60 protein-coding genes and 2 riboswitches (2 of these 62 only partly in view) are annotated in these 52,969 nt (G+C 68.4%); of the genes, 26 read left to right on the top strand and 34 right to left on the bottom strand.

Features of this window, described 5'->3' with window-relative positions:
* Positions 1-119 carry the beginning of a pseudouridine synthase gene (locus tag AC1ROD_RS16755; protein ID WP_492949401.1) on the bottom strand. Its footprint begins 1,441 nt before the window's first position, so only the first 119 of its 1,560 coding nucleotides appear in the window; the start codon lies at positions 117-119; its stop codon lies off the left edge, out of view.
* A gap of 12 nt (positions 120-131) precedes the next feature.
* Here AC1ROD_RS16755 and tadA point away from each other — a divergent pair, with 12 nt between their 5' ends.
* Both tadA and AC1ROD_RS16745 read left to right on the top strand, forming a co-directional pair.
* Positions 132-581, top strand: coding sequence for a tRNA adenosine(34) deaminase TadA (gene tadA, locus AC1ROD_RS16750; protein ID WP_492949400.1), 450 nt, complete (start codon positions 132-134; stop codon positions 579-581).
* A gap of 44 nt (positions 582-625) precedes the next feature.
* Positions 626-1,051 (top strand): MliC family protein, encoded by a 426-nt coding sequence (locus AC1ROD_RS16745; RefSeq protein WP_492949399.1) that lies wholly within the window; start codon positions 626-628, stop codon positions 1,049-1,051.
* Here AC1ROD_RS16745 and AC1ROD_RS16740 read toward each other — a convergent pair.
* The 3 genes from AC1ROD_RS16740 to AC1ROD_RS16730 are packed head-to-tail and all read right to left on the bottom strand — an operon-like array spanning position 1,048 to position 3,334.
* Positions 1,048-1,638: a GNAT family N-acetyltransferase gene (locus AC1ROD_RS16740; RefSeq protein WP_492949459.1), complete on the bottom strand. Its 591-nt coding sequence runs from the start codon at positions 1,636-1,638 to the stop codon at positions 1,048-1,050. The two genes, AC1ROD_RS16745 and AC1ROD_RS16740, sit on opposite strands and share 4 nt — an antisense overlap.
* Positions 1,632-2,750 carry a 3-dehydroquinate synthase gene (gene aroB / locus AC1ROD_RS16735; RefSeq protein ID WP_492949398.1) on the bottom strand — a complete coding sequence of 373 codons (1,119 nt, stop codon included), beginning with the start codon at positions 2,748-2,750 and terminating at the stop codon, positions 1,632-1,634. Before aroB ends, AC1ROD_RS16740 begins: the two co-directional genes overlap by 7 nt.
* Entirely contained in the window at positions 2,747-3,334 is a 588-nt protein-coding gene (locus AC1ROD_RS16730; RefSeq protein WP_492949397.1) for a shikimate kinase, read from the bottom strand. The genes aroB and AC1ROD_RS16730 overlap by 4 nt, the downstream gene beginning before the upstream one ends.
* A gap of 71 nt (positions 3,335-3,405) precedes the next feature.
* Between AC1ROD_RS16730 and AC1ROD_RS16725 the strand changes: the two genes are divergently transcribed.
* From AC1ROD_RS16725 to AC1ROD_RS16710, 4 genes are all read left to right on the top strand, one after another.
* On the top strand, positions 3,406-4,320 hold the full coding sequence (locus AC1ROD_RS16725; protein WP_492949396.1) for a site-specific tyrosine recombinase XerD: 915 nt from the start codon (positions 3,406-3,408) through the stop codon (positions 4,318-4,320).
* 133 nt (positions 4,321-4,453) lie between these two features.
* A complete protein-coding gene (locus AC1ROD_RS16720) occupies positions 4,454-5,404 on the top strand; it encodes an acetyl-CoA carboxylase carboxyltransferase subunit alpha (protein WP_492949395.1) in 951 nt (316 codons plus the stop codon).
* Between the two features lie 96 nt (positions 5,405-5,500).
* On the top strand, positions 5,501-6,088 hold the full coding sequence (locus AC1ROD_RS16715; protein ID WP_492949394.1) for a response regulator: 588 nt from the start codon (positions 5,501-5,503) through the stop codon (positions 6,086-6,088).
* A gap of 44 nt (positions 6,089-6,132) precedes the next feature.
* A complete protein-coding gene (locus tag AC1ROD_RS16710) occupies positions 6,133-6,600 on the top strand; it encodes a chemotaxis protein CheE (RefSeq protein WP_492949393.1) in 468 nt (155 codons plus the stop codon).
* Here AC1ROD_RS16710 and AC1ROD_RS16705 read toward each other — a convergent pair whose 3' ends face one another.
* Positions 6,601-8,505 (bottom strand): ABCB family ABC transporter ATP-binding protein/permease, encoded by a 1,905-nt coding sequence (locus AC1ROD_RS16705; protein WP_492949392.1) that lies wholly within the window; start codon positions 8,503-8,505, stop codon positions 6,601-6,603.
* 247 nt (positions 8,506-8,752) lie between these two features.
* On the opposite strand from AC1ROD_RS16705, the gene AC1ROD_RS16700 reads away from it, so the two are divergent.
* From AC1ROD_RS16700 to AC1ROD_RS16680, 5 genes are all read left to right on the top strand, one after another.
* Positions 8,753-9,112 (top strand): AtpZ/AtpI family protein, encoded by a 360-nt coding sequence (locus AC1ROD_RS16700; protein WP_492033085.1) that lies wholly within the window; start codon positions 8,753-8,755, stop codon positions 9,110-9,112.
* Positions 9,113-9,119: 7 nt separating this feature from the next.
* Positions 9,120-9,893 carry a F0F1 ATP synthase subunit A gene (locus tag AC1ROD_RS16695; RefSeq protein WP_492949391.1) on the top strand — a complete coding sequence of 258 codons (774 nt, stop codon included), beginning with the start codon at positions 9,120-9,122 and terminating at the stop codon, positions 9,891-9,893.
* A gap of 54 nt (positions 9,894-9,947) precedes the next feature.
* The gene (locus tag AC1ROD_RS16690) at positions 9,948-10,172 is read left to right on the top strand and encodes a F0F1 ATP synthase subunit C (protein WP_269516148.1); all 225 of its coding nucleotides are present in this window, start codon (positions 9,948-9,950) and stop codon (positions 10,170-10,172) included.
* Between the two features lie 79 nt (positions 10,173-10,251).
* Entirely contained in the window at positions 10,252-10,851 is a 600-nt protein-coding gene (locus AC1ROD_RS16685; protein ID WP_492949390.1) for a F0F1 ATP synthase subunit B family protein, read from the top strand.
* 1 nt (position 10,852) lies between these two features.
* On the top strand, positions 10,853-11,368 hold the full coding sequence (locus AC1ROD_RS16680) for a F0F1 ATP synthase subunit B (RefSeq protein WP_492949389.1): 516 nt from the start codon (positions 10,853-10,855) through the stop codon (positions 11,366-11,368).
* An 82-nt stretch (positions 11,369-11,450) separates the two neighbouring features.
* Here the strand turns inward: AC1ROD_RS16680 and AC1ROD_RS16675 are convergent, their stop codons facing one another.
* The 3 genes from AC1ROD_RS16675 to AC1ROD_RS16665 all read right to left on the bottom strand — a co-directional run bounded on the left by AC1ROD_RS16675 (position 11,451) and on the right by AC1ROD_RS16665 (position 13,620).
* The gene (locus AC1ROD_RS16675) at positions 11,451-11,927 is read right to left on the bottom strand and encodes a DUF6789 family protein (protein WP_492949388.1); all 477 of its coding nucleotides are present in this window, start codon (positions 11,925-11,927) and stop codon (positions 11,451-11,453) included.
* Between the two features lie 167 nt (positions 11,928-12,094).
* Positions 12,095-12,499, bottom strand: coding sequence for a hypothetical protein (locus AC1ROD_RS16670; protein ID WP_492949387.1), 405 nt, complete (start codon positions 12,497-12,499; stop codon positions 12,095-12,097).
* 188 nt (positions 12,500-12,687) lie between these two features.
* The gene (locus AC1ROD_RS16665) at positions 12,688-13,620 is read right to left on the bottom strand and encodes an SDR family oxidoreductase (protein ID WP_492949386.1); all 933 of its coding nucleotides are present in this window, start codon (positions 13,618-13,620) and stop codon (positions 12,688-12,690) included.
* A 69-nt stretch (positions 13,621-13,689) separates the two neighbouring features.
* Here AC1ROD_RS16665 and AC1ROD_RS16660 point away from each other — a divergent pair, with 69 nt between their 5' ends.
* Positions 13,690-14,295, top strand: a complete 606-nt coding sequence (locus AC1ROD_RS16660; RefSeq protein ID WP_492949385.1) for a TetR/AcrR family transcriptional regulator — start codon at positions 13,690-13,692, stop codon at positions 14,293-14,295.
* 18 nt (positions 14,296-14,313) lie between these two features.
* Here the strand turns inward: AC1ROD_RS16660 and gcvPB are convergent, their stop codons facing one another.
* From gcvPB to gcvT, 4 genes are all read right to left on the bottom strand, one after another.
* The gene (gene gcvPB / locus AC1ROD_RS16655; RefSeq protein ID WP_492949384.1) at positions 14,314-15,885 is read right to left on the bottom strand and encodes an aminomethyl-transferring glycine dehydrogenase subunit GcvPB; all 1,572 of its coding nucleotides are present in this window, start codon (positions 15,883-15,885) and stop codon (positions 14,314-14,316) included.
* A 2-nt stretch (positions 15,886-15,887) separates the two neighbouring features.
* Entirely contained in the window at positions 15,888-17,234 is a 1,347-nt protein-coding gene (gene gcvPA / locus AC1ROD_RS16650) for an aminomethyl-transferring glycine dehydrogenase subunit GcvPA (RefSeq protein ID WP_492949383.1), read from the bottom strand.
* Positions 17,235-17,471: 237 nt separating this feature from the next.
* Positions 17,472-17,837 carry a glycine cleavage system protein GcvH gene (gene gcvH / locus AC1ROD_RS16645; RefSeq protein WP_492949382.1) on the bottom strand — a complete coding sequence of 122 codons (366 nt, stop codon included), beginning with the start codon at positions 17,835-17,837 and terminating at the stop codon, positions 17,472-17,474.
* An 11-nt stretch (positions 17,838-17,848) separates the two neighbouring features.
* Positions 17,849-18,964 (bottom strand): glycine cleavage system aminomethyltransferase GcvT, encoded by a 1,116-nt coding sequence (gene gcvT, locus AC1ROD_RS16640; protein WP_492949381.1) that lies wholly within the window; start codon positions 18,962-18,964, stop codon positions 17,849-17,851.
* Between the two features lie 56 nt (positions 18,965-19,020).
* A riboswitch (glycine riboswitch) is annotated at positions 19,021-19,106 on the bottom strand.
* Positions 19,107-19,110: 4 nt separating this feature from the next.
* A riboswitch (glycine riboswitch) is annotated at positions 19,111-19,209 on the bottom strand.
* Between the two features lie 110 nt (positions 19,210-19,319).
* Between gcvT and AC1ROD_RS16635 the strand changes: the two genes are divergently transcribed.
* Positions 19,320-20,354, top strand: coding sequence for an alpha/beta hydrolase (locus tag AC1ROD_RS16635; protein WP_492949380.1), 1,035 nt, complete (start codon positions 19,320-19,322; stop codon positions 20,352-20,354).
* A 6-nt stretch (positions 20,355-20,360) separates the two neighbouring features.
* Here the strand turns inward: AC1ROD_RS16635 and AC1ROD_RS16630 are convergent, their stop codons facing one another.
* From AC1ROD_RS16630 to AC1ROD_RS16620, 3 genes are read right to left on the bottom strand one after another with little or no spacing between them, the layout of a single operon-like run.
* Complete coding sequence (locus AC1ROD_RS16630; RefSeq protein WP_492949379.1) at positions 20,361-21,368, bottom strand: adenosine deaminase; 1,008 nt, start codon at positions 21,366-21,368, stop codon at positions 20,361-20,363.
* A 55-nt stretch (positions 21,369-21,423) separates the two neighbouring features.
* Complete coding sequence (gene argS, locus AC1ROD_RS16625; protein ID WP_492949378.1) at positions 21,424-23,226, bottom strand: arginine--tRNA ligase; 1,803 nt, start codon at positions 23,224-23,226, stop codon at positions 21,424-21,426.
* A complete protein-coding gene (locus tag AC1ROD_RS16620; RefSeq protein ID WP_492949377.1) occupies positions 23,226-23,933 on the bottom strand; it encodes a Tat pathway signal sequence domain protein in 708 nt (235 codons plus the stop codon). The genes argS and AC1ROD_RS16620 overlap by 1 nt, the downstream gene beginning before the upstream one ends.
* A gap of 183 nt (positions 23,934-24,116) precedes the next feature.
* Here AC1ROD_RS16620 and ispH point away from each other — a divergent pair, with 183 nt between their 5' ends.
* The gene (gene ispH / locus AC1ROD_RS16615) at positions 24,117-25,076 is read left to right on the top strand and encodes a 4-hydroxy-3-methylbut-2-enyl diphosphate reductase (RefSeq protein WP_492949376.1); all 960 of its coding nucleotides are present in this window, start codon (positions 24,117-24,119) and stop codon (positions 25,074-25,076) included.
* 94 nt (positions 25,077-25,170) lie between these two features.
* On the top strand, positions 25,171-25,368 hold the full coding sequence (locus tag AC1ROD_RS16610) for a stress-induced protein (RefSeq protein ID WP_492949458.1): 198 nt from the start codon (positions 25,171-25,173) through the stop codon (positions 25,366-25,368).
* Positions 25,369-25,377: 9 nt separating this feature from the next.
* On the opposite strand, the gene scpB is transcribed toward AC1ROD_RS16610, so the two are convergent.
* The 5 genes from scpB to AC1ROD_RS16585 all read right to left on the bottom strand — a co-directional run bounded on the left by scpB (position 25,378) and on the right by AC1ROD_RS16585 (position 30,031).
* Positions 25,378-26,016 carry an SMC-Scp complex subunit ScpB gene (gene scpB, locus AC1ROD_RS16605; protein WP_492949457.1) on the bottom strand — a complete coding sequence of 213 codons (639 nt, stop codon included), beginning with the start codon at positions 26,014-26,016 and terminating at the stop codon, positions 25,378-25,380.
* Positions 26,017-26,048: 32 nt separating this feature from the next.
* Positions 26,049-26,873, bottom strand: coding sequence for a segregation and condensation protein A (locus AC1ROD_RS16600; protein ID WP_492949375.1), 825 nt, complete (start codon positions 26,871-26,873; stop codon positions 26,049-26,051).
* Positions 26,874-26,876: 3 nt separating this feature from the next.
* Positions 26,877-27,923: a beta-N-acetylhexosaminidase gene (nagZ, locus tag AC1ROD_RS16595; protein ID WP_492949374.1), complete on the bottom strand. Its 1,047-nt coding sequence runs from the start codon at positions 27,921-27,923 to the stop codon at positions 26,877-26,879.
* 5 nt (positions 27,924-27,928) lie between these two features.
* Positions 27,929-28,711, bottom strand: a complete 783-nt coding sequence (locus tag AC1ROD_RS16590; RefSeq protein ID WP_492949373.1) for an SPOR domain-containing protein — start codon at positions 28,709-28,711, stop codon at positions 27,929-27,931.
* A gap of 93 nt (positions 28,712-28,804) precedes the next feature.
* Positions 28,805-30,031, bottom strand: a complete 1,227-nt coding sequence (locus AC1ROD_RS16585) for a deoxyguanosinetriphosphate triphosphohydrolase (protein WP_492949372.1) — start codon at positions 30,029-30,031, stop codon at positions 28,805-28,807.
* Between the two features lie 65 nt (positions 30,032-30,096).
* Between AC1ROD_RS16585 and erpA the strand changes: the two genes are divergently transcribed.
* Both erpA and AC1ROD_RS16575 read left to right on the top strand, forming a co-directional pair.
* Complete coding sequence (gene erpA / locus AC1ROD_RS16580; RefSeq protein WP_492949371.1) at positions 30,097-30,474, top strand: iron-sulfur cluster insertion protein ErpA; 378 nt, start codon at positions 30,097-30,099, stop codon at positions 30,472-30,474.
* Positions 30,475-30,633: 159 nt separating this feature from the next.
* Positions 30,634-31,305 (top strand): MarR family transcriptional regulator, encoded by a 672-nt coding sequence (locus tag AC1ROD_RS16575; RefSeq protein WP_492949370.1) that lies wholly within the window; start codon positions 30,634-30,636, stop codon positions 31,303-31,305.
* A gap of 35 nt (positions 31,306-31,340) precedes the next feature.
* On the opposite strand, the gene AC1ROD_RS16570 is transcribed toward AC1ROD_RS16575, so the two are convergent.
* The gene (locus AC1ROD_RS16570; protein ID WP_492949369.1) at positions 31,341-32,099 is read right to left on the bottom strand and encodes a 3-oxoacyl-ACP reductase; all 759 of its coding nucleotides are present in this window, start codon (positions 32,097-32,099) and stop codon (positions 31,341-31,343) included.
* Positions 32,100-32,241: 142 nt separating this feature from the next.
* Here AC1ROD_RS16570 and AC1ROD_RS16565 point away from each other — a divergent pair, with 142 nt between their 5' ends.
* Genes AC1ROD_RS16565 through AC1ROD_RS16555 form a run of 3 tightly spaced genes read left to right on the top strand, consistent with a single transcriptional unit; the run spans position 32,242 to position 34,198 of the window.
* On the top strand, positions 32,242-32,556 hold the full coding sequence (locus AC1ROD_RS16565; protein WP_492949368.1) for a metalloregulator ArsR/SmtB family transcription factor: 315 nt from the start codon (positions 32,242-32,244) through the stop codon (positions 32,554-32,556).
* Positions 32,553-33,233, top strand: a complete 681-nt coding sequence (locus AC1ROD_RS16560) for an SdpI family protein (protein ID WP_492949367.1) — start codon at positions 32,553-32,555, stop codon at positions 33,231-33,233. Before AC1ROD_RS16565 ends, AC1ROD_RS16560 begins: the two co-directional genes overlap by 4 nt.
* Before the next feature lie 35 nt (positions 33,234-33,268).
* Positions 33,269-34,198, top strand: coding sequence for an alpha/beta hydrolase (locus AC1ROD_RS16555; RefSeq protein WP_492949366.1), 930 nt, complete (start codon positions 33,269-33,271; stop codon positions 34,196-34,198).
* Here the strand turns inward: AC1ROD_RS16555 and AC1ROD_RS16550 are convergent.
* The 3 genes from AC1ROD_RS16550 to AC1ROD_RS16540 all read right to left on the bottom strand — a co-directional run bounded on the left by AC1ROD_RS16550 (position 34,195) and on the right by AC1ROD_RS16540 (position 37,296).
* A complete protein-coding gene (locus AC1ROD_RS16550) occupies positions 34,195-34,941 on the bottom strand; it encodes a prephenate dehydrogenase/arogenate dehydrogenase family protein (RefSeq protein WP_492949365.1) in 747 nt (248 codons plus the stop codon). The two genes, AC1ROD_RS16555 and AC1ROD_RS16550, sit on opposite strands and share 4 nt — an antisense overlap.
* Entirely contained in the window at positions 34,938-36,272 is a 1,335-nt protein-coding gene (locus AC1ROD_RS16545; RefSeq protein WP_492033112.1) for a dihydroorotase, read from the bottom strand. The genes AC1ROD_RS16550 and AC1ROD_RS16545 overlap by 4 nt, the downstream gene beginning before the upstream one ends.
* 67 nt (positions 36,273-36,339) lie before the next feature.
* Positions 36,340-37,296 carry a glycosyltransferase family 9 protein gene (locus AC1ROD_RS16540; protein WP_492949364.1) on the bottom strand — a complete coding sequence of 319 codons (957 nt, stop codon included), beginning with the start codon at positions 37,294-37,296 and terminating at the stop codon, positions 36,340-36,342.
* Between the two features lie 125 nt (positions 37,297-37,421).
* Between AC1ROD_RS16540 and ygfZ the strand changes: the two genes are divergently transcribed.
* A complete protein-coding gene (gene ygfZ, locus AC1ROD_RS16535; RefSeq protein WP_492949363.1) occupies positions 37,422-38,243 on the top strand; it encodes a CAF17-like 4Fe-4S cluster assembly/insertion protein YgfZ in 822 nt (273 codons plus the stop codon).
* On the opposite strand, the gene AC1ROD_RS16530 is transcribed toward ygfZ, so the two are convergent.
* Entirely contained in the window at positions 38,176-40,008 is a 1,833-nt protein-coding gene (locus AC1ROD_RS16530; protein WP_492949362.1) for an alpha/beta hydrolase, read from the bottom strand. The two genes, ygfZ and AC1ROD_RS16530, sit on opposite strands and share 68 nt — an antisense overlap.
* Before the next feature lie 101 nt (positions 40,009-40,109).
* Between AC1ROD_RS16530 and AC1ROD_RS16525 the strand changes: the two genes are divergently transcribed.
* Positions 40,110-40,724, top strand: coding sequence for a DNA-3-methyladenine glycosylase I (locus AC1ROD_RS16525; protein ID WP_492949361.1), 615 nt, complete (start codon positions 40,110-40,112; stop codon positions 40,722-40,724).
* 19 nt (positions 40,725-40,743) lie between these two features.
* On the opposite strand, the gene AC1ROD_RS16520 is transcribed toward AC1ROD_RS16525, so the two are convergent.
* The gene (locus tag AC1ROD_RS16520) at positions 40,744-41,040 is read right to left on the bottom strand and encodes a hypothetical protein (protein ID WP_492949360.1); all 297 of its coding nucleotides are present in this window, start codon (positions 41,038-41,040) and stop codon (positions 40,744-40,746) included.
* A gap of 103 nt (positions 41,041-41,143) precedes the next feature.
* Here AC1ROD_RS16520 and rnhB point away from each other — a divergent pair, with 103 nt between their 5' ends.
* Positions 41,144-41,791, top strand: a complete 648-nt coding sequence (gene rnhB / locus AC1ROD_RS16515) for a ribonuclease HII (protein ID WP_492949359.1) — start codon at positions 41,144-41,146, stop codon at positions 41,789-41,791.
* A gap of 3 nt (positions 41,792-41,794) precedes the next feature.
* Here the strand turns inward: rnhB and AC1ROD_RS16510 are convergent, their stop codons facing one another.
* The 5 genes from AC1ROD_RS16510 to AC1ROD_RS16490 all read right to left on the bottom strand — a co-directional run bounded on the left by AC1ROD_RS16510 (position 41,795) and on the right by AC1ROD_RS16490 (position 46,906).
* The gene (locus AC1ROD_RS16510) at positions 41,795-42,058 is read right to left on the bottom strand and encodes a hypothetical protein (RefSeq protein ID WP_492949358.1); all 264 of its coding nucleotides are present in this window, start codon (positions 42,056-42,058) and stop codon (positions 41,795-41,797) included.
* A 60-nt stretch (positions 42,059-42,118) separates the two neighbouring features.
* Complete coding sequence (locus tag AC1ROD_RS16505; protein ID WP_492949357.1) at positions 42,119-43,159, bottom strand: DNA adenine methylase; 1,041 nt, start codon at positions 43,157-43,159, stop codon at positions 42,119-42,121.
* Positions 43,160-43,295: 136 nt separating this feature from the next.
* Entirely contained in the window at positions 43,296-44,738 is a 1,443-nt protein-coding gene (gene pyk, locus AC1ROD_RS16500) for a pyruvate kinase (RefSeq protein ID WP_492949356.1), read from the bottom strand.
* A gap of 148 nt (positions 44,739-44,886) precedes the next feature.
* On the bottom strand, positions 44,887-46,602 hold the full coding sequence (locus AC1ROD_RS16495) for an alkaline phosphatase family protein (RefSeq protein WP_492949355.1): 1,716 nt from the start codon (positions 46,600-46,602) through the stop codon (positions 44,887-44,889).
* A gap of 118 nt (positions 46,603-46,720) precedes the next feature.
* Complete coding sequence (locus AC1ROD_RS16490) at positions 46,721-46,906, bottom strand: hypothetical protein (protein ID WP_492949354.1); 186 nt, start codon at positions 46,904-46,906, stop codon at positions 46,721-46,723.
* Between the two features lie 794 nt (positions 46,907-47,700).
* Between AC1ROD_RS16490 and AC1ROD_RS16485 the strand changes: the two genes are divergently transcribed.
* The 3 genes from AC1ROD_RS16485 (at position 47,701) to AC1ROD_RS16475 (ending at position 51,016) form a co-directional block, all read left to right on the top strand.
* Positions 47,701-48,666, top strand: a complete 966-nt coding sequence (locus tag AC1ROD_RS16485; RefSeq protein ID WP_492949353.1) for a transglutaminase-like cysteine peptidase — start codon at positions 47,701-47,703, stop codon at positions 48,664-48,666.
* Positions 48,667-48,883: 217 nt separating this feature from the next.
* Positions 48,884-50,011 carry a cell wall hydrolase gene (locus AC1ROD_RS16480; RefSeq protein WP_492949352.1) on the top strand — a complete coding sequence of 376 codons (1,128 nt, stop codon included), beginning with the start codon at positions 48,884-48,886 and terminating at the stop codon, positions 50,009-50,011.
* 9 nt (positions 50,012-50,020) lie between these two features.
* Positions 50,021-51,016: an NAD-dependent epimerase/dehydratase family protein gene (locus AC1ROD_RS16475; protein ID WP_492949351.1), complete on the top strand. Its 996-nt coding sequence runs from the start codon at positions 50,021-50,023 to the stop codon at positions 51,014-51,016.
* Between the two features lies 1 nt (position 51,017).
* Here the strand turns inward: AC1ROD_RS16475 and AC1ROD_RS16470 are convergent, their stop codons facing one another.
* The 3 genes from AC1ROD_RS16470 to AC1ROD_RS16460 all read right to left on the bottom strand — a co-directional run.
* The gene (locus AC1ROD_RS16470) at positions 51,018-51,179 is read right to left on the bottom strand and encodes a hypothetical protein (RefSeq protein WP_492949350.1); all 162 of its coding nucleotides are present in this window, start codon (positions 51,177-51,179) and stop codon (positions 51,018-51,020) included.
* Entirely contained in the window at positions 51,179-51,370 is a 192-nt protein-coding gene (locus tag AC1ROD_RS16465) for a hypothetical protein (RefSeq protein WP_492949349.1), read from the bottom strand. Before AC1ROD_RS16465 ends, AC1ROD_RS16470 begins: the two co-directional genes overlap by 1 nt.
* A gap of 71 nt (positions 51,371-51,441) precedes the next feature.
* A protein-coding gene (locus AC1ROD_RS16460; protein WP_492949348.1) for an acetyl/propionyl/methylcrotonyl-CoA carboxylase subunit alpha crosses the window boundary here: on the bottom strand, positions 51,442-52,969 show its 3' portion. Its footprint extends 476 nt past the window's final position; the window shows 1,528 of its 2,004 coding nt (coding positions 477-2,004); its start codon lies beyond the right edge, outside the window; the stop codon is at positions 51,442-51,444.

Below are 52,969 nucleotides of genomic sequence, written 5' to 3'. Positions count from 1 at the left end.
TTCGCGCTCGCCGAGCCGGGGCGCGGGGCGCCGCTCTTCGGTCGGTCGCCGGGTTTGTGCGCCCTCAACTCTTGACTGGGGCGGGGCTTCTTGTCGTTGTCGTCTGTATGGCGGGCCATGATGAGCGGTTCATGCGCATGGCATTGGACCTTGCGCAAGCGGCGGCGGACGCGGGCGAGGTTCCCGTGGGCGCCGTTATCGTCGACGAATCGACCGGCGAAGTGGTCTCCACGGGCGAAAACGGCCCCGTAGCGGCCCATGACCCCACCGCCCACGCCGAAATCGTTGCGTTGAGGCGCGCGGGCGCCGCACTGCAAAATTATCGCCTCACCGGCCTGACCCTCTATGTGACGCTGGAGCCCTGCGCCATGTGCGCCGGGGCCATCAGCCATGCTCGAATCGGCCGGGTGGTCTGGGCGGCAGACGATCCCAAGGGCGGCGCGGTCATCCACGGGCCGAAAATCTTCGACCAGCCGACCTGTCATTGGCGCCCCGTCGCCGAGGCCGGGCCCGACGCCGCCGAGGCCGGGGAGATGTTGCGCGCCTTCTTCAGGAAGCGTCGCGGTGGAACGCCAGCCTGAAACCGGCGTTAGCCGTCCAAGCGTCGCCTTGGAGGGCCCCTTTCTTGACCAGACCGGATCTGCCGCAGTCGATCATCTTTTGCGGTCTGGCGGCGCTGGCCGTCCTGGCCGCCTGCGGCAAGGAGCCCCGCGCGGCCCCGACCAGCGGCGACGAGGTCAAGCAACGCGCCATCGAGGCCCAGACCGCCCGCCAGCGCACCGGCGCCGAGGTCCAGGACCGGGCCATGAACCGCGTCATCCGCACCGTCTATCTGTGCAACAACGGCGAACGGCTGTCGGTCGACTTCGACAATCCGCGCCAGATGGCCACGGTGCGCAACTCCAATGGCGAGGCCGTGGACCTGTTCCAGGAACGCGCCGCCGACGGCATCTGGTACCGGGCCAGCGCCTATGAGCTGCGCGGCAAGGGCGTCATGGCCACCTGGACCGCCGACGGCCTGCAGCCCACCGACTGCCGCGCGGTGGACTAGGCGAACGCCGCCAGCCGCCCGTCCAGCCGCTCGCGCACCAAGGGCCAGTCTTCATCCAGAATGGCGAACTGGGCCGTGTCGCGGATGCGACCGGTGAAGGTGATCTTGTGCTTGCGCAGGATGCCTTCGTCGCGGGCGCCGAGTTTGCGGATGGCGGCCTGGCTGGCGGCGTTGACGCCGTCGGTGATGATCTCGACCCGCACGGCGCCAGCGTCGAAGGCATGGGCCAGAAGCAGCCGCTTGCAGGCCGGATTGACCGGACCGCCCCGGGCCTCGGGCCGATAGAAGGTCGAGCCAATCTCGCAGCGGCGGTGCTCGGGTTTGATCTCGTAGAGGCTGGTCGTGCCGACGAGGACGCCGTCTGACTTGCGACGCACGGCCCAGGCGACACGGCTGCCCGAGGCCATGGCGCTCATCGCCGAGCCCCACCAGCTGTCGAAATGCGAGCCATACGCGGCGCCGACCATGATGTCCCAGGACGGGGCGTCGCAGTCGAGGGCGACGCGCATCTCGTCCTTCAGCGCGGGCGTCAGGGGCTCCAGCCGGACGAAGGCGTCCTCAAGGACGATCGCCTCGATCTTCAAGATGCGCCCTGTTCGATGAGGAAGGCCTTCAAGTCGGCCGCATCGACTGTCTTCTCGACGAAGGCGTCGCCGATGCCGCGCGCGAGGACCAGGGTCAGCCGCCCGCCCTCGGCTTTCTTGTCCCCCGCCATCCGGGCGATCAGGGCGTCGGCGGTAAAGTCGCCGGCCTGTTTCAGGCGCGTCGGCAGGCCGGCGGCGGCGATGGCGGCGTCGACCGTCGCGACCTCTTCCGGGTCGCACAGGCCAAGTCGGGCGGAGTACTGGAAGGCCAGGACGCAGCCGAGGGCCACGGCCTCGCCATGGGCCAGGGCGGCCTCCTCGAAACCGAGCTCGGCCTCGACCGCATGGCCGAAGGTGTGGCCGAGGTTGAGCAGGGCGCGACGGCCCGCCTCCTTCTCGTCCTCGCCGACGATGCCGCTCTTGATCTCGACCGAGCGGACCACGGCGCGTTCGAGGGCCACCGGATCGCCCGTGGCGCCTCCTGCCCCCTCACCTGCCAGCCAATCGAAGAAGGGCGCGTCGCAGATCAGACCATGCTTGAGCACCTCGGCCCAGCCCGAGCGCAGCTGGACCGGCGGCAGGGTGGCCAGGACGTCGATGTCGGCCAGCACCAGACGCGGCTGGTGGAAGGCGCCGACGAGGTTCTTGCCGCGCGGGGTGTCGATGGCCGTCTTGCCGCCCACGGATGAGTCCACCTGGGCCAGAAGCGTCGTCGGGACCTGAACGAAGTCGATGCCGCGCATATAGAGGGCCGCCGCCAGACCGGCGAGGTCGCCGACCACGCCGCCGCCGAGGGCCACGACCACATCCTTGCGGTCCAGTCCGGCCTCCAGCAGCCGGTCCATCAGCCGTTCCAGCTCGGCGAAGGATTTGGAGCCCTCGCCCGCCGGTACAGCGACGATCTGATTGGCCACGCCCGCCGCCGTCAGGGAGGCCGACAGGGCCGGGCCGTGGATGGCCGCCACCGTCTCGTCGCTGATGATCACCGTGCGGCCGCGCGTCAGGGGGGCGATGCGTTCTCCCGCCGTCGCCAGCAGGCCGCGTCCGACCACCACGTCATAGGGGGCGAAGGCGCCGCCGCCGACCGGAACCGTGGTGACAGGAAAGTCCGTCATTGCCCGCCCTGCCCGACGCTGGTTTCGGCGCGGTAGGTCTCAAGCGCCTTCACGATGGCCTCGACCGCCTCGGCATGGGCGCCGCCGCCGACATCGACGGTGACGTCGGCCTGGCCATAGACGGGGTAGCGGACCTCGGCCATGGCGCGCAGGGCTTCTGCCGGATCCTTGCCACGCAGCAGGGGCCGGGTGTCGCGCCGCTGGACGCGGGCGGCGATGATCTTGATGTCGGCCCTGAGCCAGACGGTGATGGCGTGCTGTTTGAGCAGGGCGCGGGTGTCGGCGTTCAGGATGGCCCCGCCGCCGGTCGCCAGCACCATGGGCGGGCCTTCCAGCAGCCGTTTCATGACCCGGGCCTCGCCGTCGCGGAACTCGGCCTCGCCCAGCTTGGCGAAGATATCCGAGACCGTCATCCCCGCGGCGGCCTCGATCTCGTCGTCGCCGTCGGCGAACGGCAGGCCCAGCCGTTGGCCGAGGCGCCGCCCCACGGTGGATTTTCCGACACCCATCAGCCCCACCAGGGCTATGGTGCGGTCATGACGCTGCAGGGCATCGGGATTCGGCGTGATCGAACGGGAAGGCATAACCGTTCGATCCTCTACACGATGCGCTCCATGTCGCCAGACCTTGAAGGCCAAAGCTTGAGCGCAAAAGCATGAGCGGGATCGTCTCCTCGCCCCGGGTCGAGGCCTTTCTGGAGATGATGGCGGTCGAACGCGACGCCTCGCCCCACACCCTGTCGGCCTATGCCCGTGACCTTGCCGACGCCGAGGCCGGGGTCGGCAAGGGCGGGCTGATCTCGGCCGACGAGGCGGCGATCGAGGCCTGGTACGCCTCCCTGTCCGTGCGTGGCCTATCGGCGGCGACGGCGGCGCGGCGGCGCTCGGCGGTGCGGCAATTCTATCGATTCGCCCTGGGCGAGGGCTGGCGGACGGACGATCCCTCGCGACGGCTCGACGCACCGAAACAGGGCCGTTCCCTGCCCAGGACCCTGTCACGCGAGGAAATCGAGGCCCTGCTGGCCGCTGCCGGCAAGGATGACAGCGCGGGCGCGACGCGAATGCTGGCGCTGGTGGAGCTGGCCTATGCCTCCGGCCTGCGGGTCTCGGAGCTGCTGGCCCTCAAGGTCGAGGCCGTGCGGCGCGACCCGGCCTGGCTGATCGTGCGCGGCAAGGGCGGCAAGGAGCGACTGGCCCCGCTGAACAGCGCGGCGCGCGAGGCCGTGAAGGCCTGGCTGGAGGTCCGCGACGCCCGCAAGCCGAAGAAGGGGCCGGACAGTCCGTGGCTGTTCCCCTCCACCGGCGCCGGGGGCCATCTAACGCCGCGCCGCTTCGCCCAGCAGCTGGATCAGGCAGCCATCGACGCCGGCATCGACCCGGCCCGGGTCAGCCCGCACGTCCTGCGCCACGCCTTCGCCACCCATCTGCTGGAGGGCGGCGCCGACCTGCGCGTCGTCCAGACCCTCTTGGGCCACGCCGACATCGCCACCACCCAGATCTACACCCACGTGGCCACCGACCGCCTGACCCAGGTGGTCAACCAGCACCACCCGCTCGCGAAAGACGAGTAGCAACGCGCCGAAGTTGATCCTGCCGCGGGGTCAACAAACCTGACTGAACCCCGCTTGCCGCGAAGCGTTACCGGCTCTAGGTTCCGCCGCTTCTCAAGGGCGGCCCTTCCCCGCTCGCCCATCCGGACGCCTCATGGCCACGCATTACCTCGATTTCGAAAAGCCCATCGCCGAACTCGAGGAGAAGATCGAGGAACTGGGGCTGCTGGCCTCGACCTCCGGTTCGTTCGAGACCGAGATCGCCGGCCTGCGCAAGAAGGCCGAGCAGCTGCGCAAGAAGACCTATGCCGGTCTCGACCCGTGGATGAAGACCCAGGTGGCCCGCCACCCCGAGCGTCCCCACTTCGTCGACTATCTGGATGGGCTGTTCACCGACTATGTCGAGCTGCGCGGCGACCGCCAGTTCGGCGACGACCAGGCTATTCTGGGCGGTCTCGCCCGCTTCCGCGGCCAGGCCGTGGTCGTCATGGGCCATGAGAAGGGCCACGACACCGCCACCCGCCTGACCCACAATTTCGGCATGGCCCGGCCCGAGGGCTATCGCAAGGCCGTGCGCCTGATGGATCTGGCCGACCGGTTCGGCCTGCCGGTCCTGTCCTTCGTCGACACCGCCGGCGCCTATCCGGGCCTGGGCGCCGAGGAGCGCGGTCAGGCCGAGGCCATCGCCCGCTCGACCGAGCGCGGCCTGACGCTCGGCGTGCCCTTCATCACCACGGTGACCGGCGAAGGCGGATCGGGCGGCGCCATCGCCCTGGCGGCCGCCAACCGGGTGCTGATGCTGGAGCACTCCATCTATTCGGTGATCTCGCCCGAGGGCGCGGCCGGCATCCTGTGGCGCGACGGCGCCCGCGCGAAGGATGCGGCCATGGCCATGAAGATCACCGGCCCCGACCTGATGGCGCTCAAGATCGTAGACCGCCTGATCGACGAACCCGTCGGCGGCGCACACGCGGACCGCGAAGAAGCGGTCAAGGCCGTCGGCGACGTGGTCGAGGAAGAGCTCAAGGCCCTGACGCCCCTGTCGCCCGACCAGCTGCGCAAACAGCGGGCGGACCGGTTCTACGCCATCGGTCGGGCCGTCTGACGGAAACCGACATAAGGGATCGGCCACACCTTCCGTTAACCGCTTGTCCACCGCCGCCTGACACCTTGCGGTAGTGAAACAATCTCCGCGGCGGTCATGAGCAACGGCGTCAACGAAAACCTGCGCGACAGCGCGGTTTTCAATCTCAACAACGCCGTGACCATGGTGGTGGACGATTCCGCCTTCGGCCTCGATCTCACCACCCTCGCCCTGCGCGGTTTCGGCATTCAGGTCCGCTATTCCTGTTTCAGCGCGGCCGACGCCATCAGGATCTTGGAGGACCATCAGGTCGACCTGATCCTGGTGGACTGCGAGATGCCCGGCATGGACGGCCATGAGTTCGTCCGCTGGGTGCGCAACTCGGGCCTGGAGCCCAACGCCTATATCCCGATCATCATGACCGCGGCCCATGTGCGGAAGTCCAAGGTCGGCGATGTGCGCGACTGCGGCGCCAACTATCTGGTCACCAAGCCGTTCAGCGCCACCAGCCTGCTGGAGCGGCTGATCTGGGTCGCCCGCGACACCCGTCCCTTCCTCGAGGTCGGGGAGTACAAGGGTCCGGACCGGCGGATGCGCGAATCCCGCCCCCGCGACCGCAACGAACGCCGCAGCGACATGATCGCGCTCAATGAGAAAAAGGCGCGGTCGCTGGCCGAGGCCATCGAAACTGCGGAGCCCATCTGATGGTCGTCGTTCTGAGAAAAGAGCGGAAGTCGCGGCTTTCGACCATGATCGACCAACCCGGCGGCATCAGTGTCGGCGTCGCCCTGGCCCAGGCCCGCGCCCATCTGGAAACCCTTCAGGCCCAGAGCCAGGTCATCGTGGGCGAGCGCGTCGCCGAACTGGCCGCCCTGAAAGCCCCTGACCCGGCTTCGCCGGACGCCGGGGCTGTGCTGGAACACGTCTATGATCTGGCCAGCGCCGTGATCGACGCGGCGGGTCCGTTCGAGCTGATCGACCTGTGCACCGTCGCCGCCGGCCTGTGCGACCTGATCGACGCCGCGCCCGAGGATCGGCCGTTCGACTGGCGCATCGTCACCGTCCACGCCCAGTCGATGCAGTTGATCCTGAGCCTGCCGCCCGAGGCCGTCGAAGAGCGCGCCCAGGTGCTGGACAGCCTCAAACAGGTCATGGCCAAGAAAATCCCCACGGCGCCGAGCGAACCCGGCGATGAGATCGAGGCTGATCCCGCCTGATCAGTCGGTCGCCTGCAGGGCCTCGGCCCGCGCCGCCCGTGCGCCGCGCGTCTGCTTCTTCCACAGCGCCGCATATTCCCCGCCGACCCGGGCGACCAGTTCATGGTGGGCGCCGCGTTCGACGATGCGTCCCGCCTTGAGCACCAGGATCTGGTCGGCGTCGGCGATGGTCGAAAGGCGGTGGGCGACCACAAGCGTGGTGCGGCCGGCTTGCGCCTTCCTCAGCGTCTTCTGGATCGCGGCCTCGGTCCGGCTGTCCAGCGCACTGGTGGCCTCATCGAGGATCAGGATGCAGGGATCGGCCAGCAAGGCCCGGGCGATGCCGACCCGCTGACGCTCGCCGCCCGACAGTTTCAGACCGCGCTCGCCGACCCTGGTCTCCATACCGTCCGGGAGGTTGCGGATGAAGTCCGCCAGTTCCGCCGCCTCGGCCGCCGCCCAGATCGCCGCCTCGTCCGCATCCGGCCTGGCGAAGGCGATGTTGACCCTGAGGCTGTCGTTGAACAGGGCCACGTCCTGCGGCACTAGGGCCACCGCCTGACGCAGGGAGGCTTGGGTCACGTCGCGCAGATCGCGCCCGTCGATCAGCACCCTCCCCGCCTGCGGGTCCAGCAGCCGGAGCGCCAGTTTGACGATGGTCGACTTGCCCGAGCCGGACGGCCCGACCAGCGCGGTGGTCGTACCCGGCGCGGCGAAGAAGTCGACGTCCTCCAGCCCGTTGGCGCGGGCGTCATGGCGGAAGGACACGCCTTCGAAGGCAATAGAGCCGCCACGCGCGTCCTCCGCCCGGGGCAGGTCCGGCGCGCCCGGGGCATCGGCGACCTGGGGCGTCTGACGCGTGATCTTCAGCATCTCCTCCATGTCGATGAAGGACTGGCGGATCTCGCGATAGGCGAAGCCGAGGATGTTCAGCGGGGCGTAGAGGGAGATCATGATCAGCACGGCCGCCGTCACGTCGCCTGGGCCCATCCGGCCGGCCGCCGCCTCGAACCCGGCCATGACCGCCATGACCCCCAGGCCGACATTCATGATCAGGGCCTGGACGCCGTTCAGCAGGGCCAGGGAGGTGTTGGCCTTCAGCGCCGCGACATTATAGGCGCCCAGGGCCCGGTCGTAGCCCTCGGCCGCGCGGGCCTCGGCTCCGAACGATTTGACGGTTTCGTAGTTGAGCAGGGCGTCGACCGCGAGGCCCGCCGCTTCCGAATCGGCGGCGTTCATCACGCGCCGATGCTCGATCCGCCAGTTGGACACCCCGAAGGTCAGGCCGGTGTAGACGACCACGACCACGACCGCGACGGCCGCGAATCGCCAGTCGTACTTGCCGCCCAGAACCGCCGCCGCCAGCGCCAGCTCCACCACGGTCGGGACCAGGTTGAAGGCCAGGATGCGCAGCAGGAAGTCCACTGCGCGCGAGCCGCGGTCCACCGTGCGCGACAGCGAGCCCGACCGCTTGGTCTGGTGGAAGTCCAGCGACAGGTTGAGCGCGTGGGCGAAGGTCTCGGCCGCTGTCCGCCGCTGGGCCGCCGCACGCACCGGCGCGAAGACCACGTCGGAAATCTGCGGAGTCGCCGCCGACAGAAGGCGCACCACGGCCCAGCCCACGGCGAAGGCTGCGAAGCCCAAGCCGACGGACACGGCCGCCCCCTGCCCGCGCGACAGATGATTGACCGCCGCCCCCAGCACCAGCGGGGCCAGCACGCCCAGACCCTTGCCGGCCAGGGTCAGGAGAATCGAGGCGATCAGCCTGAGACGCAGGTGCGGCGCGCCCGATCGACCGACCAGCCGCGTCAGATCGGCCAGGGCGGCGAAGGTATTGGGGTCCTCGGGCTTGTCGGTCGGCCTTCCCGCCCGGGCCTCCGGCCCCTTGTCGCGTCCGCCGCGCCCGCCGCGCTCACTGCCTCTCATCGTCATCGCCTGCATATGGATGGCGCCGGACCCGGAAGAAAGGGCGACGGCCGAACCATCCCCGGCGGCGAACCCCTCCCCCCGCGGCGACGCTTCGTCACACCGCCATGGGGATAAAAAATCTGTCGCCAGATCAGCGACTTAGAGGGCCTGTAACACGCCTTGACCAAAGCGCCCCTCGCCTATAGGTTCCGCGCCGAATTCAGACCCCGTCCGGGCTTGCCGGGACGTCGAGCCGAAACGAACCATGTCCCAACCGACGGAATCGCGCGAAGAGGCGATCAAACGCCTCAACGACAGCGCTTCCTCACTGGAGGCGCGGACGGCTCCTCCCGTGTCGCATGAAGCGGCGGGACAGGCGGCGGCGGGACAGGCGTGGCGGATCATCGCCGACCTGTTCGGCGGGGTTTTCGTGGGGCTGGCGCTCGGGTTCATCGTGGACCGGTTCGCGCACACCGGACCCTGGGGTTTGATCGGCGGCGTCCTTCTGGGCTTCGCCGTATCGGTATGGATGGCCTGGCAGACGGCGCAACGCCTGATGGCCCAGGCCAAGGCAAGTGGAGTGGAGCCGAAGTCGGTTCCCTTCGACGAAGACGAAGAAGACTAAGGGGCCCATGGCTGATCCGCTTCACCAGTTTAAGATCGAACCCCTGATCGACTTCGGGGATGTGACCCTGCCTGTCGTGGGCACGCAGCACATCGCCTTCACCAACTCGCACCTGGCGATGACCATCGCCTTCGGTCTGGTGGTGCTGATGCTTCAGCTGTTCACCGCCAAGGCCACGGTCGTTCCGGGCCGTATGCAGGCCGTGGGCGAAACCTTCTTCGGGATGATCGACGGCATCGTCGATTCCATCATCGGCCATGAAGGCAGGAAGCTGTTCCCGTTCGTGTTCACGGTCTTCACCTTCATCCTGGCCATGAACTTCATCGGCCTGTTCCTGACCTTCACCGCCACCTCGCAGATCGCCGTGACCGCCACCTTCGGCGTCATGACCATCCTGCTGGTGCTGGCTATCGGCTTCGCCAAGCACGGCCTGGGCTTCTTCAAGCTGTTCGTGCCGTCGGGCGTGCCGATCTTCGTGCTGCCCTTCGTGGTGATCATCGAGTTCGTCTCGTTCCTGCTGCGCCCCATCACCCTGACGCTTCGTCTGTTCGGCAACATGATGGGCGGCCACGTCGCCCTGAAGGTCTTCGCCGGCTTCGTCGTCATCGGCGTCACGGGCGCCGTGGGCTGGCTCGGCATCCCGATCGCCCTGCTCTCGATGGGCATGACCGTCGGCCTGACCGCCCTCGAGTTCCTGGTGGCCTTCCTCCAGGCCTTCGTCTTCGCCGTTCTGACCTGCATCTACCTCAACGATGTGGTCAACCTGGGCCACGGGCACTAAAGCCCCTCCCAGTTCCGTCCCTAACCAACCAACCTCAGACTAGGACTAAAGATTATGGAAGCAGAAGCCGCCAAGCTCATCGGCGCCGGCCTCGCGATGACCGGCATGATCGGCGCCGGTATCGGCGTCGGCAACATCTTCGGCTCGTTCCTGACGGGCGCCCTGCGCAACCCGTCGGCCGCCGGCTCGCAAATCGGCAACCTGTTCGTCGGCGCCGCCCTGGCTGAAGCCCTGGGCATCCTGTCGTTCGTTCTGGGTATCCTGATCTACTCGGCCTAAGGGCTGCTCCCGAACAGGCGCGGCGCCGGGCGACCCCGGTCGCCGCGCCTTTTCGATTGATTTGCAAGACAGACGAAGCATGGCCACACATACAACCGACCTCGTTCCCACCGCTCCCGACGCCGCCCATTCGGCCCAGGTCGGCACGGTGAACACCACGCACGCCTCGACCGAGGCCGCGCATGGCGAAGGCGGCGGCCTGCCCCAATTCGAATTCCAGCACTGGTTCGGCCAGATCGTCTATCTGGTCTTCCTGTTCGCCATTCTCTACTGGCTGATCGCCAAGGTCTTCGCGCCGCGTATGCGCAAGGTCATGGACGAACGCGCCGACACCATTTCCACCGCCGTCGCCACCGCGCGTCAGGTCCAGGCCGAGGCCGCGGGCCAGGCCGAGCAGGCCAAGGCTGAGGTCGCCGAGGCCCGCGCCTCCGCCCGCGCCACCGCCGCCGCCGCCAAGGCTCGCGTCACCGACGAAGCCAACCGCCGCGCCGCCAAAGAAGAAGCCGTGGTCAGCGCCCGCATCGCCGAGGCCGAGACCGCCATCGGCAAGACCCGCGACGCCGCCATGGCCAATGTCTCGACCATCGCCACCGACACCGCCTCGGCCATCGTAGAGCATCTGACCGGCAAGGCGCCGACGGCCGCCGAAGCCGCCGCCGCGGTCAAGGGAGCCGCCTGATATGCCCGCCTTCCTCGAACCCCACTTCTACAACATCGCCGAGCCCGAGCTGTGGGTCGCCATCGGCCTGCTGATCTTCCTCGGCATCGTGATCTTTGTCGGCGTGCCGAAGATGGTCGCCGCCCAGCTGGACTCCAAGGCCGCCAAGATCCAGTCGGAACTGGACGAGGCCGCCCGCCTGCGTTCGGAAGCCGAGGCCCTGCTGGCCCAGATTCGCGCCGAAAAGGCCGAGGCTGAAGCCCAGGCCGCCGAAATGCTCCGCGCCGCCGAGGCTGACGCCCGCGTCATGGAGACCGAGGCCAAGGCCAAGCTGGAAGAGACCCTGGCTCGCCGTCAGGCCCTGGCTGAACGCCGCATCGCCCAGGCCGAGGCCCAGGCGTCGGCCGAGGTGAAGGCCGCCGCCGCCGACCTGGCGTCTCGCGCCGCCGAGCAGATCCTGACCGCCCGCGTTTCGGGTCAGAAGGGCGATCCCCTGCTCGACGCCGCCATCGCCCAGATCAGCGCCCGCCTCAACTAGAGACGGCCGCTACGGCAACGACATCAGGCCCCGCCGGCGACGGCGGGGCCTTTTTCGTTGTCAGCCCGGACCCGATCCGGGCTCAGTGGGCGGGAATGCCGCCGGCCGACATCAGCTTGGCGGCCTTCTTCTCGCGCATGACCAGCTCGCCATAGACGAGCCCCAGCACGATCCCGAACACCACATTGGTGATCAGCAGCCAGGCCACGACGCCGAAGCCGCCGTCGCCCGCGAAGATCTGCGGCCCGCCGAACAGGAAGACGCCCGTCATCATGATGACGAAGGCCCCCACCGAGAAGGCGATGCCCTTGGTGGCCTGGGTGTCGGTGGGCAGCCGGGGGCAGAGAATGCCGAACAGCGGCCCGAGGACGACCGTCCCCATCAGGAAGTGGGCGATCCAGCCGACGGCGACATTGCCGTCCATGCCGATCATACTGGCCACCATGGCCGGAAACGACGGGGTGAACCACGGCCCCGCGAACTGATTGACCGCCTCCAGTGCGAAGACGACCAGTGTGGCCGCGAAGCCGGCGACCAGTCCCTTTTTAACGCGTGACATCATAACGACAGCGCCTCCCAACGCCTTGTTCCGTTCCGATAACGCAGGGAGGAGGATACGCCTGTCGCGACAGGACGCCATGCGCCACATTCCGGGCACATTCACAAACGCGTGCTTCGCGCCTGCGACAACGCAGGCGCGAAAAAGCGGCGTTTCAGAGGTTCAGATCAAGCGAATGCAGGCTTGCGCGGGGTGCGGCGCATGCGCTTGCGCCAGCCCTTCAGCGGCCGGTTGCTGCGGCGCAGCACCAGTTTCTCGGCCCGCAGCGCCTGTTGCCAGAAAACGGGTGCGAACTCCGGACGCTTCCGCATCAGGCGGCGGAACGGATAGACCCACTTGGGTTTGGCGTACTGGGCGCGGATGAACAGCCGCTTGGCCTTCCACGAGCCGCGCAGGATCAGGACCAAACCGAGCGTCACCACCGGAATCCCGCCGGGTCCCGGCAGCGGCCCGATCAGCAGCCCCAGGATGACCACCAGCACACCAGCGATCATCAGCGCCGAACGCTTGAGGGCGCGCAGCGGATCGCGGGAGCGAGGCGAAAATCCGGAAGGGGCGAAAGCGAGGGTCACGGGAGGTCCAGATAGGAAGGCAGTCTGTTCTGACAACGTCCCCGGTGTTCTCCGGGTCCACGATCTGGCCAAGAAGCCTCGACCGTGACGACCTTGCCACAACGGTGTTTACAATCTGCTTCGGTGGCTGAACCGAGGCTGAACGGTGAAGGTTTTGTAAGCCTGACCCGCCCTGCCCCGCTCCGTGCTCAGAAGGTCACGCCGGTCAGCTGCTCCGAGGCGGCCCAGAGCTTCGCGGCGACGCTGGCGTCCAGGGCCTGGGGCTCGATCTTGCCGGGTCCGGGCGGCCCCTTCATCTCCTGCCAGCCCTGTGGCCCGAAATACTGACCGCCGGTCACGCCCGGCATCGTCGCGGCCATCAGGGTCGGCAGGGCGCCCGCCGCCGCCGAATGGCTGGCGAACGGGGTGAGCAGGCTGGTCCCCAGCCGGAACAGAAGCCCACCCTCCAGCGCCGGTCCGTTGGCGATCAGATCGGTGCGGGCGAAGCCGGGGTGAGCCGCGACGCTGGTCAGGCCCCAGCCGTTGGCGGCGCTGCGGCGGTCCAGCTCGATGGCGAACATCAGCATGGCCAGCTTGGACTGCTGATAGACGGGCCAGGGCCGATAGCCGCGCTCATAGTTCAGATCGTCCAGGCGAATGCGGCCGCCGCGATGCGCCATGCTGGCCAGTTGCACCACCCGCGCTCTTTGGCCGATCGGCTGGGCCGTCAGCAGGGGTAGCAGGCGCGCGGTCAGGGCGAAGTGGGACAGGTAGTTGGTCCCGAACTGCATCTCGAAGCCGTCCGCTGTCGTCTGGCGCTTCGGCAGGGCCATGACGCCGGCGTTGTTGATCAGGATGTCGATCAGCCGCCCCTCGGCCAGCATCCGGTCGGCGAACGCTTTCACCGAGCCCAGATCGGCCAGGTCGACCTGTTCGAATCGCAGCTTCGCATCGCGATACCGTCCCTGGATCAGGGCCAAGGCCGCCCTCCCCTTGGCCGGATTGCGCCCAACAAGGATGACCTCGGCGCCGGCGCCCGCCAGATCCAGCGCTGTCTCCAGTCCGAGACCGCCTGTCGCGCCCGTGACGACGGCCAGCTTGCCCGACTGGTCGGGAATATCCTTTGTGGTCCAGGTCGCCATGTCGCTATCCTTGTCGTCAGTGAAGTCGCCGGAAGGGCCTTGGTTGCAATATCTGCATCCAATGCAAATATGCAAGACGTGCAAGAAGACAAATCGACACCCCCGGCTGGCCTGCGAGAACGCAAGCGCGCGGAGACCCATGCCCGGATCCAGTCCGAGGCCATGCGGCTGTTCATCGCCAATGGCTTCGAGGCCACTACGCTGGATGAGATCGCCGAGGCCGCGGGCGTGTCGCGCCGCAGCCTGTTCCACTATTTCGGATCCAAGGAAGAGATCGTTTTCGCCGCCAAGGCCGACTTCCCCCAGATCGTCGCCGAGGCCATCGGCCGCCGCCCGGCCGACGAACCCCTGCTGGACATGGTCGAGAACGCGCTCGTGGATCTGGCCGAACGCCACCAGACGCCCGAGGCCAAGGCCCTGGCGCGGCTGATCCACGACACCCCTGCCCTCTGCGCCGGCGATCAGGCCAAGTACGAGAAGATGGAACGCGCGCTGGCGAAGGCGCTCAGCGACCGAAAGGGCCTGCCTGAAAGCGACGTGGCCTGCCGCGTCACCGCCTCGGCCGCCATCGGCATCATGAAACTGGCCACCGAGGCGTGGCTGTCCGGCGAAGACGACGGCCCCGAACCCTTCGGCCGCTCGGCCTTCGCAGCGCTGCGGCGGGTGGCGGGCTGACCGCCACCCGTCATCCTGTTATTCCGCCGCGATATTGGTCCCGGCCGGAGCCGACCAGCGCAGCACCGGCGAGCGGGCGGCGCGGGTTTCGTCCAGACGCTTGAGCGGGGCGTGGAAGGGCGCGCCCTTGAAGCGGTCGACGTCGCCGGCTTTCGCCGCCTCGGCCAGCAGGCGCATTGCGTGGATGAAGCGGTCCAGTTCCTGCTTCGATTCCGTCTCGGTCGGCTCGATCAGCATGGCCCCGTGGACGACCAGCGGGAAATACATGGTCATCGGGTGGAAGCCCTCGTCGATCATCGCCTTGGCGAAGTCGAGGGTGGTGATGTCCGTGCCCTTCAGCCATTCGTCGTCGAACAGGGCTTCGTGCATGCACGGGCCGTCGGGGAAGGCCGGGCTCATCAGGTCCGACAGACGGGCCTTGATGTAGTTGGCGTTCAGGACGGCGTCCTCGGCGACCTGACGCAGGCCGTCCGAGCCGTGGCTCATCATGTAGCTGAGCGCGCGGACATACATGCCCATCTGGCCCTGGAAGGCGCAGAGACGGCCGAAGGCCTGGGCGGCGTCGCCCTCCTCCCGCTCGATCAGCGAATAGCCGTTGTCATCGTGGACGACCCACGGAGCCGGGGCGAACGGCGCCAGGGCTTCCGACAGCACCACCGGACCCGCGCCCGGACCGCCGCCGCCGTGGGGCGTCGAGAAGGTCTTGTGCAGGTTGATGTGCATGGCGTCGACGCCAAGGTCGCCGGGGCGGACCCGACCGACGATGGCGTTGAAGTTGGCGCCGTCGCAGTAGAAGTACGCGCCCGCCTCGTGGGTCAGGCGGCTGATCTCGAGGATGTCGCGCTCGAACAGGCCGCAGGTGTTGGGGTTGGTCACCATGATGGCGGCGACGTCGTCACCCAGTTTGGAGGCCAGGTCGGCGACGTCCACGCGGCCATCGTCGGTCTGGGCCACTTCCACGACCGAATAGCCGACGAAGGCGGCCGTGGCCGGGTTGGTGCCGTGGGCGGAGGTCGGCACCAGCACCTTGCGGCGCTTCAGGTGCTGACCGGAGGCCTCGTGGGCGGCGCGGATGGCCATCAGGCCGCACAGCTCGCCGTGGGCGCCGGCCTTGGGCGACAGGGCCACCGCGGGCATGCCGGTCAGGGTCTTCAGCCAGTGAGCCAGGGTGTCCATCAGCTCCAGCGCACCCTGCACCGTCGACTGCGGCTGCAGCGGGTGGATGTCGGAGAAGCCCGGCAGGCGCGCCATCTTCTCGTTAAGACGCGGGTTGTGCTTCATCGTGCACGAGCCCAGCGGATAGATGGCCAGGTCGATGGCGTGGTTCTTCTGGCTCAGGCGCACATAGTGGCGCATGGCCTCCGGCTCCGACAGGCCCGGCAGGCCGATCGGGTCGCGGCGGACCAGATCGCCCAGATCGCCGCCGTCGGTGGCGGGCTCGGGCAGGTCCACGCCGGTTTTGCCCCAGCCTTCGCCTTCAAAGATCAGGTGCTCGTCCTGCAGCAGACCGCGCGCGCCGGTCAGGGTGGCGGGCTTCGAGGTCACGGCGTTCGGGGCGGTCGGGCGGCCGACGGTGTTCATGGTGCTCATGGTCAGGCTCCCAGGACCTTGGTCAGCGACTTGGCGAGAAGCTGGATATCGACGTCCAGCGTGGTTTCGGTGGCGGCGACCAGCAGGACGTCGTCCATGCCGGCGTCGGGCGCCAGACGGCTGTAGGGCACGCCGGCCAGCAGGTGGTGATCGGCCAGGGTCTGGACGACCTCGGCGGCGGTCTTGGGCAGACGCACCGCGAACTCGTTGAAGAAGCGCGGCGTCAGGATCTCGACGCCCGGAATGGCGGCCAGGGCGTCACGCGTGGCCACGGCCTTCTCGTGGTTCAGCAGGGCCAGTTTGCGCAGGCCCGTCTCGCCCAGCAGGCTCATGTGGATGGTGAAGGCCAGGGTGCAGAGGCCGGAATTGGTGCAGATGTTCGACGTCGCCTTGTCGCGGCGAATGTGCTGCTCGCGCGTCGACAGGGTCAGGACGAAGCCGCGCTCGCCGTCGGCGTCCACGGTCTCGCCGGTCAGGCGGCCCGGCATCTGGCGGATCAGCTTCTCGCGCGCGGCAAAGAGGCCGACGTAGGGGCCGCCGAAGTTCAGGGCGTTACCGATCGACTGGCCTTCGGCGGCGACGATGTCGGCCCCCATCTCGCCCGGCGACTTGAGCAGACCCATCGACACGGCCTCGGTGACCACGACGATCAGCAGGGCGCCGGCGGCGTGGGCTGCCTCGGCGATCTTCGTCACGTCGGTCGCGGTGCCGAACACGTTCGGGGTCTGGACGACCACGCAGGCCGTGTCCTTGTCGATGGCGTCGATGACGGCCGCCTCGGCGTCAACGGCAGCGGCAAGCGCCTCGGTCTCGACGCCGACGGCGTGGACCACGGTCTCGGTGGCGCGGACATAGTGGGGATGCACCCCGCCCGAGATGACCGCCTTGTTGCGGCGCGTGACGCGCGTGGCCATCAGCACGCCCTCGGCCATGGCGGTCGAGCCGTCATAGAGGGAGGCGTTGGCGACCGGCATCCCCGTCAGGTTCGCGACCTGGGTCTGGAACTCATAGAGGTACTGCAGCGTCCCCTGCGCGATTTCCGGCTGGTAGGGGGTGTAGGAGGTCAGGAACTCCGAGCGCTGGATGATGTGATCCACCGTCGCCGGGACGTGGTGCTTGTAGGCCCCCGCGCCGCAGAAGAAGGGCGCCGAACCGGCGGCGACGTTGCGCCCGGCCATCTTCGACAGGGCCCGCTCGACTTCCAGCTCGCCCGCCACGCGCGGCAGGTCGACGAAACCCTCGCGCCTCGCGGCCTCGGGCACATCCACGAACAGGTCGTCGATTGATTTGACGCCGATGGCGGCGAGCATCGCCTCACGGTCGTCGGCGGTCAGGGGGAGGTAGCGCATGGCTCGGGTTACCTTGTCATCCCGGAGGGAGCGGGGCGTTTGTCATCCCGGCCGGAGCGAAGCGGAGAGCCGGGACGGGATGGGTCATCTTGGGCTGTCCCGGTCAGTCCGAAGGGCTGAACCGGGACACGGATCGGTCTCAGGCGTTGCCCCGGATGAGCGATGCTCTCCGGGGCTGAAAACTCAAAAGCACGTCAGGTCCCGGCTCGGCGCTTCGCTTGGCCGGGATGACAAGTTCTAGAGCGTGGTCAGATATTCGTCGTACGCCGCCTGATCGAGCAGGGCGTCGAGCTGCGAGGCGTCGGAGATCTTGATCCTGGCGAACCAGCCGTCGGCTTCGGGCGCCGAGTTGACGGTCTCCGGGGCGTTGCCAAGGGCGTCATTGGCCTCGACCACCTCGCCCGAGACGGGGGCGTAGACGTCGGAGGCGGCCTTGACGCTCTCGACCACGGCGAAGCTGTCGCCCTTGGTGACGGTCTTGCCGACTTCCGGGACTTCAACGAACACCACGTCGCCGAGGGCGTCGGCGGCGTGCTTGGAGATGCCGACGGTGGCGATGTCGCCGTCGACGCTGACCCACTCGTGATCCTTGGTGAATTTCATGGCTGGGGCTCTCAGGCTTTGGGTTTGCGGTAGTAGCGGGAGGCGACGAAGGGCATGGCGACGACCTCGGCGGCGGCGGGCTTGCCGCGCACCAGGACCTTCAGATCTGTGCCCAGTTCGGCGAATGCGGGGGGCACATAGCCCATGGCGATGTTGCGGCCCAGGGTCGGAGACGGGCCGCCCGAGGTGACCTTGCCGATCAGGTTGCCGTCCAGATCGGCGATCTCGGCGCCTTCACGGGCCGGGGCGCCTTCCTTGACGCTCAGGCCGATGCGGACGCGGCTCGGGCCCTCGGCCAGTTCCTTCAGGATGCGTTCGGCGCCGTTGAAGTTGGCGGCCTCCTTGCGGGACTTCGACAGGGCGAAGGTCAGCGCGCCCTCGACCGGCGAGGTGGTCGGGTCGATGTCGTGGCCGTGCAGCGGCAGGCCGGCCTCGAGGCGCAGGCTGTCGCGGGCGCCCAGACCGATCGGCTTGACGCGGGCGTCTTCGAGGATGGTGTTCCAGATGCGCTCGGCGTCGGCGGCCGGCACCGAGATCTCATAGCCGTCCTCGCCGGTGTAGCCCGAGCGGGAGACGAAGCAGTCGACGCCGAACAGCATCAGACGGGCGCAGTCCATGAATCCGAACTCGGCCAGGACCGGCTCGTACTTGAGCATGACCTCGGCGGCCTCGGGGCCCTGGATGGCGATCAGGGCGCGGTCGTCCAGCACAGTGAGCTTGGCGTCGCCTGCGAGATTGGCCTTCCAGAAGGCGAAGTCCTCGTCCTTGTTGCCGGCGTTGACGACGACGAACAGGCCGTCGTGATCGGGCTTGCCGGCCATCAGGTCATCGATGATGCCGCCCTCGGTGTTCAGGAGCAGGGAATACTTCTGTTTGCCCGACTTGAGGATCTGGTAGTCGCCCGGCACGAAGCGTTCGAACTGGGCAATGGCGTCGGCGCCGGAGATGCGGCACTGGCCCATGTGCGAGACGTCGAACAGGCCGGCGTGTTCGCGGGTCCAGCGGTGCTCGGCCAGCACGCCCTCATACTGCACCGGCATGTCATAGCCGCCGAAGCCGACCATGCGGGCTCCCAGCGCGCGGTGCGCGGCGCTCAGGGGGGTGGTCTTCAGGGTTTCGTCAGTCATGCATCCGGCTTTCAGAGTCGCGTCCAGTGGCGGAAGCTCCGCCGTCCTCGCGCCCCCGCTGTCCTGAAGCCTGAGAGATTCCAACGCCTTGAAGTGAGGCGTCTTGCTCCGTCGGCGCGCCCTTACAGGCGACTTTCCAGCGTCCGAATGTCCTCGCGGTCCGTTTGCCTGAGCGTTTCCGGGGCGGTTGCGCCTTCGGCTCCGGGTCACCCCGAAAGGCGCCCGATCTCTCCCGCGAGAGCGAGCGGACCTAGGCCCCGACTCCGGCCGGGAGTCAAGCTTGGGTGGAGGAACAACCGCGTGTCGGCGGGATTAAGAACGGCATCGCCCCACCCCTGAATATTCGGAGAAGCCTATGTCTATCCTCGATAAAATCCTTGGTCACGACGACAAGCCGCGCGACACGGCCGCCAAACCCGACATGATGATGGGCAAGGTTCTCGACACCCTGGCCGGTCTGGGCGGCAAGCCGATCGAGACCCTGTCGCCGCAGGAGGCGCGTCAGCAGCCGACCCCGACCGACGCCGTGAAGAAGATCCTGCGCGAAACGATCAAGGACGAGGACCCGACGCTGGGCATCCAGACCCGCGACATCACCATCGACGGCGCCGCCGGTCCGCTGCAGGCCCGGATCTACAGCCCGAACCTCGACAGCGACGACCTGAAGCCGCTGGTCGTCTATTTCCACGGCGGCGGCTTCGTCATCGCCGACCTCGACGTCTATGACGGCGGTCCGCGCGGGCTCAGCCGCTTCGCCGACGTCGTGGTCCTGTCGGTTCACTATCGTCAGGCGCCCGAGAACAAATTCCCCGCCGCCCATGACGACGCTGTCGCGGCGTACAAATGGGCGCTCGCCAACGCCCAGACCATCGGCGGCGATCCGCGCAAGGTCGCGGTGATGGGCGAAAGCGCCGGCGGCAATCTGGCCATCAATGTCTCAATCGCAGCCCGCGATCAGGGCCTGCAGGCTCCGGCGCATCAGGTGCTGGTCTATCCGCTGGTCGGCAATGACATGACCACCGAGAGCTATGTCGAGAACGCCGCCGCCAAGCCGCTGAACAAGCCGATGATGGAATGGTTCGTGAAGCACACCTTCAACGACCAGAGCGAAACCGCCGATCCGCGCATCAATGTGGTGGGCGCTGCCGATCTGCGCGGCCTGCCCTCCTCCACCGTCATCACCGCCGAGATCGATCCCCTGCGCACCGAGGGCGAGACCCTGGCCGAGAAGCTCGAGGCCGCGGGGGTCGACACCCGCGCCAAGACCTTCAACGGATCGACCCACGAGTTCTTCGGCATGGGTCTGGTGGTGCCTGACGCGGCAGCAGCTCAAACCTTCGCGGCCCACGACCTGAAGAAGGCCTTCGGCACGGCGATCCTGCCGATCTGATCCGGATCAGAGGGCGGCGTACGCCTCGACCTCGTCGATGTACGCCGACTTCTCGGCCGAGGTCAGGAACGAGCCCTCGAAGCTGTTCTTCGCCAGACCGACCAGCTGTTCGCGCGTCAGGCCGACGGCGGCCGTCAGCTGGCGCCAGTTCTCGTTCACATAGCCGCCGAAATAGGCCGGATCGTCGGAGTTCAGGGTGACGTGCAGCCCCTGCCGCAGCATCTCCGGCACGGGGTGGTCCTTCAGGTCGTCGACGACGCAGAGCTTGTGGTTCGACAGGGGGCAGACGGTCAGGGTCATCCCCTCCTTCGCCAGCCGCTCGACCAGCTTCGGATCTTCCATCGAACGGTTGCCGTGGTCCATCCGGTCGATCTTCAGCAGGTCCAGCGCCTCCCAGACATATTCCGGCGGCCCCTCCTCCCCGGCATGGGCGACGCGCTTGAGGCCTATGGCGCCCGCCGCGGCGAAGACGGATTTGAACTTGGACGGCGGATGGCCGACCTCGGACGAGTCGAGACCCACGCCGCGGATCCGATCCAGCCAGGGCTCGGCCTTCCGCAGCGTCGCGAAGGCCGCATCCTCATCGAGGTGGCGCAGGAAGCAGAGGATCAGCTGGGACGAGACGTCCAGATCGGCCTCCGCCGCCTTCATCCCCGACAGCAGCCCGTCGGCGACCACCTGGAACGGAATGCCCCGGTCGGTGTGGGTCTGGGGGTCGAAGAAGATTTCGGCGTGGCGCACCCGGTCGGCCGCCGCCCGCTGGAAATAGGCATAGGCCAGGTCGTGGAAGTCCTGCTCGGTCTGCAGGACATTGGCCCCGGCGTAATAGATGTCGAGGAAGTCCTGCAGGTTCGAGAAGTCATAGGCCGCGCGCACGGCCTCGACGCTGTCGAACGGGATCTCGACCTTGTTCCGCTTCGCCAGCTCGAACATCAATTCAGGTTCAAGACTGCCCTCGATGTGCAGATGCAGCTCGGCCTTGGGCAGACCGTTGATGAAGGCGTCGAGGGACATGGGCAGGCTCCGGATCGGGATCGACACAGTCTAACCCGAAACCGGAGCTGCTTCGCTACATGCGTTCGGGCGTCGCGATGCCCAGCACGCCCAGAGCCAGCACCAGCTGATCCAGCGCCGCCTTCGACAGGGCCAGACGCGAGGCGCGGGTCGCCTCGTCCGGCGCGACCAGCACGGGGCAGGCCGCGTAGAATTTCGAAAACGCCTGCGCCAGCCGATAGGCGTGTTCCGCGATCAGGTGCGGCATCCGCTTGTCATAGGCGTCCGAGATGGCCTGATCGAAGGCGTCCAGCGTCAGAACCAGATCCCGCTCGGCGGACTCGGCGACCACGATCGGGCCGGGCGTGGCGCCCTGCTCCGCCCCGCGCCGCAGCAGCGAGCGGATGCGGACGACCTGATAGAGCAGATAGGGGCCGGTCTTGCCCTCGAAGCTCATGAAGCGGTCGAGGTCGAAGATGTAGCTGGTGGTCCGGCTGTTCGACAGGTCGGCGAACTTCAGGGCGGCGATGGCCACCTTGTGGGCGATGTCCTCGAACTCTGCCGGAGCGACGTCGGCGCCGAGGTTGGCCTCGTGCAGACGGTCACGCGCCTTGTCGGTCGCCTGTGTGATCAGGTCGTGCAGCTTGAGCACCCCGCCCGCGCGGGTCTTGAACGGCTTGCCGTCCGTGCCGTTCATGGTGCCGAAGCCGAGGTGCTCCAGCTCGCCCGGCTTCGCGTAACCGGCCAGATAGGCTGCCCGATAGACCTGTTCGAAATGCTCGGCCTGCCGCTCGTCGACGACATAGAGCATCAGGTCGGGGTCCAGCGTCTCGCGCCGGTCAACGATGGTCGCCAGATCGGTCGTGCCGTACATGGCCGAGCCTTCGGAGCTCACCACCAGCAGCGGCGGCGGGCTGGGCGCCTCGATCACCGAACCGTCGGCCAGCTTCTTCTTGCGCGTCTCGCCGGGTGCAGCGACGTGGACCACCTGGGCGCCGTCGTCCTCGACCAGCAGGCCCTTGGCGGTCAGGTCGGCGATCATCCCGGCCATGCGCGGATCGGCGTCCGATTCCCCGTTCCAGAGGTCGAAGGTGACGTCCAGGGCGCCGAACTCGCGTTCCAGCGCCGTGCGGCTGACGGCGACGAAATGCTGCCACAGGGCGCGATAACCGGGGCGACCGCCCTGCAGCTCGGCCGTCGCCTTGCGGGCGCGGTCGCGATAGGCGGGGTCTTCCTTGGCCGTCGCGGCGGCGGCCGGATAGAGGCGCTCGAGGTCCTCGAGGCTGACCGGGCTCTCGGCCGGGAACGGACCGTCGCCTTCGATCAGAAAGCCGTCGGCCTTGCCCTCATCGCCCACGGCGACGATCAGCAGCCCCATCTGGAAGCCCCAGTCGCCGAAGTGGGCGTCGCCCCAGACGGTGTCGCCGCGCAGGCGGAACAGCCGCTTCAGGCTCTCGCCGATGATCGAGGAGCGCAGGTGACCGACGTGCATCGGCTTGGCCACGTTCGGCCCGGCGTAGTCGATGACCACCTTGCGCGGCGCGGCGACGGCCGAGGCCCCGGCGAGGGTCGCGTCCGCGGCCACGGCGCTGGCGCGCTTCGCGAGCGTCGCATCGGAGACCTTGAAGTTGATGAAGCCGGGTCCGGCGACCTCGACCGAGGACAGGCGCGGATCGGCGGCCAGCCGCTCGGCGACCCTGCCGGCCAGCTCGCGCGGATTGGCCTTCAGCGCCTTGGCGGCGGCGAGCGCCCCGTTGGACTGGAAGTCGGCCAGATCGGGCCGGTCGGACGGCGTCACCCGCGCGAGCGCCGCATCCACGCCTTCGGCAGCGAAGGCGGCTGCGACCGCTTCGCCCAACTCTGACTTGAGATCGGTCATTACTGGGCCGGCGGCTGGGGTGCGGCGGGGGCCGGAGCCGGCGCGGTCCCGGCGTTGACGCGGAAGCGGCTGCCGTCACGGTTGAAGCTGGCCATTTCCGGCGTCACGTCAAACCCGACCAGAACCTCGAAATTCGAGCCGCTGACGCTGACGTCCTTGCGCGGAATCACGATGGTGCGTTCTTCCTGGACCGAGGCGGTCTGCTGACCCTTGAAGTCGACGGGCAGGTCGAAATATTCCTTGGCCAGAACGGCGGCGTTCCGCTCGGTCACCGCGACCCAGTAGCGATAGGTGCGCTGGTCGCCGGTCGCCTGGGCGCCGCGGCCCAGATTGAAGAGCACGTTCATCTGAACAGTGATGGGATCGTCGGAACGATAGCTGCAGCCCGCGGTGACGCCTTCGATCTCGCCGGTGTAACCGACATTGGCCAGGGCGGCGCGGTTGTCCGCCAGTTCGACATAGCGGGCGGCGTCGTAGAGAATCTTCACATAGGGGCACGGGCCGGCGTTGGCCTGCTGACGCAGGGTCCCCTGACGCGGAGCGCGGCGCGTGCTGCCGCCGTCTTCATCGTCGCCGCCCTGCTGGCCGCCCTGGCGGTCACGCGACTGCTGCTGGCCTTGGCCGGCGCTGAACTGGGCATGGGCCACGCTGGGGAGCACACCGGCCATCAGGACAACGGCGGAGCAGACAGAGAGAAGGCGACGCATCAAGGGTGTTTCCGACAGCCGAATGGGCGCGCAGCAAAGTGTCGGCGCCCGACACCGCCACGCTGGGTGCTGATAGCGGCTAAAGCGAGGCGCGGCAAACGTCACGGATGAAAGACGCACAGGGCGTGCGTCCGGTGTGGCGACCCGGTAGCGATTTGGCCGGGAAAGTCCTAGGTTGGGCCCATGAACGCCCATGCGCCGATCAAACGCCCGCTCAAGGTCCGCCTCGCCACACCGCGGGGATTCTGCGCCGGTGTGGACCGCGCCATCCAGATCGTCGAACGGGCCATCGAGAAGTTCGGCGCCCCCGTCTATGTGCGCCACGAGATCGTCCACAACCGCCATGTCGTCGAGCGGCTGAAGGCCATGGGCGCCGTCTTCGTCCAGGAGCTGGACGAGTGCCCGGACGACCGGCCTGTCGTCTTCTCGGCGCACGGCGTGCCCAAGTCGGTGCCGGCAAGCGCCCGGGCGCGCGAGATGCTGTTCCTCGACGCCACCTGCCCCCTGGTCTCCAAGGTCCATGTCGAGGCCGAGCGCCACCACAATGCCGGCCGCCACATCCTGCTGATCGGCCACGCCGGCCACCCCGAGGTCATCGGCACCATGGGCCAGTTGCCTGAGGGCGCCATCACCCTGATCGAGACGGTTGAGGACGCAGAGACGGTGCAGCGGCCGGGCGATCAGCCCCTCGCCTACGCCACACAGACCACCCTCTCGATGGACGACACGGCCGAGATCCTGAAGACGCTCAAGGCCCGCTTCCCCGAGCTGCCGGACCCGCACAAGGAAGACATCTGCTACGCCACCACCAACCGTCAGGAGGCGGTCAAGGTGCTGGCCGACGGCTGCGACCTGGTGCTGGTGGTCGGCTCGCCCAACTCGTCCAACTCGGTGCGGCTGGTCGAGGTGGCCCTGCGCGGCGGGGCGAAGGACGCCCGGCTGGTGGACGACGCCTCCCAGGTCGACTGGCGCTGGTTCGAAGGTGTGGACACCGTCGGCGTCACCGCCGGCGCCTCGGCCCCCGAACCCCTGATCCAGGCCCTCCTCGCCGCCATCGCAGAGCGCTTCGACACGACCATGGTCAACGACCCCGGCGAACGCGAGACAGTGACGTTCAAACTGCCGCGGGCGCTCACGGCCTGAACTCCGCTTCCGTCCGCATGGGTCTGACCGCGCGACGGAAAGGCCGACCCGCTCCGTTCCAACAGGAACAGTGGCAAACACGAACGGGTTGGAAATGGCGAACGAAACACCGGCGGATACCGGGAAACGCAAGCGTGGGTTCGCGGCCATGACGCCTGAACGCCGCACTGAAATCGCGCGAATGGGCGGCGTCGCGGTCCCGGCGGAAAAGCGCGCGTTCAGCGACACCGATCTGGCGCGCAAGGCCGGAAGCGTCGGCGGCAGGAGCACCCAGACCCGGCCCAAGACCTAGTCCCCTGGATCACCGGGTTGCGTCGTCGCCCTCGATGAAATCCTGAGCGAACTCGGGCTGGTCGCCCTCCTCGATGGGATCTTCCTCGTCGGCGTCGGAGCCGCGCGAGGGGTCGGGGACCTCGAAGCCGGTGGGCAGGGACAGGTCCAGCAGGCCCGCCGCCTTCATCTCCGCCGCACCGGGCAGGTCATAAAGGCTGGCCAAGCCGAAATGTTCGAGGAAGCGGTCGGCGGTCGCATAGGTGACCGGACGGCCCGGCGTGCGGCGACGCCCGCGCAGCCGCACGAAGCCCATCTCCAGCAGCAGGTCAAGCGTCCCGCGCGAGATCGACACCCCGCGCACGCTCTCGATCTCGGCCCGGGTGACGGGCTGGTGGTAGGCGATGATGGCCAGGGTCTCGAGCGCGGCCTTGGACAGGCGGCGCGGCTCCTCCCGCTCCTCGGTCATCAGGAAGCTGAGGTCCGGCGCGGTGCGGAAGCGCCAGCGGTCGGCGACGCACTCCAGCTCCACTCCCCTGCCCTCATAGCGTTTGCGCAGGCCCGAGATGGCGGCGCCGACGTCGGTCCCTTCGGGCAGGCGGCGCGCGATCTCGGCGGCCGACAGCGGCCCGGCGGCGGCGAACAGCAACGCCTCGACGCGGCGCTCCATCTCGGTCTCGTCGGGCACGAACTGGAGGTCGGTCACGGTTGCAGCTCCAGCGGGAAGCCCACGCCGCGCCGCTTCAGATAGATGTCCTCGAACGCCCCGTCCTGACGCACGTCCATCGCCCCTTCCTTGACCAGCTCCAGACTGGCCGAAAGGGTCGAGGCGGTGAAGCTGGCCTGGCTGGGGCCGTCGTCGCCCTCGTCCCGCAGGGGCGCGACCTGATCCAGGGTCGTCCACTCCTCCAGCCGGGGCAGGACATCACGCAGCCAGTCGCGCGCCGCCTCCAGCCCGAAGGCCTCGACCCGCTGGCCGGGCGTATAGTGCCGCGCCTGTTCGCGCCGCCGCTGGATCACATAGGCGCTCATCAGCTCGTACAGGCTGGCGTCGATCCGGTCGGACGGCACGATCACCGTCGCCTCCGGGTCGCCGCGGGTGAAGACGTCGCGCTTCAGCTGGGGCCGGGCCTGAATGGCCTCCACGGCCTTCCTCATGGCGTCCAGCTTCTGCAGGCGGAAGGCCAGGATCGCGGCCATGTCCTCGGCCGGCGGCTCGTCGCCCTTGCCCTTGTCGGTGCGCGGCAGCAGCAGCCGCGACTTCAGATAGGCCAGCCACGACGCCATCACGAGATAGTCGGCCGCCAGCGAGAAATTCCGCCGCCGCGCCTCATGCACGAAGGCCAGATACTGTTCCGCCAGCTTGGTGATCGACAGTTTGAGCAGATCGACCTTCTGCGTCCGCGCCAGCGCCAGCAGCACGTGCAGCGGCCCTTCATAGCCCTCCAGATCGACCACAAAGGCCTCGCCCGCGTCGATCTGCTCGACGGCGGCGAAGTCCAGATTGGGCTGGAAGGCCTCAGTCATGACCTAGGCCTGCGCCTCCCCCACGTCCGCGCCTTTGGCGGCGTCGAGACGGCCCTTCAACATGGCGTCGAAGCGTTCGCGAGCCTCGACCAGATCCAGCGGTTCCGGCGTATGGACGATCCGGGCCAGCGCCGCTTCGGCGCGACGGGCGGCCCCGCCCTTCAGCCGGCCGACGCCCTCGGCGACCTGACGCATCTCATTGAGGTCGCCGTTCCAGTGGATGACCAGATCACAGCCGGCCTTGAGCGACTTTTCCGCCCGCTCCTTCAGCGTGCCCGACAGGGCGTTCATCACCAGATCGTCGGACAGCAGCAGGCCGCCGAAGCCCAGACGTTCGCGGATCAGCTTGATCGCCTTCTTCGACTGGGTCGCGGGCCGCTTCTTGTCGATGGCGGTGAAGACGATGTGGGCCGTCATCCCGATCGGCATGTCCGACAGGGCCTTGAACGGCGCGAAGTCCCAGGCGTCGAGGGCGTCGAGGTCGGCATGGACCGTCGGCAGCTCCTTGTGGGTGTCGGCGAAGGCGCGGCCGTGGCCCGGCATATGCTTGATGACCGGCAGGACCCCTCCGGCCAGCAACCCCTCGGCCGTCGCCCGGCCCAGCTGGGCCACCAGCGCCGGATCGCGGGCATAGGCGCGGTCGCCGATGATGTCGTGGGCGCCGGGCACCGGCACGTCCAGCACCGGGGCGCAATCGACGTTGATGCCCACCGCCTTCAGATCATGGGCCATCAGCCGTCCGCCCAGCCGCGCCAGTTCGCGCGCGGTCAGCGGATCGTTGGTCGCCTTCAGATAGGCGTCGCCCGGCGGATATTTGGCCCAGTGCGGCGGGCCGAGGCGCTGGACCCGGCCGCCCTCCTGATCGACCAGAACCGGCGCCTCCCACCCCACGCTGTCACGCAGGGCGTCGGTCAGGCGGCGCACCTGATCGGGCGTCTCCACATTGCGGCGGAACAGGATGAAGCCCCACGGCCGGGCGTCGGCGAAGAAGGCCCGCTCCTCGTCCGTCAGGGCCGTGCCCAGACACCCATAGATGGCCGCGCTGTTCACCGGGCTCAGCGCACCAGGCAGTCGCCGCCGGCGCCCTGAATGGCCGCGCAGAAGGCCTGGGCCCGCTCGCGGCTCAGGCCGAAGAAGGTGGTGCGATAGACGGTCGAGCCGTTCGAGGCGGTGACTTCCTGGACGCGCTTCTGGGCCCCGCGCGCATATTGCGGGAAGCGGGCGGCGACGGCGGCGTATTCGCGGTCGGCGATGGCAGTCGAGGAGAAGGCGCCGATCTGCACCGCCGAGGCCCCGTTCGCGGCCGCAGGGGTCGGCGGGGTCTGGGTCGCCTGGGGCGAAGGCCGCACGACCGGCGGAGCCGGGGTCGGACGGGCCGCCGTCGTCGGCGCCGGGCGCGCCGGCGGCAGTTCGTCGGAGACCACCGGCGGCAGCGGCCTCGGCGCCGGGCGCGGCTGGGCCTGTTCCGGCGGCGGCGCATAGGTCGGGGCGGTGTCCACCGGCGGGGTTTCGTCGCGATAGACGTCGACGCCGGCCTCTTCATCGACGGGCTGGGCGTCCACCGGCGCCTCGACCTTCATCTGGCCCACGGGCGTGCCCACGGCCGGCGGCACGTCGTTGGAGGCGCGCAGGCCCGAGCGATAGAAGACCACCACGGCGATGATCAGCACCAGCAGCACCACGGCGCTGACGATCAGGGTCACCGGCGGCGCCTTGGCCGGCGGTCCGCGACGCGCGTCGAAACCGCCACGATTGAACGGCAGGTCGTCGTCGGTCGGCGGCGTATAAGGCCCCCGGTCGCGGCTGTCGTTCGGGCGGTTGTTGTCGTCGTAGGACATCTTCGGATTTCTCATGGACCCGGCGCGAATCGGCGCGCGGCCTGACACTCTAACCCGCCCGCCCCCACAGACGAATCACAGTTGGGGTGAAATTCACATCTCGCGGATCAGGTCGATGCTGAACAGCCGCCGGTGTTCCTCGATCGCATAGCGGTCGGTCATGCCGGCGATATAGTCGCACACCGCCCTCGCCCGCCGGTGAAGGTCGTCCGAGCCCGCCCGGCCATACCATTCCGGCGGCAGGACCTCGGGCTCGGCCATGAACAGCTGGAACATCTCGGCCAGGATCCGCCGCGCCTGGCTGCGGGTCCGGTTGACGCGGTAGTGGCGATACATCCGCTGGAACAGGAAGGCGCGCAGCACGCCCAGATCGGCCATCATGGCGTCGGAGAACTGGATCAGGGTCCGCTTGGCCCCGCGCACGTCCTCGGGCGTCACGATCCGGTCCGCCGCCAGCCGCCGCTCGGTCTCGGCCAGGACGTCGTCGACCATCAGGCCGATCATCCGCCGCACCGCCTCCAGCCGCACCATCCGGTCGTCCAGATCCGGCCAGTCGGCCCGCACGCTCTTCAGCGCCGGCCCGATCAGCGGCACGCCGGCCAGGTCGGCCAAGGTGAACAGCCCGGCCTGCAGCCCGTCGTCCACATCGTGGTTGTTGTAGGCGATGTCGTCGGCGATGGCCGCCGCCTGGGCCTCCAGCGAGGCGAAGCTGTTCAGCCTCAGGTCCCAGTCGGGATTGTCGCTGGTGCGGGTATAGTCGGCGATGGCCTTCCAGGCGGGGTCGTCCAGCTTGTGGGTCACCGGGCCGTTGTGCTTGATCACCCCCTCGACCGTCTCCCACGACAGGTTCAGCCCGTCGAACCCCGGATAGCGGCGCTCCAGCTTGGTCACGACGCGGAAGGTCTGGACGTTGTGGTCGAAGCCGCCATACGGCTCCATCTGCACCTGCAGCTCGTCCTCGCCCGCATGGCCGAACGGCGGATGGCCCAGGTCGTGGGCCAGGGCGATGGTCTCGGCCAGATCCTGATCCAGCCCCAGGGCGTGGGCCAGCGACCGGGCGATCTGGGCCACCTCCAGACTGTGGGTCAGGCGGGTGCGGTAATGGTCGCCCTCATGCGCCACGAACACCTGGGTCTTGCCCTTCAGGCGGCGGAAGGCGGTCGAATGGATGATGCGGTCACGGTCGCGGGCGAAGGCGTTGCGGGTCCGGCTGGCGGGCTCCGGGACCAGCCGCCCGAGCGTGTCCGCGGGGATCTCCGCATAGGGGGCGAAGCCGCAGGTGTCGGCGAAAGGGGTGTCCTTGGAGGGCGTCTGGCTCAAGCGGGTCGCGTTTCGTGATCGGCCGGGCCTTTGCGCATGGCCCCCGGCGTCTCATATAGACAGCCATGACCAGCGTCCAACCTGCTCCGTTTGAACTCAAGGTGGCCACCCGCACGCCCGAGGGCATCGTCCTGTCGGCCAGCGCGGCGAAGCGTCTGGCCAAACTCGGCGCCGCCGAGGGTCACACGGTCATGCTGCGCGTCGCCGTCGAGGGCGGCGGCTGCTCGGGCTTCCAGTACCAGATGGACCTCGTCCAGACCGCCGAGGCCGACGACCTGCGCATCGAAACCGACGGCCAGACCTTGCTGGTGGACCCGGTCTCGGTTCCCTTCCTGAAGGGATCGGAGGTGGCTTACGTCGATGAACTGGCCGGGGCGCAGTTCGTGGTGCGTAATCCCAACGCGGCGACGAGTTGTGGGTGTGGGGTCAGTTTCTCGATCTAGAAGGGCTGCATGTCGCGAAATCCGGCTCCCAATTGCCCACAGACTATTCGCGGGCGGGCATGTTGCAGCAAACCAAAGAACCCAGTTCGGATGGCAATCCGCATCGGACACAGATAGTCTCTTTTCGCATTAGAAGCGCTTGCAGAGGAGTGCTCGTAGGTGATCGAGAAAATCAGGTCAGTAAGCAATCCGCTGACCATAATTGCTATATTTGCCGCCTTGGCTGAGGTCGCCGGGGCGGTAACTCTGCCACTTGTTTCAGAAACCATTCAATCAACTTACATTTGGTTTGTAATGGGCTTTCCAGTGATTTTGGTTGTAGCATTCTTTGCAACCCTAAACACTAATCCAGCCGCGCTGTACGCTCCAAGCGACTACAGAAACGAAGACAATTTTCTTAACATGTCTCGCCGCGGTCGTGATTTTGAAAGAAGTCTCGATGACTTGAATTCGCAACTCGAGAAGGCAAAAATTACCTTCATTGAAGAGCTAAAGCTCGAAGCCGACAAATTAAGCGTCGTTGAGCGAGATCGACTAAGCAAGGTTGCTGACAAGCAACTGAGACTTCTGCAAGGGTACGTTGATAGCGCAAGAGTCATTGGCGAAGACCTCGCAGCCACGGCCGAACCAGCCCTCCCTCATTCAGCACTCCAAGCAGCCATTTTGAAGTTTCTGGCGCGCGAGCACTCTTCCTCCAGCTCCGCAGAGATTGCCGCCGTCCTGAATATGAGCGAGGCCGCGATAAGCAGGGCCCTCGCGAAGCTAGCGCAGCGCGGGCTTGTTGAACGGCAATCCGTCGGCAGCACGGTTTTCTATCAGCGAGCCGCCTGACTTCAGCGTAAAAACCCAAAACATCCGCCAAGTCCTCAGTCCCGCACCAACCCCCCATCCACCACCAGGTTTTGCCCGGTCACCGCCCGGCTCCACGGCGAGGCGAAGAACAGGACGGCGTCCGCGAACTCCTCCGGCGTGGTCACCGAGCGCAGCGGCGTCATGCCGGCGATCAGGTCGAAGACGGCGTCGGGCGTGGCGGCGCTGGCGTCCGTGGTCCGCAGCAGACCGCCCGAGACCATGTTGACGGTGATCCCCTTGGGCCCCAGGTCGCCCGCCGCCGTGCGGGTCAGGGACAGCAGCGCGGCCTTGGCGGCGGTATAGTCGTGATAGGGCACGACCGGGTTCTGGAACAGGTTGGTGCCGATGTTGACGATGCGCCCGCCCCCGTGGCGGCACATGCCGGGCACGCAGGCCTGGATGACGTTGAGGGCGCCGCGCACCACGGTCGAGAACTGGCTCTCCATCTCGGCCCAGCCGATGTCGGTCAGGACCGAGCGCGCGTCGCCGTTGAAGCTGTAGTCCAGCGCATTATTGACCACGGTGGTGATCGGCCCGCCGAAGCGGTGCTCCACCGCCGCGACCATGGCCTCGACCGCCGAGCGGTCGGCGACGTCGGCCTGATACGCCATGACCCGCTCACCCAACTCGGCCGCCAGCGCCTCGGCCTTGTCGCCACTGGCGCGCCAGTTGATGACCACCTTTGCGCCCTCGCCCGCGAAGGCCCGGACCACCGCCGCCCCCACGCCCCGCGCCCCGCCGGTGACGAGGACGATCTGGTCGCTGATGTTCATGGCGGGCTCCTTGAAAGATACGCGGGTTCAACCCCGTCCCGCCCCGGCTTGCAAGCCTTCGCAACAGCGGCGCCCAGCCTTCTTAGGCAACTGCCGAAATAAGGCTTGCGATTAGCGAAATCCCTAATTAGCCTCCTGCCTCATGAACACCCTGTTCAAGGCCCTGTCGCACCCGGTCCGCCGCCGCATCGTCGCGATGCTGCGCAAGGGCCCCATGGCGTCCGGCGACATCGCCGCCGCCTTCGACATGAGCTGGCCCACCATCACCGGCCATCTGAACGCGCTCAAGGAGGCCGGCCTCGTCAGCCCCGAGCGCGAGGGCCAGACCATCCGCTACCGGCTGGAGATCTCCGCCGTCGAGGAGGCCATGGCCTTCCTCATGGAGATCGCGGGCACGGGGGTGGAGGCCGACGCCCCCGCCCTGTCGCCCGCCAATGCGAAGGAGACGCCGAAATGACCCCACGCCGTTTCACCCTGCTGGACGCCGCGACCATCGTCATCGCGGCCGGCATCCTGGCCCTGGTCGTCTGGACCCTGATCGATGGCCCAACGACGCCGGTCGCGATGCATTTCGGTCTGGACGGACGGCCAGACCGGTTCGGCGACCGAACCGAGTTGGGTGTCCTTCTGGCCTTCATGGCCGTCATGACCGCGATCACCGCTGGAATGATGGGCTGGTACGCCGGGTCGTCGGAGGACGCCGCGCGCCGCCGCAGCCTGAGGATGGGCCAGTTCATCTCCCTTATCGCCATCGGCGGCTCGACCGCCATAATCGCCTTCGCCTCCCTCGGAGAGTCCATGGGCGCCGCACCGCCCTCGGCTGGTTGGGGCTTCGCCATGCTGGGCCTGATCCTGGCTCTGGTCGGCGCCGGGCTCGGCCGGGTCGGCCCCAATCCGCTGGTCGGTGTCCGTACGCCCTGGAGCTACAAGAGCCGGCTGGCCTGGGACCGCTCCAACCGTCTGGCCGGGCGGCTGTTCTTCTGGTCCGGCCTGCTCCTGCTGATCGGGGCTCCGATCGCCCCGCAGGCGGTGACGATCACCGCCATTCCCGTCCTGATTGTCGTCACGGCCGGTTGGTCGATTTTCGAGAGCTGGCGCGTCTGGCGCACGGACCCCGATCGCCAACCTTTCTGATTTCGCGTCCCACCCTCTTCTTCGGAGACTGAACGATGCTGACCCTCCTCCTCGCGGGCGCCCTCGCACTCGCCCCGGAACCCACCGCGACCGACGTCGCCCTCCCCGCCCAGCCCGCGCCCCTGCACGGGACCCTGCTGACGCCCGGGGGCGCGACTGCCGCCGTCGCCGTCATCATCCCGGGCTCGGGCCCGACCGACCGGGACGGCAACAATCCTCTCGGAGTCTCGGCCGGAACCTATCGTCTGCTGGCCGAGGGCCTGGCCGCAGAAGGGATCGCCACCCTGCGCATCGACAAGCGCGGCGTGGGGGCCAGCGCCTTCGCCCTGACCAGCGAGGCTGCGCTGCGTTTCGACGACTATGCCGCCGACGCCCGCGCCTGGGCCGCCGAGGCCGCGACGCGCGCCGGCAAGCCCTGCGCCTGGCTGATTGGTCACAGCGAAGGCTCCCTCGTCGCGCTGGAGGCCGTCCAGACGCCCGACGACAGGATCTGCGGCGTCATCTCCCTGTCCGGCGCGGGCCGTCCCGCCGCCGCCGTCCTGCGCGAGCAGATGGCCGGCATGCCCGAACCGTTGAAGACCCAGGCCTTCTCCGCCCTGTCAGAGCTGGAGGCCGGCCGCACCGTCGCCGACGCCCCGCCGCAACTGGCGGCCCTCTTCCGCCCCTCGGTCCAGCCCTATCTGATCTCCTGGCTGCCGCTCGATCCGGCGAAACTGGCGGCGGCCTGGCGCGGCCCCCTGTTCATCGGTCAGGGCACGACGGATATGCAGGTCCAGATGACCGACGCGAACGCCCTCGCCGCCGCCCGCCCGGACGCGACACTCGCCCCGTTCGAGGGCGTCAATCATGTGCTCAAGGTCGCGCCCGCCGACCCGGCCGGCAACGCCGCCACCTACCGCGATCCCGGCCTGCCTCTGGCCCCGGGCGTCGCCGAGGCCGTCGCGGCCTTCATCAAGGCCCACTAACTCTCGGGGCCGTCCAGTTCCGCGCGCGCCTCGTCCGCCAGGGCGAAGAACCGCTCGCGGACCCCGGCGGCGAAGGGATTGTCGCGTTCGATGGCCCGGAACACCGCCGGGCTGTCGTGGCGCACCATCTCCACCGCCTGCATGATCCGCTCGAAGCTGGCGGTGGTCATCCGGCTCGGCAGGGGCTCCATGGCCAGCAGGACCCGGGCGATCAGATGGGTCAGCCCCTGCACCACCGCCGCCTCCCGGTCGTGATCTTCCGGCGAGACGCTGAACACCTTCAACCCCAGCCTCTTCCGGCAGTAGGCCGCGACCCGCCGCGCCGCCCGGTCGTCGTTGATCGGACAGACGGCGATCCTCAGGCCCGCGATCCCGTCCTTGCCGCTCTGGGGCCCGAACAGGGGATGGGTCCCGACCAGACGCACGCCCTCAGGTAGTCCTTCGGCCATCAACCGCGCCGGCAGCACCTTCACCGAGCCGACGTCGATGATCAGGGCGTCCGGCGCGACATGGGGCGCTATGGCCTTCACCGTCGCCTCCAGCGCCTCCACCGGCACGGCCAGGATGACGACCGGACAGGCCGCCGCCTCGGCCAGCCCCGTCAGCTCGACCAGACCCAGATCATCGGTCGCCGCCGGGTCGTAGGCCAGGATCTCGAACCGATCCGACAGATGGCGCGCGGTCAGCCGCCCGAAGGCGCCGAAGCCGATCAGCCCCAACCTGCCCCCAGCCTTTGTCGTCACGGCTTCAGCGTCTCCTGGAAGCGCACCGGACGGCCGCCCGCCTTGCCGATCAGTTCGCCGTCGCGCATCACCGTGCGACCGCGGATGATGGTGGCCATCGGCAATCCGGTCGCCTCGAAGCCGTCGAACGGCGTCCAGCCCGAACGCGTGGCCATGTCGGCGTGGATCAGGGTCTTCTTCGCCTTCAGGTCGACGATGGTCAGGTCGGCGTCATAGCCCTCGGCCATCCGCCCCTTGCCCGCCGTGCCGAACACCCGGTTGGCGCCGGCCGAGGTCAGGTCGACGAACCGCTCCAGCGACAGCCGCCCGTTGGCGACATGGGTCAGCATCACCGGCACCAGGGTCTGCACCCCCGGCATGCCCGACGGCGACGCCGGATAGGGCCGCGCCTTCTCTTCCAGCGTATGGGGGGCGTGGTCCGAGCCCAGGACGTCGGCGACCCCGTGCTCGATGCCGCGCCACAGGCCGGCGATATGCGGCTGGCTGCGGATCGGCGGGTTCATCTGGGCCAGACCCTTCAGCCGCGCATAGGCCTCGTCGCCGTCCAGGGTCAGGTGCTGGGGCGTGACCTCGACGGTCGCGACGTCCTTGTTGTCGGCCAGGAATTCGATCTCTTCCGCCGTCGTCACGTGCAGAACGTGGATGCGGGCGCCGGTCTCGCGCGCCAGGGCCACGAGGCGTTTCGTCGAGCGGATGGCGCTCTCGGCGTCGCGCACCTCGGGGTGGCTGGTCCAGTCGCCGGTGCGGGCCAGGGGCCGCCGCTCGACCAGACGGTATTCGTCCTCGGAGTGGAAGGTCGCGCGCCGCTTCACATGGCGCAGCACCTCGCGCACCCCGTCATCGTCGGCGACCAGCAGGGTCCCGGTCGAGGCGCCCATGAAGACCTTGATGCCGCAGCAGCCGGGCAGACGCTCCAGCTCGCCCAGCATGGACGCATTGCCGTGGGTCCCGCCGATGTAGAAGGCGTGGTCGGTCCACATCCGGTCGCGCGCCCGCGCCAGCTTGTCGGCCAGGGCGTCCGGATCGGTGGTCGAGGGTTCGGTGTTCGGCATCTCGAACACGGCGACGACGCCGCCGAGCGCCGCCGCGCGCGATCCGCTCTCAAGGTCTTCCTTCCACTCCAGCCCCGGCTCGCGGAAGTGGACCTGGGTGTCGATGACGCCCGGCAGGACCGTCAGCCCGGTGGCGTCGAAGGTCTCACCGGCCGAGGCCTGCGACAGGTCGCCGACGAACTCGACCCGACCGTCGTTGATCCCGACGTCCGCCATCCCGCGTCCGGCGTGATTACAGACCTCGCCGCCCCGCACGATCAGGTCATAGGTCTTGGTCATCGGACGACTCCTCGAAACGGAACGGCCCGCATATGCGGAATACCGACCCTCCGGGTAAAGCCCGGCGTCAGGCTTTCTTCGCCGCCAGCAGCGTCTTCGCCGCCTTGAGCACCCGTTCGGCGGGCAGGTCCATCATATGCTGGATGGCCTGATTGAGCTTGGGATCCAGCGCCTTGAACTCGTCCAGCGAGCGTGGGCCGCGCACCGCGGCGCCCTGCCAAGGGCCGACGTGATGGTCGTCCGACGGCCCAAAGGCGGCGACCGAGGGCACACCGGCGGCGACCGCCAGCTGGGTCCAGATCGAGTCCGCGCCGATATAGAGGTTCGCGTACGACAGGGCGGCGGCGGTCTGCAGCCGCGTCAGCTTGCCTTGCGTCTCGATCACACGGTTGCGCGCCACGGCCAGACGAATGGTGTGGGCCAGATCGCGGTCGGCCTCCTCGCCCACGATCAACAGCCGCCCGCCCGCCAGCGGCCCGTCATCGGCCAGAAGGGCCGCGACGACGCGGGAATAGCGGTCGGCGGGCCAGCGCTTGCCGATCCAGTCCGTACCCGGACCGACCGCCAGGATCGGCCTGCCGTCCGGCTTGACGATGGCGTCGGCCAGCCCTTGCGTCTCTTCGCCGAAGAACAGTTTCGGCGGCGGGACCTCATCCAGCTTCAGGACCTCGGCGGCCTGTTCGACGGCGTGAAGTTCGGGATTGTCCTTGCTCCGGACCGCCCTCTTCTGGCGCCGCAGCTTGCCCGACAGGGTCGAGCCGCGCATGTCGACGACCAGCCCCCATTTCGTCTCGCGCACCTGGTTCCAGAGAGCGATCCATTCGAACCGGCCATCGCGGTCCAGCGTCAGCAGCCGGTCGAGGCGCGGGGTGTCGGCAAACAGGGGCGAGGTCGCGGGCGAACCGACCACCGTAAAGGTCGCCTGGGGCATGGCCTCGACCAGATAGGCCAGGACGCCGGACGACAGCACGGCGGCCTCAGCCTCGGCCTCGGCGATGTAGAGAATGTGAAAACGCGCCGCCATGGATGGACCGTATACGGATTCTATCGAAGGTTCAGAGAGATGAAACAGGCAGTTCAGTCGGCTTTGGTGGAAAAGATTGACCGGCGGCCCTCGCCCCCTGAACGCGCCAACCCTATCTTGGCCGCATGACGAACCTCGCCCGCCTCGACAGCCGCGCCCTGATCCGTGTGTCGGGTGAGGACGCGAAGTCCTTTCTGAACAATCTGCTGACCCAGAATGTCGAGACACTGGGTGAAGGCGAGCTGCGCTTCGGCGCCCTGCTCTCTCCGCCCGGGCGGCTGCTGTTCGACCTCTTCCTTTATGGAGACGGCGAGGCCGTGCTGCTCGATGTTGCCACGGATCGGCGCGAGGCCCTGATCCAGCGACTGACGATGTACAAACTCCGGGCGAAGGTCGTGGTCGCCGCCGACGACCGCCCGGTCACGGCCTCATGGCCCGAGGTCGCCGACGGCTTCGTCGCCGATCCCCGCACCTTACAGCTGGGCGGCCGCCGCTACGGCGATACGGGCACGACCACCGCGCCCGAGGCCGACTACGACGCCCACCGCCTGACCGTCGGCGTGCCCGATCCGGCGCGCGACATGGCCGTGGACCGCACCTATCCGATCGAGGCGGACTTCGACCTGCTGAACGGCATCGACTTCGCCAAGGGCTGCTTCGTCGGCCAGGAGACGACCTCGCGCATGAAACGGCGCGGCGCCATCCGCAACCGCATGCTGCCCCTCGTCTTCGACGGCCCGGCGCCCGCGACCGGGGCCGAGGTCCTGCTGAACGGCGACCGCCGTGCGGGCGAGGTCATGACCGGCGCCGAAGGCTCGGCCATCGCCCTCCTCCGCCTCGACCGGATCGACGGCGCGCTGACGGTCGAGGGCCGCCCCGTTACGGTGCGCCGGCCGGACTGGGCGCCGCCGGAGAGCTGGACTGCGCCTCAACAGTCGACTGACTGATCCCGAACATCGCCGCCAGCCGCTCGCGCTTCCTGACCAACGCCGCCCGGGCCACGAGCGCCGCCTTGGCCGTGTCGGCGTCCAGCTTGGCCAGGGCCTTGTCGATGCCGCCGTCGGCCCGCACCGTCTCCGTATCCTCGACGAACTCCTGTTCCGGACAGCCGCCGCCGAACGCCCAGTAGCGTTGCCCCTGAGCCGCCCCCGATGCGACCTGCGCCGTCTCCAGAACGCAGCGCTTGTCCGGCGCCAGCGACAACCACATCACCGCGCGGAAGTCGGCAAGTGCGCTGCCGGCGAAGTCGTCGTGACCCAATAAGCCGCCCGAGGCCGCCGTGGTGTCCACCGTCTGCAGCCCGTCGCGCACGATGATATTCCTCGCGTCGCCCACTCTCTGCATTCGGTTGACCTGCTGCGAGATCTGCAGCGCCCGGTCGCGCTGTGAGGCATAGAGGGTGAAGCGGCGGCCGGTGTGCAGGATGCGTGGCCAGGTCGCCTCGAACTCGTCCACCCCCACGTCGGCGGCGGCGAAGACCACCTCGTTGAACATCGGCGGCTGGTTGGGCGTGCGCGCCGCGATCACGTCCAGCGCCCGCTCCAGCACCCGGTTGCCCATCGAATGCGCCACCAGATGCACTCGCGTCGCCCCGGTGCGCTCAGCCACATCGGTCAGGAAGTCGGCGACCTCGTTCAGCAACGCCTGATCCGCCACCGTCCGCGTATCGGCCTGATAGCCCAGCAGACTGGCCCGCGACGGCCAGGAATAGAGGATCGGCGCTCCGTCCAGGTTCATGTCGACCGCCAGCTGGGCCGTGCGGATCGCCGCGCCTTCGAAGCTGGTGTTGTAGCCGTGGATGAAGACGAACACCTCCTTCTGCTGGCTGCGCGCCACCACCGAGGACACCCGCTGGAAGAAGGCGTCCCGGTCCGTCACCGGCGTCACGCTGTTCAGGATCATGTGCTTCTCGGGGTCCGGCCGGAACTCAAGGGTCCAGATCGACGGCCGCGGGATGGTCCCCGGGTTGCGGTTGTTGGGCACGCTGACCTCGGCGACGCCGAACGACAACTCCGCCCTCTGGCCGCCGTAGAAGGTGGCCGGCGTCAGGTCGCCGGTCGGGACGCGATGGGTGGCGTACCAGACCTGCACCTCGCGGAAGCCGTCGGTCGAGGGCGCGGGCGGCGGCGCGCCCGGAACCGGCGGCGGGGGCGGAGGCGGAGGCGGCGGCGGCGGCAGGTCCTCCCCGCCACGTGAGGCGAAGGGCTCCAGCCCGGCCGAGACCCGCGCCGCGTTCAGCGAGTCCAGATAGGGCTTGAGGTTCTGATTGCCCCGCCCCCAGACCCCCTCACGCAGGTCATAGGCGGTCAGCAGCCACTGGGCCTTCTTCGCCGGCGTGTCCGACAGCCGCGCCACCGCCTCCATCGGCCCCGCCATGGAGATGTCGCCCTGCCCTCTGAACTGCAGGATGGCGGTCAGGGCGTCCTGATAGGCCTTGATCGCCTCGTCCTTCAGTCCCACCTCGGCATAGGCCTGGGCCAGGGCGAGGTGGAAGGCGATCAAGGTGTCGGGGTCGGAGGAACGCAGTTGTCCGATCAATGCTTGATCAGCCGAGACCCGTCGCAGGGCCGCCAGGTCGCCCGTGTCCACCGCCTCGGCCACAGCCTCCAGCGACACCGGCTGCACCTGAGCCTGTGCGGTCATCGGCCCGAAGGCCAGCAGACCCGCGAACGCCACCCCGATCCCCGCCCCGATCAACGCCCGAACGCCCATCCGATCCTCCCCAGGTTCCGCCCGATCCTGTCTCACGAAACGCTGGTTCGCCACGACTTTCGGAACATGACGGCGAGAGGGCCTGCGGCTAGGATCGGTCCATGACCGAATCCCCGCATCGCTGCGCCCCCCATCGCTGCGCATGGTGTGGGACCGACCCGCTCTACACCGCCTATCACGACACCGAATGGGGCGTGCCCGAGTACGACCCGCGCGCCCTGTGGGAAAAGCTGGTGCTGGACGGGTTTCAGGCGGGCCTCGCCTGGATCACCATCCTGCGGAAACGCGAGACCCTGCGCGCCGCCTTCGCCGACTTCGATCCCGAAAAGGTCGCCCGCTTCGACGACACCGACCGCGAGCGGCTGATGAACGACCCGGGCATCATCCGCTCCCGCGCCAAGATCGAGGCAGCCATCAAGGGCGCGCAGATCTATCTGGAGATGCAGGCCTCGGGCGAGGACTTCTCGGCCTGGCTCTGGTCCTTCGTCGGCGGCGCGCCGGTCCAGGGCCGGCGGCGCGGCATGGGCGACATCCCGACCCAGACGCCGGAGTCGGTCGCCATGGCCAGGGCGCTCAAGAAGCGAGGCTTCAACTTCTGCGGCCCGGTCATCGTCTACGCCTTCATGCAGGCGACCGGCATGGTCAACGACCACATTGAACCCTGTTTCCGCTGCGACGAGGTCCGGGCCATGACCGGCCCGGCGCCCGCCGTCTGAGGATCAGGCCGCCTGAGCGTCAGGCCGGAATGTCGGGAAGCTTCTGGATCTTCTGAAGCATGTCCCGGCTCTCGTTGCGATCCGCTTCGATCTGGCTTTCGGTACGACAGACACGGCGCGGGAACCGGCTGCCGGTGACGGGTTCCATGTGGCACACCAGACGCTCGGGATCGGCTTCGGTCGTCGGCGCCGCTTCACCGACGGGCGTCGGCGCCTCACTGGCTGCGGGCGGACGCGGCCGGGGCCGCTGGGGCTGAGGCTGGGCGGTGTACACCTGCACCTGAAGGGTCAGGGCCGCCGCGAGGATCAGAAACATGCACGCCTCCTGATTGTTTGCAGAACAACGATCTCCCCTTGGCTGTGACGAGTCAACAGCGACCGCGCTTCCGCCGCAGCGCGGATCACGTTAAGGGCGGCGGATGCCCGGCAAGACCGCCAAACCCAAGGCCGACCGCGCCTTCCCGACCACCGCGCTCGAGGTCCTGCTGGCCCGGACCGTCGGCGCCCCGGTCTGCGGCGTGGACGAGGCCGGGCGCGGCCCCTGGGCCGGTCCCGTCTCGGCGGCGGCGGTGATCCTCAACCCCGACGACCTGCCCGAGGGCATCGACGACTCCAAGGCCCTGACCGAGAAGCGCCGCTTCCTGCTGGAGCCCCGCATCAAGGCCTCGGCCATCGCTTGGGGCGTCGGCTTCGCCTCGGTCGAGGAGATCGAGGAGCTGAACATCCTCCACGCCACGGGCCTGGCCATGTGCCGCGCCATCGAGGCCCTTTCAGTGCAGCCCACTGCAGCTCTCGTGGACGGCAACTACCGCTTCAAATTACCCTGCGAGGTCAAGACCGTCGTCGGCGGCGACGGCCTCTCCCTGTCGATCGCGGCGGCCTCGATCCTCGCCAAGACCGCGCGTGACCGGATCATGATCGAACTGGACGGCCAGTACCCCGGATATGGCTTCGCGGCCCACAAGGGCTATAACGCCCCCATCCATCAGGCCGCGCTCAAGGCCATGGGCCCCTGCCCCGCTCACCGTCCCAGCTGGGCGCCGATCCGGGCCTTGCTGGAGAACTGAGCGCTATATGTGCAGCGCCCCGCCCAGCAGGGCGCCCATGGCGGCGGCCGCCACGCCCCCGGCGACCACGGTCACCCAGGGCGGCAGATCCGAGATCATCTCTTTCAGGGTCGGCTCCGCCTCGCCCGTGTCATTGGCCGGGCGGCTGTCGAAACGGCTGACGCCGGGGGCGCGCCAGGCGACGGCGTCGCGGGCGTCCATGGCCTTGCGGTAGGCCTTTTCAGCGGCCTGGGCGCGAAGCGCTTCGGCGTGCGAGATCGGGGTCATCGACAGCTGTTCCATGCCGAGCCAAACGACCGGCGCCCGCGAGTGTTCCTTAACGAAACGCTACGCCGCCTCCGGCAGGGCCACAACCCGGTCGGTGACCAGGAACAGATATTCGACGTTCTTGAGCCGCCCGACGGCCCCGACCTTCTCGCCCTTGGGATTATGGATGCCGATGCGGGCGCCGACGTAGCGGGGCCGGTCGATCTCCACCACCTGCACCCGCCCGCGCGCCGACAGCATCTCGACGAGCTGGTCGCGCGACAGATAGCCCTCGTCGTTGAACGACACGATCAGGTTCGGCGCCCGGATGGCCTCGATCACCGCCCCCAGCGCCGGGCCGATGCCGGGCCTGGAGTTGAAGGCGCTCTTGCGCGTCCGGACGTCGACCCGCTTGTTGGCCACCCCATAGGTCTCCGGCTTGTCCCACAGCACCAGGCTTTCCCAGACGTGGTAGTTCCCGAGGTAGGAATGCTGGTTGTAGGGCGGGTCGAGATAGACGAGATCGGCCTCGACCTGGGCCGCGATCTCCACCGCGTCCCCTTGCGTCGCGCGGCACGGTCCGCCCGCCACGCCCGGCAGCAGGTCCGGCATCCTCAGCGCCAGAGGCTTCAGCGCGCGCGGCGCCCAGGCCTTCATATAGGCCATGTGAACCCCGGCGGTGGAATCCACCCGGTCGGCGGCCTCCATCAGGCTCACCATGGCGACGGCCTCCAGCTCGGGCTCCAGCCCCATCGCCGCGATCCGGTCGCGCATGGCGTCGATCCGCGCGCCGTTCTCCGGATGGAAGAAGCGGGCGTCCTCGCAGAAGGTCCTGGTGAACCAGCCGGGCTCGGGCTTGACCTCGGCCAGTTCGGCGATGACGGCGGCGGCCTTGTCGGCCCAGACCTCGCGGTCGGCCTGAACATAGGCGGTGGCCAGGGTGTGGGCGTAGGTGTTGTGGTCGTTCGACCAGACCCGATACCCCTGCCCTTTCAGGGCATGGCCCACCCGCGCGCTGCCGGAGAACAGGTCGCAGACCATCCCGCCCTCGGGCAGGACCCGCGCGACAGCCGCCTTGATCGGATCAAGCAGGCCCCGCTTCGAACCCAGGTATTTGATCATCGCGTCTCAATCCTCCCCCGTCGGGGGAGGGGAACCACGAAGTGGTGGAGGGGGCCACCCCCAGACACCGCATGTGGATTGGCCCCCTCCACCGCCAAGAGGCGGTCCCCCTCCCCCGTTGGGGGAGGATCGCGGCCTATTTGGCGGAGCGCTTCGCCGGTTTCGCCGGAGCATGGGCCAAACGCAGCAGATTCGCAGCCCCCGGCGCACCGAAGGGGGTTCCGGCCAGGATCAGCACCCGCTGGCCGGGCTGGGCCAGGCCGAACTGAACGGCGCTGTCGACGGCGTTGTCGGTAACGTCCTCCAGCGAGGTCGGCTCGTTGCCGAGACGCGGCTCCAGCCCCCAGACCAGCGCCAGCCGCCGGGCGGTTTCGGCCTTGGGCGTCAGGGCCAGCATGGGCTGCAGCGGCCGCTCGCGCGACATTCGCCGGGCCGTGCCGCCCAGGGTCGTGAAGATGACGATACAGGCGGTCGACTGGGCCTCGGCGGCCTTGCGCGCCGCCGCGACCAGGGCGTCGGCGTCGAAATCGTCCATGCCCGCGTGTTCGGCGTCCATCAGGTCGGGCCAGATCGGATCCTTTTCGACCCGTTCCATGATCCGGTTCATGATGCCCACGGCTTCCAGCGGATAGTCGCCGGACGCCGTCTCGGCCGACAGCATCAGGGCGTCGGCGCCCTCATAGACGGCGTTGGCGACGTCGGAGGCCTCGGCCCGCGTCGGGGCCGGGGCGCTGGTCATGGATTCCAGCATCTGGGTGGCGACGATCACCGGCACCCCGCGCTGGCGGGCGGCGCGGATGATGGCCTTCTGGGCCACCGGCACCTCTTCGGGATCCATCTCGACGCCCAGATCGCCGCGCGCGACCATCACGCCGTCGCAGTAGTCGAGGATGGCGCCCAGATCGGCCAGGGCCTGGGGCTTTTCGATCTTGGCCAGGCACGCCGCCTTGCCCCCGACCAGCCGCTTCAGCTCGGCCATGTCCTCGGCCTTCTGCACGAAGCTCAGGGCCACCCAGTCCACGCCGATGCGCAGGGCGAAGGCCAGGTCCTCGCGGTCCTTGGGCGTCAGGGCCGAGACCGGGATGACGGCTTCCGGCACCGCCACGCCCTTGCGGTCGCTGAGCTTGTGGCCGCTCTCGACGGTGACGTCGGCCCATTCATCGGTCCGCTCGCCGACCCGCAAGCGAACCCGGCCATCGTCCAGCAGCAGCAGATGACCCTTGCGCAGGGCCTTGAAGATTTCCGGATGCGGCATCTGCACCCGCGTTTCGTCGCCGGGCGTCGGGTCCAGGTCGAAGCGCATCTTGTGACCCGGCTTGATGTCGATCTCGACATCCTTGAACCGGCCCAGACGCAGCTTGGGCCCCTGCAGGTCGGCCAGCACGCCCAGAGGCCTTTGCAGCGCCATCTCGGCCCCGCGCACCGCCTTCAGCGCCGCGGCATGGTCGTCATGCGAGCCATGGCTGAAGTTCAGGCGGAAGACGTCCACCCCGGCCTGGGCCAGGGCCTTCACCGTGCCGGGCGCCCGGCTGGCGGGCCCCAGGGTCGCGACGATGCGCGCGCGTCTTGCTCTGATCATTGGAGTGTCCCGTATTCCGGTCGCGTTTCCTGATCCCTTGCCGGGAATCTGTGGCCCTTCTGGCAAGGTAACACGCGCGACGGTAGATCAGACCCCGCCGGGAAACACGATGTGACGCCCTGTAACGAAGCGCGCCCTGCGCCCGGTGTCAGGGCTTCGGCGCCGGCTCCGCCTCGACGACCGGACAGGCCGGGACGTCATAGAGGCCCAGGTTCTGGCACACGCCGTCCACCGTGTCGGGCGCCGGGACATTGACCAGATTGGCCAGGGTCGGGGCGATATCGACGGTGCGCAGCGGCCAGAAATGCTCCTCGCCACGCTCGCCCGGCCGCCAGAAGATGATCGGCACGCGACGATCGTAATCCCACGGCGAGCCGTGGCTGGCGATCGAGCCGCCGATGCGGGCGTTGGAGGTCAGGTTGTAGGCATAGGCCCGCAGGATATCAGCGCCGCGTCCGGCGACGGCGCTCAGGCGCAGCCGCTCGCGGATCGTCAGCTCTTCCGGATTGAAGTCGCGGGCCGGCATCGGATCCTGCAGCAGCTCGTCGCGCGGCACGGCCAGGACGATGTTCGGCTCGGCGTTCAGCAGCGGGATGGCGGCGGCGATGACCTGGCTGCGCAGCGGCTCCGGCAGTTCCTTGTGGTCCTTGTCGGCGACGATGAAGCCCGTGCCGCCGCTCTGCAGCGGGTTGTCGGTCAGGTTGAACTGGGTCTTCAGCTGGGCATTGATGCGCGGCAGCATGGTGGTGTCATACCGGCCCGCGACGGCGCCGCGATCCGTCATCCGCTCGGGGAAGTCCGAGCCGCCGTGGTCGGCGGTCAGCACGACGATGGCGCCCGGCGTCGCGGCGACGCGACCCAGGAACCGGCCCAGGGCCTCGTCCATGCGCAGCAGCTGTTCGCACATCTCCGGCCCTTGCGTGCCATAGGCGTGGCCAATCTTGTCGGTGCCCGACAGGCTGACGCCCAGCAGATCGACGACCCCGCGCCGGCCCAGTTGCTGGCTGTCCAGCAGATAGGTCGCGGCGTCCAGGGTGGTCTCGTCCAGATAGGGCGAGTCCTCGAGGTTGGCGTCCATCGGCGGCAGGTCGGCATGGAAGGTCTGACCGCCGACGGTCGAGGTCGAGCGCAGGGCGCGGCACTGGTCGTGCTGGAAGGTCCAGGTCGGGTTGGGATCCGCCGCCAGCTTCGCCTTGTAGGCCGCGTTGAACGCCGCGATCGGCGCCAGCCGCGCCTCGGCGTTCTGGCCCGGCTCGACATAGGTCGTCAGCATCGGCCCGGCGATCCAGAAGGTCCCGTCCGAATGGTGACCGGCCAGGTTGATCGCGCCCCGGTCCTTGCCCGAGACGGCGAAGACGCGGCTGCTCGGGCTCTGGGCCTTCACCCAGTCCGGCAGGTTGGTGACCAGAAGCTGGTCCGACCCGACCAGACCGTTCTCGCTGTGGGCGCCGCCGGCGATCGTGTTGCGCGGCGCGGCCAGGCAATAGAGTTCCTTGCCCGTCGCCGGATCGATCCACTCATTAGCCGGGATGCCGGTGTGGGTCGGATGGGCGCCGGTCAGGACGGTCGAGTGGCCTGGGCAGGTCGTGGTGACGCCATGGCTCTGGAAGCCGTTGGTATAGACCAGCCCCTGATCGGCCAGGGTCTTCAGACCGCCGGTGAACCGGCTGCGGTACTGGTTGAAAAGATTGGCGCTGAACTGGTCGATCACGATGGTGACCACCAGGGTCGGACGGCCCGGGGCCACGTTCGACGGCGGCAGCGGCGCCCGCTCCGGCGCGGTTCCCTCCCCCGCGGTTTGGGCGAGAGCCGGCGCGGCTCCCAGCATGAGAAGAGCCGACACGATCGCGGTGGTGGATTTCACTGGGGGACGCTCCGATGACCTTGTCGGCCCCTTAGCGCCCGCGCATGGCGGATGCGTGACAGTAAGCGGGACCGGGCGGCCCTCCTACGCCTCCGCGACGCTTTGTCCAGAGTGGGGTCTAGGCTTCCCCCGAGGTCCGGCGGCGCGGGTCGCCATGCACGGTAGCATCGGCGGGCGGGTTCTCCTCGGAGTCCACCACCCAGAAGCTCCAGGTCAGGGGACACATATCGGCAGAGAAAACGCGCTCACGCGTTTCGTCGCGCTTCACGGGCGACAGGGGTGCGATCCAGTCCAGGAAAGCCATGGTCTCTATTCCTCCGGACGGTTCTTCGACCGTTCCAGTGGACAGATTGGCGCGCGTCCGGATGAAATTGGAAGCCCTTCCTCCTCACACTTTCGGCAGAGGCTTCAATGAAGGGCTGGTGCGGGCGGCCGGGATCGAACCGGCATGGGCGATGCCCGACGGATTTTCATACCACCTCGGCTTTCGCCGCCGTTCCGGAAGACCGGGACGTTCGTGGTCTGGACTATCCCTTCGTCATGGCTCCGGCCGGTGGGCCGAAAGCTTTAGACGCCGCCCGTCTAGTCTCTACACCTTCCCGTCCGACCCTAAGGTCCGGCGGGCTTGGCTCGGGATCGCCAGTTGAAAGGGTTCCCCGAATTTGAGCGGTTCTACGTCCGGGATTTCCCCCGGCGCACTCAATCCTCAGCTTAAGTCCGTTGCGTCTACCGATTCCGCCACGCCCGCAGGCCGAGCCACCCGTATAGCCAGCCCGGACCGGGACGCCAAGGCGAACGCTGCCACCCTCTCCGCCCCTCCCTGACTAAAGTAATATCCACCTGTGCCATTTCAGAACAACTCCATGGTGTACGCGAATTAACCTTACTTCACGATCAACCAACCCGGTACATTAACCAGCAACAACGTTCGTAAAACTCATCTTTTACTTCTGATGGCATTGTCTCCGTGGGGATCGGAGAACACCTATGTCTCGCTACCGTCTGCGCAGAAGCGCGGCACTGATGATTTTTGCTGCGGGAGCCTTGGGGGCTTCCAACGCTCTGGCCGGCGAAGCTGGTCAAGCCACACGAGTCGCCATGCCTCTCGGCGTCGCGGCGCCCGCGCCGGCCGGCTTCCTCGACTTCTGTCGCCGGACGCCGACGCAGTGCGAGCGGTCGGCCGCCGATGCGCGGGATCCGGCCGCCGTGTCGCGCATGGCCGCCAGCCTGTTCTGGCAACAGGCCTTCGCCCGCAACAACGCCGCGGCGCCGTCCGCCGGCCGCGCCATGCCCGTCTCGGCGCCGGCCGCCGGTCGCGGGAGCTACGACTGGAGCCGGGTCTTCCCCGCCGCTCCGCGTAGCGCCGCCCCTCGCCCCGTCGAAGCGCCCCGCCCCGTTCGGAACGCTGACGGCGCCCTGTCCGCCTCTGACTTCGGCTCCCAGGCCGTAGACGCCTCGGCCGGCGGCATCGCGTATCAGGCCGCCTCCGCCTCGGAGACGAACCCGATGGCCCGCACCTTCGCCCGCCTCGGCGTCCCGGCCCCGCGTATCCAGACCTCGCCCCTGGTTCCGATGCCGAACGCCGCCGGCGCGGCCTCGGCGGACGATCTGACGGCTCCGCGCGGTCAACAACAGGCTTCGCAAGCCGCCGCTGACGGCGCTGTCACCCTGGCTCTGGACGGCGACAACTGGGCCCTGCTCAACCGCGTCAACCGGTCGGTCAACCGCCGCATCCGCAACCTCTCGGACCTGCGCAACTACGGCCAGCTCGATTATTGGCAGGCGCCGTCCGGCAGCAGCCCGCGCGGCGACTGCGAGGACTACGTCCTGACCAAGCGCGAGGAACTGATCGCCGCCGGCGTGCCCGCCGCGGCCCTGTCCATCGCCATCGTCGAGACACGCTGGGGCGAAAGCCACGCCGTCCTGCTGGTCGCGGGCGATACGGGCGAAGTCGTGCTGGACAACCTGTCCGCCTGGATTTCGCGCTGGGACCGCACCGACTACACCTGGCGCGAACGCCAGGCCCCGGGCAGCGTGTTCGAATGGGTCAACGTCGCGGCCTGATCCACGGCGCTTGCTGCAAGATCCAACGCCCGGTCACGCCTGTGGCCGGGCGTTTCTACGACTGCCGCGGTCGCATTGCGGAGCCTTCCGCCCCTCGGGATTCGTCCCTATCCTGGCACGAATACTGCTCTGCTATTGCGAATGAGGTTGGCCTCGTCGCACGACGGTTCTAATCGAACCTCGCACGGTCCCCCATCGGCAGCTTATTCGGAACTCCATGTCACTGGACACCAACCTCCCGGATGAACCGTTCGCGCGCCTGCCCCGGCCGCTGGCGGCGTTCCTGAACCGCCTCTCCGGGCTGCGCTACCAGGATCTGGGCCCCAGCCTGCTGGCCGGGCTCGGCTGCCTGCTGATCGTCGTCGCCGCGTCGGCCCTGGTCCTGACCCAGCGCCTGGCCCAGATTCAGCAGGAATCGCGCCTCGGCGCCGGCCCTGCCGTCCACAACACCCGCGCGCCCCTGTCCGGCCCGCTGACTCCGGATGAGTTCACCCTGGCCCCCGACGCCGTGCGTCAGCTCGACGCCGCGGCAGCCCAGATCTTCAACGACTCCATTCCCTTCTCGGACCTGCCCCTGCAGGCGGCCAAGCCCTTCATCATGTCGCCGACGGACATCGTCCAGTACTCGCGCGCCGTCGATTGCATGACCGCCGCCATCTACTACGAGGCCGCGAACGAGACGCCCCAGGGCCAGGCCGCCGTCGCCCAGGTGGTCCTGAACCGGATGCGCCACCCGGCCTATCCCAACACCGTCTGCGGCGTGGTCTTCCAGGGCCAGGAACGTTCGACCGGCTGCCAGTTCAGCTTCACCTGCGACGGGGCGATGAACCGTCCGCCGTCGGCCGAGGGCTGGGCCCGCGCCAAGGCCGTGGCCACCGCCGCCCTGAACGGCTCGGTCGCCGCCGACGTCGGCATGGCCACCCATTATCACGCCGACTACGTCTCGCCCTACTGGGCCGAGCGGCTGGTCAAGCTGCGCAAGATCGGGGTCCACATCTTCTACCGCTGGACCGGCGCCTGGGGTCAGCGCTTCTCCTTCACCCGCCAGCACACGGGGGAAGAGCCGGTCATCGCCAAGATGGCCCTGCTGGCGACGCCGCTGGAGGTGCTCGACGCCCCGGTCGATCCCAATCTGGTCCCGGAACCGCAGATCGAGGTCGACACCACGCCCCTGGTCGTCGCCCCGATCCAGCACGCCCCCCTGCCCGAGCCGGAGACCCAGGCTCCGCCGCCGCCCCAGGCCGCGCCGCCGCCGGCGCCCGCGCCGACCACGACCAACCCCCTGGCTCCGCCCACCGAGCAACGCCAGCGCCGCGGCCGTATTCCCGTGCCCAGCGGCTGGTAAAAGGGACGCATGAGCACAGAGTCGAAGAGCCCGATCATCGTCACCGGCGCCGCCGGTTTCGTCGGCATGCACGTCGCCGAACGCCTGCTCCAGCGCGGCGAGACGGTCATCGGGGTGGATGTCTTCAACGCCTACTACGACCCCGCGCTGAAGGAGGCGCGGGCCGAGCGTCTGGCCGCCTTCCCCGCCTTCCGCATGGAGCGGGCCGACATCGCCGACGAGGCCGCCATGCGCGCCCTGGTCGCCGACAGCGGCGCGAAGCGGGTCGTCCATCTGGCCGCCCAGGCCGGGGTCCGCTACTCGATCGAACACCCCTTCGCCTATGAGCATTCCAATCTGAAGGGCCACCTGTCCCTGCTGGAGGCCTGCCGCCACGCGGGCGTCGATCATCTGGTCTACGCCTCCTCCAGCTCGGTCTACGGCGACCGGCCGCTGGACGGCGCGGGGTTCAGGGAGGACGATCCGACGGTCTCGCCGGTCTCGCTCTACGCCGCCACCAAACGGTCGTGCGAACTGCTGAGCCAGAGCTATGCGACGCTCTACGGCTTCCCGCAGTCGGGGCTGCGCTTCTTCACCGTCTATGGGCCGATGGGTCGGCCGGACATGGCCTATTTCGGTTTCACCGAGAAGATAATGCGCGGTGAGCCGATCGAGGTCTACGGCGAGGGCCAGATGGCGCGGGACTTCACCTATATCGACGACATCGTCGACGGCATTCTGGGCGTGCTCGACAACCCGCCGCCGTCAGGTGGGCACGAGGTCTACAATATCGGGGATTCCAAGCCGGTCGGCCTGATGCAGATGATCGAGACGCTGGAGAAGGCGCTGGGCCGCGAGGCGATCAAGATCATGCGCCCGATGCAGCCCGGCGACGTCACCGCCACTTATGCCGACGTCTCCAAGCTCCACGCCCTGACGGGATATCAGCCCAAGGTTCTGCTGGCCGATGGCCTGCCGCGCTTTGTCGAGTGGTGGCGCGTCTGGAACGGCCGCAACGCGACCTAGGTCAGCACACCACGCTGTTGGGCTTGGGCGGCAGGATGCCGGCGGCCCGGGCGCCACGCACCACGCTGCGGACCCCGATCAGACCGGTGACCACGGTCAGCATGCCGAGCAGCAGAAGGTCGGCGATCACCTGACCTGCGAAGGCTTTCGGTCGGATACGCATCACCAGCCGCCCTTGGTCACGCGCCGGAAGACGCTCAGCGAGCCGGCCACGATCTCGGCCTCGCGCCGCGCCTGTTCCTGGAGGCCGGCGGCGCCCTTCGAAACGGTGGCGCCGTTCTCGTCCAGCACCGACCACAGCCAGTCGTTCGATGGGCCGCCCGTCAACTGGATCGCAAATTCCGCGTTTTGCATCTCTGTTCCCGATGTCCCGGCATGGGACTTCGGTCTTCAGGCGAGCAAATCCCCTGCCACGCGAACGAGACTCAGCTCTCGGCCTTCACCACCGCCAGCACCGCATCCGCCGCCACCTGATCGCCGACCGCGACGCCGATCTCGCCGACGACGCCGTCGAAGGGCGCGGTCAGGGCGTGCTCCATCTTCATGGCCTCCAACACCACGACCGGCTGGCCCTTCACCACCGCATCCCCGGCCTTGACCGGCGCCGCGACGATCTTGCCCGGCATGGGGGCGCGCAGGGCGCCGTCGGAGGCCGAGCCCGACGCAGCCCCACGGGGCGGCCAAAGCGAAACGGACGAGGCTACGCCCTGCCGGAACACCACCGCCTCGTCGCCGAAGGTCTGGAAGCCCGCCACCCGGCGATCATCCAGATAGACGCCCCGCTTGTCGTGCTTCTGCGACCAGCGAACCCGGACCTGTGATGCGGTCTCGCCGGATGCGACATCCCATGACCAGTCCGGCCGGCTCTTGAGGGCCAAGTCCGCCTGAACCCCATCGGCAAAGCCGCGAAGGCGCGCGCCCTGCGGCGCATTCAGCCGGAAGCCGTAGAGCGACCGTGGCGTCGGCGACCAGGGACCGAGGGCCTCTATGCCCGTCCACAGGTCGGCGTCGCGTGCGAGGCCGTCGATCAGGACGGTCGCGCCCAGAACGGCCACATCCGTGTCCGGACCACCGACCAGGGCGTCATGCTCTGCGCCGATGAACCCCGTATCCACATCACCGGCGACAAAGCGCGGATGTTCCAGGCACCGCTTCAGGAAGCCGGCGTTGGTCCTCACGGGCCAGACCTCGACGCTCCCGCAGGCCTCGGCCAGCGCCGCCGCCACCTCTTCCCGCGTCTCTGCATGCACGATCAGCTTGGCGATCATCGGGTCGTAGAACTGGCTGACCTCGCCGCCTTCATAGACGCCGGTATCGACGCGAATGTCGTCGGGCAGGACGAAATGCTCCAGCTTGCCGATCGACGGCAAAAATCCGTTCGCCGGATCCTCGGCATAGAGACGCGCCTCCATGGCCCAGCCCTTCATCGGGATGTCGGCCTGTTTCAGCGGAACCGCCTCCCCCGCCGCCGCGCGGAACTGCCATTCGACCAGATCGACGCCGGTGATGCTCTCGGTCACCGGATGTTCGACCTGCAGCCGGGTGTTCATTTCCATGAACCAGATGCGGTCGGCCTTGAGGCCGTCCGAGGCGTCGGCGATGAACTCGATGGTCCCGGCGCCGACATAGTTCACGGCCCTGGCCGCCTTGACCGCCGCCTCCGTCACCGCCGCCCGCGTCGCCGCGTCCATGCCGGGGGCCGGCGCCTCCTCGATGACCTTCTGGTGCCGCCGCTGCAGGGAGCAGTCGCGTTCGTACAGGTGGACGACCTGCCCATGCTGGTCGCCGAACACCTGAACCTCGATATGGCGTGGGCTCAGGATGTATTTCTCGATCAGCACCCGGTCGTCGCCGAAGCTCGACGCCGCCTCCCGCTGACAGGACGCCAGTGCATCCAGAAACGCCCCCGCCTCGTCGACGCGTCGCATCCCCTTGCCGCCGCCGCCCGCCACA

It is taken from the genome of Brevundimonas sp. GW821-FHT12E07, from assembly GCF_058807035.1.
This window is presented reverse-complemented; position numbering and strand designations above follow the sequence as displayed.

Coding starts and splice junctions, on each gene's coding strand:
- AC1ROD_RS16505 (WP_492949357.1), bottom strand. CDS start 43,159: ATGATCAAATACCTGGGTTCGAAGCGGGGCCTGCTTGATCCGATCAAG.
- AC1ROD_RS16725 (WP_492949396.1), top strand. CDS start 3,406: ATGAGCGGGATCGTCTCCTCGCCCCGGGTCGAGGCCTTTCTGGAGATG.
- AC1ROD_RS16635 (WP_492949380.1), top strand. CDS start 19,320: ATGTCTATCCTCGATAAAATCCTTGGTCACGACGACAAGCCGCGCGAC.
- scpB (WP_492949457.1), bottom strand. CDS start 26,016: ATGGAGCGCCGCGTCGAGGCGTTGCTGTTCGCCGCCGCCGGGCCGCTG.
- aroB (WP_492949398.1), bottom strand. CDS start 2,750: ATGACGGACTTTCCTGTCACCACGGTTCCGGTCGGCGGCGGCGCCTTC.
- argS (WP_492949378.1), bottom strand. CDS start 23,226: ATGACCGATCTCAAGTCAGAGTTGGGCGAAGCGGTCGCAGCCGCCTTC.
- AC1ROD_RS16600 (WP_492949375.1), bottom strand. CDS start 26,873: ATGACTGAGGCCTTCCAGCCCAATCTGGACTTCGCCGCCGTCGAGCAG.
- AC1ROD_RS16675 (WP_492949388.1), bottom strand. CDS start 11,927: ATGTCACGCGTTAAAAAGGGACTGGTCGCCGGCTTCGCGGCCACACTG.
- AC1ROD_RS16680 (WP_492949389.1), top strand. CDS start 10,853: ATGCCCGCCTTCCTCGAACCCCACTTCTACAACATCGCCGAGCCCGAG.
- AC1ROD_RS16475 (WP_492949351.1), top strand. CDS start 50,021: ATGAGCACAGAGTCGAAGAGCCCGATCATCGTCACCGGCGCCGCCGGT.
- AC1ROD_RS16510 (WP_492949358.1), bottom strand. CDS start 42,058: ATGACCCCGATCTCGCACGCCGAAGCGCTTCGCGCCCAGGCCGCTGAA.
- AC1ROD_RS16470 (WP_492949350.1), bottom strand. CDS start 51,179: ATGCGTATCCGACCGAAAGCCTTCGCAGGTCAGGTGATCGCCGACCTT.
- AC1ROD_RS16555 (WP_492949366.1), top strand. CDS start 33,269: ATGCTGACCCTCCTCCTCGCGGGCGCCCTCGCACTCGCCCCGGAACCC.
- AC1ROD_RS16715 (WP_492949394.1), top strand. CDS start 5,501: ATGAGCAACGGCGTCAACGAAAACCTGCGCGACAGCGCGGTTTTCAAT.
- ygfZ (WP_492949363.1), top strand. CDS start 37,422: ATGACGAACCTCGCCCGCCTCGACAGCCGCGCCCTGATCCGTGTGTCG.
- ispH (WP_492949376.1), top strand. CDS start 24,117: ATGAACGCCCATGCGCCGATCAAACGCCCGCTCAAGGTCCGCCTCGCC.
- AC1ROD_RS16695 (WP_492949391.1), top strand. CDS start 9,120: ATGGCTGATCCGCTTCACCAGTTTAAGATCGAACCCCTGATCGACTTC.
- AC1ROD_RS16525 (WP_492949361.1), top strand. CDS start 40,110: ATGACCGAATCCCCGCATCGCTGCGCCCCCCATCGCTGCGCATGGTGT.
- AC1ROD_RS16565 (WP_492949368.1), top strand. CDS start 32,242: ATGAACACCCTGTTCAAGGCCCTGTCGCACCCGGTCCGCCGCCGCATC.
- AC1ROD_RS16560 (WP_492949367.1), top strand. CDS start 32,553: ATGACCCCACGCCGTTTCACCCTGCTGGACGCCGCGACCATCGTCATC.
- AC1ROD_RS16720 (WP_492949395.1), top strand. CDS start 4,454: ATGGCCACGCATTACCTCGATTTCGAAAAGCCCATCGCCGAACTCGAG.
- AC1ROD_RS16465 (WP_492949349.1), bottom strand. CDS start 51,370: ATGCAAAACGCGGAATTTGCGATCCAGTTGACGGGCGGCCCATCGAAC.
- AC1ROD_RS16665 (WP_492949386.1), bottom strand. CDS start 13,620: ATGGCGACCTGGACCACAAAGGATATTCCCGACCAGTCGGGCAAGCTG.
- AC1ROD_RS16530 (WP_492949362.1), bottom strand. CDS start 40,008: ATGGGCGTTCGGGCGTTGATCGGGGCGGGGATCGGGGTGGCGTTCGCG.
- AC1ROD_RS16705 (WP_492949392.1), bottom strand. CDS start 8,505: ATGAGAGGCAGTGAGCGCGGCGGGCGCGGCGGACGCGACAAGGGGCCG.
- gcvPA (WP_492949383.1), bottom strand. CDS start 17,234: ATGCGCTACCTCCCCCTGACCGCCGACGACCGTGAGGCGATGCTCGCC.
- AC1ROD_RS16480 (WP_492949352.1), top strand. CDS start 48,884: ATGTCACTGGACACCAACCTCCCGGATGAACCGTTCGCGCGCCTGCCC.
- AC1ROD_RS16485 (WP_492949353.1), top strand. CDS start 47,701: ATGCCTCTCGGCGTCGCGGCGCCCGCGCCGGCCGGCTTCCTCGACTTC.
- AC1ROD_RS16545 (WP_492033112.1), bottom strand. CDS start 36,272: ATGACCAAGACCTATGACCTGATCGTGCGGGGCGGCGAGGTCTGTAAT.
- AC1ROD_RS16610 (WP_492949458.1), top strand. CDS start 25,171: ATGGCGAACGAAACACCGGCGGATACCGGGAAACGCAAGCGTGGGTTC.
- AC1ROD_RS16660 (WP_492949385.1), top strand. CDS start 13,690: ATGCAAGACGTGCAAGAAGACAAATCGACACCCCCGGCTGGCCTGCGA.
- AC1ROD_RS16620 (WP_492949377.1), bottom strand. CDS start 23,933: ATGCGTCGCCTTCTCTCTGTCTGCTCCGCCGTTGTCCTGATGGCCGGT.
- pyk (WP_492949356.1), bottom strand. CDS start 44,738: ATGATCAGAGCAAGACGCGCGCGCATCGTCGCGACCCTGGGGCCCGCC.
- gcvT (WP_492949381.1), bottom strand. CDS start 18,964: ATGACTGACGAAACCCTGAAGACCACCCCCCTGAGCGCCGCGCACCGC.
- AC1ROD_RS16590 (WP_492949373.1), bottom strand. CDS start 28,711: ATGTCCTACGACGACAACAACCGCCCGAACGACAGCCGCGACCGGGGG.
- gcvH (WP_492949382.1), bottom strand. CDS start 17,837: ATGAAATTCACCAAGGATCACGAGTGGGTCAGCGTCGACGGCGACATC.
- AC1ROD_RS16490 (WP_492949354.1), bottom strand. CDS start 46,906: ATGGCTTTCCTGGACTGGATCGCACCCCTGTCGCCCGTGAAGCGCGAC.
- rnhB (WP_492949359.1), top strand. CDS start 41,144: ATGCCCGGCAAGACCGCCAAACCCAAGGCCGACCGCGCCTTCCCGACC.
- tadA (WP_492949400.1), top strand. CDS start 132: ATGCGCATGGCATTGGACCTTGCGCAAGCGGCGGCGGACGCGGGCGAG.
- gcvPB (WP_492949384.1), bottom strand. CDS start 15,885: ATGAGCACCATGAACACCGTCGGCCGCCCGACCGCCCCGAACGCCGTG.
- AC1ROD_RS16710 (WP_492949393.1), top strand. CDS start 6,133: ATGATCGACCAACCCGGCGGCATCAGTGTCGGCGTCGCCCTGGCCCAG.
- AC1ROD_RS16730 (WP_492949397.1), bottom strand. CDS start 3,334: ATGCCTTCCCGTTCGATCACGCCGAATCCCGATGCCCTGCAGCGTCAT.
- AC1ROD_RS16700 (WP_492033085.1), top strand. CDS start 8,753: ATGTCCCAACCGACGGAATCGCGCGAAGAGGCGATCAAACGCCTCAAC.
- AC1ROD_RS16520 (WP_492949360.1), bottom strand. CDS start 41,040: ATGTTTCTGATCCTCGCGGCGGCCCTGACCCTTCAGGTGCAGGTGTAC.
- AC1ROD_RS16540 (WP_492949364.1), bottom strand. CDS start 37,296: ATGGCGGCGCGTTTTCACATTCTCTACATCGCCGAGGCCGAGGCTGAG.
- AC1ROD_RS16685 (WP_492949390.1), top strand. CDS start 10,252: ATGGCCACACATACAACCGACCTCGTTCCCACCGCTCCCGACGCCGCC.
- AC1ROD_RS16570 (WP_492949369.1), bottom strand. CDS start 32,099: ATGAACATCAGCGACCAGATCGTCCTCGTCACCGGCGGGGCGCGGGGC.
- erpA (WP_492949371.1), top strand. CDS start 30,097: ATGACCAGCGTCCAACCTGCTCCGTTTGAACTCAAGGTGGCCACCCGC.
- AC1ROD_RS16630 (WP_492949379.1), bottom strand. CDS start 21,368: ATGTCCCTCGACGCCTTCATCAACGGTCTGCCCAAGGCCGAGCTGCAT.
- AC1ROD_RS16690 (WP_269516148.1), top strand. CDS start 9,948: ATGGAAGCAGAAGCCGCCAAGCTCATCGGCGCCGGCCTCGCGATGACC.